We start from the raw sequence: 53,773 nt of genomic DNA, 5'->3' as shown, positions 1-53,773 counted from the left end.
GGGCGATAACGCCCAAGCGCGCACCGAATCTCGCATCGAAGTCGAGGGGAATCGCTCATTGAACTCACTTGGCCACGCTCTCACGGTCAACTCGGCGCTGCGGACGTTGTTTTGAACACCATCCCTAGCGCAGGATGCCGGGTGGAAACCGGTGATTGCTGGTCTCCCTGTTTATTTAACCATTTTCGTTGGTATTACTTACCAATTTATCAAAGAACTTCGGGCGATCGGCCGTGAGGAAAGGGGGGAGCCTGAGCCGCCTCCCAAGCGCAGCCCGTGGGACAACGATTAGCAAGGAACACAGCATGAAATTAATCGGAAACTCGCCCTGACGGGATACAAGAAAAGCAAGCACATACAATGTGGTCATTCATTGCATACGCACGCCTTGCTGCGCGCGGCGTCTCCTTTTTTGTCCCATTTCTCCTGTTGCTGCCCTCGCTCGCTGTCGCCCAAGCATTGCCCGGCCAGGCTTTAACCACTGCCGCCGAGCAGGAGCAGCGCACCCGCCAGCAGCAGGAAGCCCGCGAGCGCGCCCAGGCCGTGCAGGCGCCCGGTGTGCGCGCCCAGGATTTGGCGCCGGTTGAGTATCCGGCGCTGCCAGCCGAGACTCCGTGCTTTCGCATCAACCGCTTCGTGCTGGAGGTGCCGCCCGACCTGCCTGCCGCGTTGCAGGCCCACGGCGCCTCCGCGTTGCCGCAAGACCCGTTCGCCTTTGTCCGCACCTGGCTGGAGCACTACCAGGGCGCGTGCGTCGGCAAGCAGGGGCTGGGCATCTTGGTAAAGGGGGCGTCACAAGCCATCCTGAGCCGGGGCTATGTCACCACGCGCGTGCTGTTGCCGCAGCAGGACCTGGGTACCGGCACGCTACGCCTGTCGCTTATCCCCGGCGTGATCGGTGAACTGCGCTTCGCCGACCCAGACACCCGCGGCACGTGGAAGTCGGCGTTTCCGGCGCGCGCGGGTGAGCTGCTGAACCTGCGCGACCTGGAGCAGGGCTTGGAGCAGATGAAGCGCGTCGCCAGCCAGGATGCGGACATGCAGGTAGTGCCAACCCAGGCGCCGGGCGTCAGCGACGTGGTCATCACGGTCAAGCGCGCCAAGCCGTGGACCGTCGTGGCCTCGGTCGATAACTCGGGCACGCGTGCCACCGGCAAGTGGGTGGGCAACCTGAGCGTCGGTATCGACAACCCGCTGGGCCTGAACGACCTGTTTAACATCGGCTACACGCAGGACGTGGAGTTCTCCGACAAGCAACACGGCACGCGCGGCTGGAACGGCTTCTACTCGGTGCCGTGGGGCTACTGGACCGCCACGCTGTCGGCTTACTCCAACAACTACTACCAGCAGATCGCGGGCCTCAACCAGACCTTCATCTCCAGCGGCAATTCGCAGACCGCCGACTTCAAGCTGCACCGCGTGGTCCGCCGCAGCCAGGACGATGTGCTGGGCGTGCAGTTCCGCCTGTCGCGCCGTTTCGGCAAGAGCTTCATCGAGGATACCGAGATTGAGCAGCAGCACCGCAACAACACGGTGCTGGAGGCCGGTTTCACCGACCTATTACTTCGGCGCCGCGCAGTTTGATGGCAGCTTCGCATACCGCCAGGGCATCGGCGGCTTTGGCTCGCAGCAGGACGCGCTGGCCGTCGACGGCGGCCCCACCTGGCGCTACCGCATGGTGGTGGCGGACGCCAACCTGTCAGTGCCGTTCCAACTGGGCGGCCAGTCGCTGCGCTACGTGACCACGTTCCGGGGCCAGTACACCGGCGATCGCCTCTATGCGCTCGACATGATGACCATCGGCAGCCGCTATACCGTGCGCGGCTTCGACGGCGAAAACCTGCTGGCCGGCGACAGCGGCTTCTACTGGCGCAATGAGTTGCTGGTGCCGATTGAGACCACCGGGCAAGCACTCTACGCGGGTGTGGACTATGGACGTGTCTTCGGCCCTTCCTCCGCTGTACTGGTGGGTCGGCAACTGGCTGGCGCGGTGATCGGCTTGCGCGGCGGTTTCGGTTCTGGCGTTGGCCGCCTGTCCTATGACCTGTTTGCCGGCGTTCCGATTTACAAGCCTGCCGCATTCCATACGGCAGGCGTGACGGGCGGATTGCAGGTGACTTACCAATATTGATGAAGCTGAATCCAGACTGACCATGAAGCCGCAAACCGTAGTGCTTTCCGGAATCATCGCTGCCGCTCCTGACCGGCAGTGACGGATTGACCACCAGGATACTGAAGTTGGTCGCCAAGGTGTTAGGCGTGGCTCCCAGGTTTGGAGGCGGGCGGATGCAGTGACGGACGGCCAGGCCCGGCAATTGCTGGCAGTTGGATGGCCTTGATATCGGCATAAGGCACTCGATAGATATCGACTATCTGTCCGATCTCGAGCACCGATCGCGAAGGTTCCCATTCCTCCCGTCCTCCAACCACCAGCGCAAGGAGATCGATATGGCCGACAAACAGGCAAAGCCCAAGGCAAACAACGCTGCAGGCCAGGCCGCAGCAGGCACGCCGGCGGGCTACGGCGACGCCCGGCGCGGCACCGGCGGTGAACTGCACCAGAGCGCAGGCGGCAGCCATCCGCCGCTGACCACCGCGCAAGGTATTCCTGTTCCGGACAACCAGAACTCGCTGCGGGCAAATCCGCGCGGCCCGACCCTGCTCGAAGATTTCATCCTGCGGGAAAAAATTACACACTTCGACCACGAGCGCATCCCGGAGCGGATCGTCCACGCGCGCGGCTCGGCCGCGCATGGCTACTTCGAGCTGACCGAGTCGCTCGCCGCTTACACCACCGCCAGGATGCTGACCGAAGTCGGCGAGAAGACGCCGGTGTTTACGCGCTTCTCCACCGTGGCCGGCGGTGCCGGCTCGGTCGACACGCCGCGCGACGTGCGCGGCTTCGCGGTCAAGTTCTATACCAAGGAAGGCAACTGGGACCTGGTCGGCAACAACATCCCGGTGTTCTTTATCCAGGACGCGATGAAATTCCCCGACGTGGTCCACTCCGTCAAGATGGAGCCGGACCGGGGCTTTCCGCAATCGGCCAGCGCGCACGACACGTTCTGGGATTTCATCTCGCTGACGCCAGAGTCGATGCATATGGTGATGTGGATCATGTCGGACCGCACCATCCCGCGCTCGCTGCGCATGATCGAAGGCTTTGGCGTGCACAGCTTCCGGCTGCTCGACGGGCAGGGCAACTCCACCTTCGTCAAGTTCCACTGGCGGCCCCGGCTGGGGTTGCAGTCGACGGTGTGGGACGAGGCGGTCAAGATCGCAGGCGCCGATCCCGACTTCCATCGCCGCGACCTGTTCAACGCGATCCAGTCCGGCAACTTCCCGGAATGGGAACTGGGCGTGCAGCTCTTTACCGAGGACGATGCGGCGAAGTTTCCGTTCGACCACCTCGATCCCACCAAGATCATCCCGGAAGAGACGGTGCCGCTGAAGATCATCGGCCGCATGGTGCTCGACCGCTGGCCCGACAACTTCTTTGCGGAGACCGAGCAGGTGGCGTTCTGCCCGGCCAATATCGTGCCGGGTGTGGATTTCTCAAACGACCCGCTGCTGCAGGGGCGGCTGTTCTCCTATCTCGACACGCAACTGCTGCGGCTGGGCTCGCCGAACTTCCACCAGATCCCGGTCAACGCGCCCAAGTGCCCGTTCGCCCACCACCAGCGCGATGGCCATATGCAGATGGAGGTGCCGCGCGGACGCGTGGCCTATGACCCCAGCTCGCTCGATGACGCATCCCCGGGCGAGGCGCCGGACCTCGGCTTCCCGAGCGCGCGCGTGCCCGAGCAGGGCGACAAGGGCCGTATCCGTGCCGAGAGCTTTGCCGACCACTACAGCCAGGCGCGCATGTTCTTCCGCAGCCAGACCCGCGCAGAGCAGGCGCATATCGCCTCGGCGCTGGTGTTCGAGCTGTCCAAGGTCGAGCATGTGCACGTGCGCGAGCGCATGGTGGCTCACCTGCGCAATATCGACGACGGACTGGGCCGGCGCGTCGCCGATGGCCTGGCGCTGGACCAGGTGCCCGATCCGCTGCCCACCGCCGCACCGGTGCAGGACCTGCCGCCGTCGCCGGCGCTGCAGATCATCGGCCGCATGAAAGACACGCTGCAGGGGCGCGAGGTTGGCATCCTGGTTGCCGATGGCTCCGATGGCGCCACCGTCGAGGCAATCCGGCAGGCGGCGACCACCGCGGGCGCCACGGTCAAGATCATCGCGCCCAAGGTCGGCGGCGCGGTGCTGGCCGATGGCACCAAGCTGGCCGCCGACGGCCAGCTTGCCGGTACTCCGTCCGTGATGTTCGATGCGGTGGCGGTGGTGCTGTCCGCCGACGGCGCGGCGCAGCTGTCGCAGGAAAGCGCGGCGCTGGACTTCGTCTGCTTTGCCTACGCGCACCTGAAGGCCATCGCGGCCGATGACGGTGGCGACGCGCTGCTGGCGCGGGCCAACCTCAAGCCCGATAACGGGGTGGTGCCGGCCAGCGATACCACGCGCTTCATCGCGGCGGCCAAGACGCGGCAGTGGGATCGCGAGCCGCAGGTGCGGATGCTGGCGTAACGCGAGGATAGATGCAGCTGATGCGATCGTGCGGCCGCTGCAGGACCGCTGCGGGGGACGGTGCGGGTGGGATCATCATGCGCGGCATCTTGCCGGCAATGGCGCTGTGACCGGCTATGACACCACCCGCGTTGCCACGAAGGTGCCGTTAGGCTGGTGGAACACCAGCGTATCGGTCTCGCCGGTTTCTGGCACGCGGAACTCGACCCGGAACTGCTGCAGCCCTTCCACCTGGAACACCGTGTCGCGGAGCGGGAGCAGGCGCCGGGTCGGCTGGCTGCCGATGTCGAGCAGCAGCCCGCCCGCGGCATCGGCACCGATGTAGATGCGTGTTGCGCCGTGGCGGTATTCGCCGATCCAGCGGTCAAGGGTGCTGGTGTCTGCCGCGGCAGTCAAATCTTCACCCGCCGTGCGCCGGAATACGATGTCGTCGACCAATGGTTCGAGCGGCGCGGCGATGCGATCGATGTAGCCTTCGCGATCATAGAGGAACGTCAGCGCGAGATTGTCGGGGTGTATCTCGGTGAGCCTCTCCGCCGTGGTGAAGACATCGTAGTGCCGATGCGTGAGCTTGCCGGACATGCCGCGCCATTGCCAGGAAAGCCCGGCGCCGTCGCTTTCAATGGTGATCTCGCCGTAGGCGGGATGCGCATAGGTGCCGGCGTACTCGTGCAACGCATGGGTGGGCGTTGTGTCGGTGCGCCGCTGCGCCTTCTGCGCCGCCTTGTCGGTGCGCATCTGCGCCAGCATCTGCTGCCGCTTGGTGCGCAGCCGGCCGAACCAGTCGATCGGCGCATGTCCGCACAGGCGATCGAGCGCGGCATAGATCAGCAGCATGGTCACCGCGCTGGGCGCGCGATTGGTCAGCACAGCAATGCCGATGCGCCGCGCGGGCAGCAGCGTCATCAGCCCCGCCCATCCGAGCCAGCTGCCGGAGTGCGACACGGTCCGCTCGCCGCGATATTGCTCCACCGTCAGGCCGAGGCCGTAATGGACATCGCCGACTTCCTCGTATTCCGCCCGGCAGACATGCACGTGAGGCGTCATCATGTCGCGCACGACCGAAGGCGACAGCAGCCGCTGGCCTTCGGCCTTGCCTTCGTCGAGCAGGCAGCGCATCCACCTGGCGAAGTCTTCGACCGATGCGTTGACCCCGCCCGCCGCGGTGGCCCGGATCGGCGCCCACGCGGCCCGCACGCATTCGCCGCCATCCATCACATGCGGGTGGGCATGGTCCGGCTCCGCCGCCAGCGCTTGCGTCGAGAAGCTGAAGCGCGAGAAGCCCAGCGGGCCCAGCAGGCGTTCGGCGGTGAAGTCCTCCCAGCGCTGCCCGGTGATGCGCTCGGCCACATGGCCGGCAATGACGTAGCCAAGGTTCTGGTATTGCCATGCTTCACGGAAGCCCCGGCTGGGCGCGAGATGCGGCAGCCGGTCGAGCATCTGGCCGGTGTCGAGGTCCCCCGGCGAGTGGATCCAGTCGTGGCGCGGCAGGCCGCTGTGGTGGCAGAGCAGGTCGCGTATCGTCAGGGATACCGTGGCCACGGGGTCGTGCAGCCGGAAGCCCGGTATCACGTCGCGCACCGTTGTTGACCAGTCTAGCTTTCGTGCATCGACCAGCAGGCCGAGCCCTGCAGCGGTCAGTGACTTCGTCAGCGAGCACAGCAGGAATTGCGTGGATGCCGTGACCGGTGCCGGCTCGGCCATGTCGCGTACACCATAGCCCTTCACCAGCAGCGGTTTGCCGCCGTGCAGGATCGCGAGCGCGAGGCCCGGGATCTTCCAGTCGTCCATCGCTTCTTGCACCAGCGCTTCGAAACCATCCAGCATTTGCGCTCTCCGAGGGGATCGTTTGCCCTCGCATACTGCCACCGCCATGCGGCTTAGTCGTCCCCCGGGCGGGTGGGTCTCGTTCTGTATGTGGAAATTGGCGCACGTTGCGGACGAGCGCCGCGGACTTTGCCTGCCCATGCCCCTACTCTCGTAGGGATCAGTTCGCTTTTCCCTGGCCGTTAGCCTCGGCAAACACAGAGCACGGAAACGCGCGATGACGCCACGGGCAATGCACCCGGTGCGCAGCGCGCATGCCGAGCCGACCAGCAGGAACGGGTGCGCGCAGCGTTGCATGCGGCAAGGTGGCATGCAGTGGCGGTTTTCGCCATTTTCAAAACAATGCAAGCGCATCGTCTGACCGGACGGTAAGGGGGAGTGATCATGGGTTTCAAGAGTCTGTCTATCCGCACGCGGATGCTGGCGGGGTTCGGAACGCTGGCGGGCGTGGTGCTGGTGGTTTCGGCGTATTCGCTGCATGCGCTCGGCGACGCCACCGAGGGCTTCAACGGCTATCTCAACGGGCTGAACGCGCGCGCCGAGATGGCCGCGCAGGTGCGCAGCGCGGTGGACCGGCGCGCCATCGCGGCACGCAACCTGGTGCTGGTGACGGACCCGGCCGACCTGGAGCGCGAGAAGGCCGAGGCGCTGCGCGCGCACCAGGACGTGCAGGCGCGGCTGGCGCAGCTCAACGATATGGTGCGGCAGGCCGGTGCCAGCGACGAAGCGCGCAAGCTGGTCGAGGACGTGGCCAGGGTCGAAGCGCAGTACGGACCGGTGGCGACCGCCATTGTCGGCCTGGCGGTGGAGCGCAAGGTCGAGGAAGCGGTATCGCGCATCGACAAGCAATGCCGGCCGCTGCTGACGGCGCTGATCAAGGCGACCGACGCCTACGCGGACTTCACCAAGGCACGCCAGAAGGAGATGGAGCGCAAGCTGGAGGCCGACTACGAGAGCCAGCGCAATCTGCTGATCCTGATCTCGCTGGTGTCGGCGGCGATTGCCGCGGCGGGCGGAATCCTGATCACGCGCGCGATCACGCGGCCGATCGAACGCGCCGTCGACGTGGCCGACACCGTCGCCGCTGGCAACCTGGGTGCGCGCATCGAAGTGGACCGCAACGACGAAACCGGACGCCTGCTGGCGGCGCTGCGCGACATGAACGAGCGCCTGACCGCCACCGTCACGCAGGTGCGCGCCAGCAGCGCCAATATCGCGCTGTCGACCAGCGAGATCGCCACCGGCAATGCCGACCTTAGCAGCCGCACCGAAGAGCAGGCCGCGTCGCTGGAACAGACCGCCGCCAGCATGGAAGAGCTGACCGAGACCGTGCGCCAGAACACCGACAACGCGCGCCAGGCCAGCGAGCTGGCGCGCAATGCCGCCGAGGTGGCGCAGCGCGGCAGCGCCACCGTGCAGCGCGTGGTCGGCACCATGCAGGACATCAGCGCCAGCTCGGCCAAGATTGCCGAGATCACCGGCATCATCGAAGGCATTGCTTTCCAGACCAACATCCTGGCGCTCAATGCCGCGGTCGAAGCGGCGCGCGCGGGCGAGCAGGGACGCGGCTTCGCGGTGGTGGCCAGCGAGGTGCGCGGGCTGGCGCAGCGGTCCTCGAGCGCGGCCAAGGAAATCAAGGAACTGATCGAGGCTTCGGGCCGACAGGTGCACGACGGCTCGTCGCTCGCCAGCGAAGCCGGCCAGACCATGGCCGAGGTGACGCAGGCGGTGGGGCGCGTGACCGGCATCGTGGAAGACATCGCCACGGCGTCGGCCGAGCAGAGCCGCGGCATCGAGCAGGTCAACCAGGCCATCGTGCAGATCGACCAGGTGACGCAGCAGAACGCGTCGCTGGTGAACGAGGCCGCCATGGCATCGCGCGCGCTGGAAGAGCAGGGCCGCGAGCTGAACGAGGTGGTGGCGTTCTTCCGGCTGCCGGGTGAGGGTGGCGGACGCGCGGTGTCGGGCGGGGCAGTTGCGGCGCGCCGTCAGGCAGGCGCGCTGGCGACGGCATAGCGCTGCGGTGTTCCCTCTCCCGCATGCGGGAGAGGGCAAGACATGTGCGCCAGATGCATCGGGGAGCCGGGAGCGGTAGACTTGCCTGTCCCACTCCTTTCCTTGCCATCGCCATGCCCAATCTGCCGATCTCCTTCGAAGACGTCGTCGCCGCCCACGACCGCATCCGCGCCGCGGCCCACCGCACGCCGGTGCTGACTTCCGCGACCGCGGACGCGGCCACGGGCGCGCAGCTGTTCTTCAAGTGCGAGAATTTCCAGCGCATCGGCGCCTTCAAGTTCCGCGGCGCCTATAACGCCATCGCCCAGTTCACGCCGCAGCAGAAGGCCGGCGGGGTGCTGGCGTTCTCCTCCGGCAATCACGCGCAGGCGATCGCACTGTCGGCACGGCTGCTGGGCGTACAGGCGGTGATCGTGATGCCGCAGGACGCGCCGGCGATCAAGGTCGAGGCCACGCGCGGCTATGGCGCCGAGGTGGTGCTGTACGACCGCTACACCGAGGACCGCGAGGCGCTGGGCCGGCGCATTGCCGCCGAGCGCGGCATGACGCTGATCCCGCCGTACGACCATCCGCACGTGATGGCCGGGCAGGGCACCGCGGCCAAGGAACTGCTGGAGGAAACCGGGCCGCTGGACATGCTGGCGGTGTGCCTGGGTGGCGGCGGGCTGCTGTCGGGCTGTGCCGTGGCGGCGCATGCCATGTCGCCGGGCTGCGCGGTCTACGGCGTCGAGCCCGAAGCCGGCAACGACGGCCAGCGCAGCCTGCGCAGCGGCGAGATCGTCCGCATCGACACGCCGCGCACCATTGCCGACGGTGCCCAGACTCCGTTCCTCGGCCAGTACACCTTTGCCGTGATCCGCGAACGGGTAGCCGATATCGTGACGGTTTCGGACGCCGAGCTGGTCGAGACCATGAAGTTCTTCGCCGGCCGCATGAAGATCGTGGTCGAGCCCACCGGCTGCCTGGCCGCCGCCGCCGTGCTGCACGGCAAGCTCGACGTGCGGGGCAAGCGCGTGGGCATCATCGTCTCGGGCGGCAATGTCGACCTGGGCAGCTTTGCCGGCTTTCTGCAAGGGCAGTCAAGCTGAGCCGTGACTGCCTTGCGTTCTCCGGAATCCGTCCGGAATCCGGCCGTCTAACCTGCACGCAACGCCAACGCAGGACACACCATGACGGCCAGGCAGCTCTATGACGTTCTCGATACCGGCGCCGGCAAGCCGGTAAAGATGTGGACCCGCGGCGTCCCGGTGGAAGACGCCGCGCGCCAGCAGCTGGTCAATACCGCGCAGATGCCGTTTATCTTCCGCCACCTGGCGGTGATGCCGGACGTGCACCTCGGCAAGGGCTCGACCATCGGTTCGGTGATCCCGACCGTTGGCGCGGTGATACCGGCCGCGGTGGGCGTGGATATCGGCTGCGGCATGATGGCGGTAAAGACCTCGCTGACCGCCTCCGACCTGCCGGACAACCTCGGCCCGTTGCGCAGCGCGATCGAGCACGCGGTGCCGCACGGCCGCACCGCGCAGGGCGGGCGCCGCGACCAGGGCGCCTGGGGCTCGGTGCCCACGCAGGTCGACGCCGCGTGGGCGGGCATGGCAGCGGATTTCCGCCGCATTACCGACAAATACCCGCAACTGGCGCGCACCAACCATCGCAACCACCTGGGCACGCTCGGCACCGGCAACCACTTTATCGAGGTCTGCCTGGACGAGTCGCAAGCGGTCTGGTTCATGCTGCACTCCGGCTCGCGCGGGGTGGGCAACGCCATCGGCACCACCTTCATCTCGCTGGCGCAGCAGGACATGCGGCGCCACCTGGCCAACCTGCCGGATCGCGACCTGGCTTACCTTGTCGAAGGCTCGCAGCACTACGAGGACTATGTCTTCGCGGTGTCGTGGGCGCAGGCGTTCGCGCGCCGCAACCGCGAGCTGATGATGGAAGCGGTGCTGGCCGCGGCGCAGCGCGTGCTGCGCAAGCCGTTCCAGGCACGGCTTGAAGCCGTCAACTGCCACCATAACTATGTGCAGAAGGAACATCACTTCGGCAAGGAAGTGCTGGTGACACGCAAGGGCGCGGTCAGCGCGCGCGCTGGCGAGCTGGGGATCATCCCCGGCTCGATGGGCGCGCGCTCTTTTATCGTGCGCGGCAAGGGCAATCCGGAATCGTTCTGCTCATGCAGCCACGGCGCGGGCCGCACCATGAGCCGCAGCGAAGCCAAGCGCCGCTTCACCGTGGCCGATCAGAAGCACGCCACCGAAGGGGTGGAATGCCGCAAGGACGCCGCCGTGATCGACGAGATCCCCATGGCATACAAGGACATCGACGCGGTGATGGCGGCGCAGTCCGACCTGGTCGAGGTGGTGCATGCGCTGCGGCAGGTGGTGTGCGTGAAGGGATAGGCAGGTCTGGCCGCCGTAGCCCGGCCGGGCCCCGGATCGTCAGTCGACGACCAGGTTGATCTTCGTCGTGAATTTCTGCCAGCGATCGATATCGGCGCTCACCAGCTTCTGGAACTCGGCAGGGGTGCTGGTGGTTGTGGCAAAGCCGAGCTGCGTCAGCGCAGCTTTGACCTCGGGCTTGGCGATAGCGCGGGCGATTTCCGCATTCAGCTTCTGCACGATATCGGGCGGCGTATGGGCCGGCGCGAGGATGCCGAACCACTGGTCGACCTCATAACCGGCCACACCCAGTTCGCTCACGGTCGGCACGTCCGGCAGGAACGGCGAGCGCGCCTTCGATGTGACGGCCAGCGCGCGCAGCTTGTTGCTCTTAAGGTAGGGAACAGTATTGGTCAGCGTATTGACGCTGATATCGGCCTGGTTGCCCAGGACGTCCGCGATGGCGGGGGCGCAGCCCTTGTACGGCACATGGAGCATGTCGATCTTCGCCGAGACCTTCAGCAGTTCGCCGGCCAGGTGTTGCGGCGTGCCGTTGCCGCATGACGCGTAGCTGGGGGGCGTGCCGCTTTTGCCCGCGGCCAGCAGGTCGTTGAATGTGCGCAGCTTCGAGTGCGAGGGCACGGCGATCACCGACGGCACCGAAGCGAAGGTGATGACTGCGCTGAAATCGGACTTCGGATTGAACTGCAGCTTCTTGAAGACGCTAGGGTTGATGGCGAAGCTGCTGTTGACGATCAGCAGCGTGTAGCCGTCAGCCGGGCTCTTGGCGACGAATTCAGCGCCGATGTTGCCGCTGGCGCCGGGCCGGTTGTCGATCACCACCGGCTGCCCCAGCGATTTGCTGATGTCGGCCCCGATCAGCCGCGCCAGCGAATCGGTCCCTCCTCCGGCCGGGAACGTCACCACCATGCGGATGGGCTTCTGCGGGAAGGTACCTGCAATGTTCGCCTCGGCGCGTCCTGGCACGGTTGCCAGGCTGCCTGCGACAAAGAGCAGCGATGCCAGACTGCGGACGACGGATAGGGGTCTCATTGATATGCCTCGTCGGTTAGGGTGAAGGAAGGGGGAAAGCCGGTCAATCGGGATCAATACGCACCGCCTCGCAGCACTCGCCGCCCGCGCGTGCCAGTGCCGCGGCTGCCTCGAGTGCTGCATCGCTGTCCGCATGGATGCGGTAGAGAGGTTGCCCTTGCGCCACCTTTGCGCCGATGGTGCACAGAAGGTCGATGCCCGCACCGGCGTCGCGCGGGGCTCCGGCGGCGCGCGCGACGCCGGATACCTGCAGTCCATCGATTGCCACCACGCGGCCCGGCCTGGCAGCGCTCACCACGCGCACATGCCTGCCGGGCGCCACGGGATCGGGGCGGGCGCCCTGCGCGGCGGCAATGCGATCGAATGCTGCCTTTGCCTTGCCTTCGTTCAGCAGGGCGGTTGCAATTCGCATGCCCTGATCGGACGAACCAACGCGAGGATCGAATGCGATGATTTCGCCGGCAAAGCGCAATGCCTTCTCGCGCAGATCCGCTGGCGCACCGGGGTCGTTGTCAAGCACCAGGCGCACATCGCGCACTTCCAGTGCGGGCCCGATGCCGCGGCCGATCGGACGGCTGCCGTCCGTCACCAGCGCGCGCACGTGCAGGCCGAGTCCCTTGCCGACGTGCTCGAACATCGCGCCCAGTGCATCCGCATCGGCGCGCGTGGCAAGCTTGGTTTGCGGCCCATAGGGCAGGTCGACGATGACGTGGGTGGCGCCAGCGGTATATTTCTTCGACAGGATCGATGCCACCGACCAGCGGCGTGAATCCAGGCGCAGCGGGCGCGTGATCGCGTTCATCACGTCGTCGACAACGGAGTGATTCAGGCGGCCGTTCCACGCGATACAGGCGCGCGCCTGGGCCACGCAGCGGCGCACGTCGTCGTGCGCCAGGTCGACGCGCGCCACGGTCTCCATGGCGTCGGCAGTGCCGGCGGCGGAAGTGATGGCGCGCGATGATGTCTTGGGCATGGCCAGCCCGTACGCCGCGACAATCGGCACCACGATCAGCGTGATGCGGCTGCCGGGCACGCCCCCGATGGAATGCTTGTCGACGACGACCGGCTCGTCCCAGGCGATGCGGGGCGTGAATGCCGTACGTGCGCGCGCCAGGGCCACGACTTCGTCGTCGGTCAGTGTGCGGCTGGCTGCAACCAGGAACTCGGTCAGTTCGGTCTCGGTGTACCGTCCGGCAATGGCGTCCCGCAGCACCGCAACATAGGCGGCTTCGTCGAGCGCCTCGCCGCGCAGCTTGGCCGCAAGGTTAGTGCGGCTGGCCGGTGATCTATCCCCGGATGGCCGGGTGCCATGCCGCAGCGCTTCGATGAAGCGGGCCATGCCCACCTCGAGCGTGCTGTCATTCGACACCGTGATGCAAGGGACGTCCGGCGGCAGCGCCGCACCGGCCCGCGCCACGCGCCGGGCAACCTGGTCGCCCGATTCACGTCCGCGCGCTGCAATGCGCTGGGCCAGCACGTCGCGCGGTGCCGTCACCAGGACCACCACGAAGCGCGGCAAGCGGCGGGCAAGCTCCGCGATGACGGCACGCGAGCCGTTGGCGACGACGTTGCGCCCGCGTTCCAGTTCCGACATCAGGGACTGGGGCAATCCGTAACGCAGGTCGTGCGCATCCCAGGTGACCAGGAACTCGCCGCTGCGCTGGCGCCGCGCGAACTCGGCCTCGGAAACACCCTCATGCGCTTCGCCGCCAGAACCATCGGGTCGCGTGATGACGCGCCGCGCGAACACGTAGTTGTCCTCGAGCACTGCGCGCGCACCGTCCATCAGCGAATCCTTGCCCGCGCCACTGGGTCCCACAACAAAGAAGAATGTGCCGGTCGTGTCCATGACAAATACCTTAGATGTCGAAGATGTGTGGCAATGCTAGCACCGGACAGCGGGGTGTCAAGATAAGTTCGATGTCTAAGGTAATGCAAACAGCGGGCCAGTGCCCGCAAATCCAGTGTGTACGCGGGATTCGTGTTCTCGTAGGGGAAAACACGGGTAAGCGGCGTGTGCGCTCGCGGTGCCTCATGCATCGGTTGCGCGCACGGTGCACTGATGGAGTGAACGCTACATCCGGGGAAAGGGCGCCGGCGCAGGGCGGCGCCACATGCAAGGCAGAGGCGCTATCATGTGCGCTGTTGCGAGCACCGCCTTGTCCGGTGCCGCATGGATGCGTTTCACTTCCCGTCACCAACTATGTCCACAAGAAAGCCGGATGCCCCGGTCACCATCACCCCACCGGATGAAGCCGATGAAGAGCGGCTTGCCCACCTGGTGAAGGACGCCGCGCGCGCCTATATCCGGGCGCTGCAACTGCGCCTGGCGGAACATTCGGTGTCGTACGGTCACTGGACCATCCTGCGCATCCTGTGGCGCCATGACGGCCTGTCGCAGCGCGAGTTGAGCGAGCGCGCCGGCGTGACCGAGCCCACCACCTTTGCGGCGGTGAAGGCGCTGGAGGCGCTGGGCTACGTGGAACGCACGCACCTTCCCGGCAACAAGAAGAAGGTGCATGTGTTCCTGAGCAAGACCGGGCGCGCGCTGCGCCGCAAGCTCGAGCCGCTGGCCACCGAGGTCAATGAACTCAGCGTGGAAGGGGTCAGCGAAGAAGATGTGCTGACCACGCGCCGCGTACTGATCACCATCGCCAAGCGCCTGGTCGCCGACGAGATCGCGTCGGCCGAGAACGGCCGGCGCGTACCGTCCACGCAGGAGGTGGGACGGCTGCTGTCGGACCTGTAGCCAGCGTCGGCCGGCGCCAATGAAAAGGCCCTCGCGGGCCAGGCCGGCGAGGGTGAATGCCTTGGGTAGAAGGCGTGAAACCTACAGCGGCGCTAAAGATGGACGCGCTTGAACCGGCAGGGGTCAGGCTTCGTCCAGCCCGATATCCACGGCCGGTGCCGACTGCGTGATCTTGCTCGTCGAGATGTAGTCAACGCCGGTCTCCGCCACCGCCCGTATCGTTTCCAGGCGAATGCCCCCAGAGGCCTCGACCTTGGTCCGGCCATTGACGATCTGCACCGCTTCCTTCATGTCGGGCACCGACATGTTGTCCAGCATGATCACGTCGACACCGGCAGCCAGTGCCTCGTGCACCTGCTCCAGCCGGTCGCATTCCACTTCCAGCTTGGTCAGCACCGGCAGCCTGCGGCGCACGCGTTCCACCGCGGCGGCGATGCTGCCGCACACGGCGATGTGGTTGTCCTTGATCATCACGCCGTTGTCCAGGCTGAGCCGGTGGTTCAGGCCACCGCCGCAGGTCACGGCATGCTTTTCCAGCGCGCGCAGTCCAGGCGTGGTCTTGCGGCTGTCGATCAGGCGCGCCTTGGTATGCGCAATGGCCTGGGCATAGGTGGCCGTGTGATTGGCAATGCCGCACAGCCGCTGCATGATGTTGAGCGCGGTGCGCTCCGCCGTCAGCACGCTGCGCGCGTTGCCGCTCACGTTCAGCAATACCGCGCCCTTGGCGACCTTGTCGCCGTCCGCGACGCGGACATCAATCGACAGCGTGGGATCGTAGCGGGCGAAGATGCGAGCCGCCACGTCGATACCCGCAATGATCATCGGCTCGCGGGCGTTCATGCAGAAGGTGCCGGTCTCACCCGGTTCGATCATGGTCTGGACGGTCAAGTCGCAGATGCCGATATCTTCGGTCAGCCAGAGGTCGATCAGCTTGTCCGTGGCGTAGAGGTCGTACATGTAAGGGCTCCTGAACGGTGGTTGCTGTACCTCAATAATCTTAGAGATCGAAGTACATGGCGTAATACTAACGCCTTGACGCTTCGTGTCAAGAAATATTCGACATCTAAGATAATGTGCGCGCAACGCCGGCAGGAAACCGGGGTCTGCACGTTGCTGCAACGTACCGCGGCGGCGCGCTAGCGTCCGAACTGCCCCAGCACCGTCCCGATCGATTCCAGCCCGGCCTCGATCAAGTGCTGCATGTAGGTGCCCATCTGCGGCATCACCAGCATCAGCACCAGGAAGCCGCCCGACAGCGTCACCGGGAAGCCCACCGCGAAGATCGACAGCTGCGGCGAGGCGCGGTTGAGGATGCCCATGGCCAGGTTCAGCGTCAGCAGCGCGGCGATCATCGGCAGCGCCAGCAGCAGGGCCGATGCGAACACCATGCCGCCGGCGCGCGCCACTGCCAGGGCGCCGCCCGCCGACAGCGGCGTGCCGCCGATGGGCAGTCCGTTGAAGCTGTCGACCAGCGCGCCCAGCATCATCAGGTGGCCGTCCAGCGCCAGGAACAGCAGCATCGCGATGACATTGAGGAAGCGCGACAGCACCATGGTCTGGCCGCCGGCTGCGCGGTCGAAGAAGGAGGCGAACGACAGGCCCATCTGCAGGCCGATGATTTCGCCGGCCTGCTGCACGGTGGCGAAGACCAGCCGCATGACAAAGCCGGTGGCCAGGCCGATGCCGACCTCGTTGAGGATGATCAGCAGGCCGCCGAAGGAGTACACCGGCGCCGCCGGCAGCTGCGCGATGGTGGGCGACACCACCATCGCGATCATCGCCGACAGCGCGATCTTGGCGCGCCGCGGGATGGTCGATTCACCGAACAGCGGCGCGGTGCCGATCAGGGCCAGGATGCGGAAGAAGGGCCACAGGAATGCCGCGAGCCAGCCGTAAAGCTGGGCTGAGGTGAATTCGACCACGGCAAGTCTGTCGGCAGGCGGAAGGCGGAAGGCGGAAAGAAGAGAGCGTCAGTGCGCCAGCGCGGGAATGCTCTGGAACACTTCGCGCATGTAGTCGACCATGGTGTTGATCATCCAGGGACCGGCCAGCACCATGGTGGCAAACAGCGCGATCAGCTTGGGGATGAAGGTCAGCGTCATCTCGTTGATCTGCGTCGCGGCCTGGAACAGGCTCACCACCAGGCCGGCCGCCAGCGCCACCAGCAGCAGCGGCGCGGCCAGCAGCAGGGTCATCTTCATCGCCTGGGTGGCGATGGTCATTACGGTTTCCGGTGTCATGGCTCGGTCCTGGGAGATGCGATGGCTGGGTAATGCGAAGGGGACGAGGCAGCCGGCCTCAGTTCATGAAGCTCTGCGCCAAAGATCCCAGCAGCAGCTGCCAGCCGTCCACCAGCACGAACAGCATCAGCTTGAACGGCAGCGAGATGGTTGCCGGCGGCACCATCATCATGCCCATTGCCATCAGCACGCTGGCGACCACCAGGTCGATGATCAGGAACGGGATAAAGATGGTGAAGCCGATCTGGAAGGCGGTCTTGAGTTCGCTGGTAACGAAGGCGGGCACCAGGATGCTCAGCGGCACCTCTTCCGGGCCCTGCATCTCCGGTGCCTTGGCCATCTGCGCGAACATCGCCAGGTCTTTTTCGCGGGTCTGGCGCAGCATGAAGGCCTTGAGCGGCTCGGCGGCCCTGGCGGCTGCCGCTTCCAGGCTGATCTTGTTTTCCGACAGCGGCTTGTAGGCGTCGTTGTAGACGCGATCCAGCACCGGCGCCATCACGAAGAAGGTGAGGAACAGCGACAGTCCCACCAGTACCTGGTTGGGCGGCGAGGTGGCCGTGCCCAGCGCGTTGCGCAGCAGCCCGAGCACGATGATGATGCGGGTGAAGCCGGTCATCATCAGCATCGCCGCCGGCAGGAACGACAGCGAGGTCAGCAGCACCAGCGTCTGGATCGGCAGCGACCAGATCTGGCCGCCCCCCGGCGCGGGCTTGCTGACCACTCCGGGCAGCTGCTGCGCCCAGGCAGACGCGGGCGCCAACGCCAGTACGGCGGCAAGCGCGAGGACCAGGGCAATCGACAACGGGCAATGGCGCGCGGCCACGGCGAGGCGCGCGGGCCGGAAGCGGCGCCGCCATGCGGCACGCAGGGAATTCATGGCTTGAACTGTGATTGCAGCGAGCGCAGCAGCTTCTCGGCGAAGGTGCCGCCGGTCGGCGGTTGCGGCATGCCGGTGGCGCGTGCCGGGGTCCGCTGGTCGGCGGAGGTACTGGCAGTGGTGTTCGCGGGCATGCTGTGAAGCGGACGGATTTCGCCGGGGCTGACGCCCAGCACCAGCCAGGTATCCCCGACTTCCACCAGCACCAGCCGCTGGCGCGCGCCCAGCATGGTGCTGCCGACCACCTTCATCACCCCGCCGGTGGCATGGCGCACCAGCCCGGCACGCCGGGCCAGCCAGGCCATGCCGAGGATCAGCGCGATCACGGCAAACAGCCCCAGCCCGGCCTGGGCCAGGCTGCCCGCGCCGCTGATGGCCGGTGCCGGCTTGTCGTCGGCGGCCAGCGCCAGCGCGGGCATCAGCGCCGGCATCAGTGCAGCGAGGCTGGCGCCGGCGGCCCGGAGGCGGCCGGCACCGCGCGCGGGGTACTTCCGGATGGTCATTTGTTCAGCTTGCGGATGCGTTCGGACGGCGTGATGATGTCCGTCAGGCGGATGCCGAACTTGTCGTTCACCACCACCACCTCGCCCTGCGCGATCAGGTAGCCGTTGACCAGCACGTCCATCGGCTCGCCGGCCAGCCCGTCCAGCTCGACCACCGAGCCCTGTGCCAGCTGCAGCAGGTTCTTGATGGGCACCTTGGTGCGGCCCAGTTCCACCGTCAGCTGCACCGGGATATCGAGGATCATCTCGATATCGTTGTGGAAGCCGCTGGCCGCTTCCTTCGCCAGCGGCTGGAAGACAGTGGCGGCGGCCGGGGTGGCCGCGGGCGCGGAGGAGGCCGAAGGGGCCGCAGGGGCCGCAGTGGGCACCTCGGCAGCTGTGGCGCTGGTCTGCTCCGCCAGCGCGCTGGCCCAGTCGTCCATCGGATCGACCGGCTTGTCCTCGAAGCCGTCACTCATAATCGGTGTCCTCGGTGTCCAGGTGGGAATCGCCGTCCTGGTGATTGATCATTCGTTCTACCCGCAGCGCGTACTGGCCATTCATGGTGCCGAAGCCGCACTGCATCACGGGCACGCCGTCCACCTTGCCGAAGATCTTCTCCGGCAGCTCGATCGGCAGCACGTCGCCGGCGCGCAGCGCCAGCACTTCGGCCACCGTGCTCTGCAGGTGCGCGAACTCGGCGACCAGTTCCACTTCGGCCGCGCGCAGCTGCCTTGACAGCTGGTTGACCCAGCCCTTGTCGACTTCCTTCTCGTCCTGCAGCGGATTCATCAGCAGGTCCTTGAGCGGCTCGATCATCGCGTACGGCAGGCACACGTGGAGCTGCCCGCCGACGGCGCCCAGTTCGATATGGAAGGCGGTGGTCACCACGGCTTCGTTCTGCGTGGCGACATTGGCAAACTTGGTGTGCATTTCCGAGCGGATGTACTCGGTCTCGATCGGATGCACGGTGCGCCAGGCGCTGCCGTAGCTGGCCAGCGTCAGCTCCAGCATGCGCTGGATGATGCGCTGCTCGGTCTGGGTGAAGTCGCGCCCTTCCACGCGGGTGTGGAAGCGGCCGTCGCCGCCGAACAGGTTGTCCACCACCAGGAACACCAGGTTCGGGTCGTAGACAAACAGCGCCGTGCCGCGCAGCGGCTTCAGGTGGACCAGGTTCAGGTTGGTCGGCATCGGCAGGTTGCGGGCGAAATCGCCGAACTTCTCGATCCTGATGCCGCCGACCGAAATATCCGCGCCGCGGCGGATGAAATTGAACAGTGCCGAGCGCAGCGAACGCGCAAAGCGCTCGTTGATGATTTCCAGCGTATGCAGGCGGCCGCGGATGATGCGTTCCTGCGTCGCCAGGTTGTACGGGCGCACCCCGCCGTCGTCCAGTGCCGGCTCGCTGGCCTTGGGCGTATCGGCCTCGCCGGATACGCCCTTGAGCAGTTCGTCGACCTCGTCTTGCGAGAGGAACTTGTCGTAGGCCATCTAGTGTCCTGCCCCTTGTGCGGCGTTATGGATGAAACCGTTGCGGCATCGCCAGGCGCGCCTCACCGTGCCCGGCTGCATGCGGGGGCGGGGCGTGGCTTGGTGGCGGCGGACAGTTTCATATCGGTTGGCGGGCGGAGCAGGGCGCAAGCGGGCGCTTACTGCACCACGAAAGAGGTGAACAACACATCCAGCACGCGCTGGGCCGGCAGGCCGGTGGCGAAGGGCTGGGCGATGGTGGTGCGGATGTCGTCGGCCAGCTTGCGCTTGCCTTCGACCGTGGCCAGATCCGCGGGCTGGCGTGCCGACAACAGCAGCAGGATGCGGCTGCGTGCCTCGGGCAGGTACTGCGCCAGGCGCGCCTGCGTCTCGGCATCCGCCACCTTCAGCGACAGGCCGGTATGCAGGAAGCGGTCGCCGTCCTCGCTCTTCAGGTTGACGGTGAACGCATCCAGCGGCACGAAGATCGGCGGCGGAATGACCGGGGCGGGCGGCGCGGCCGGCGCCGCCGGCTGGCGGTTGCTCAGCACGCTGCCCAGCACGTAGCCTCCGGCACCCAGTGCCAGGACAAGCACGCCGCCGCCGATCAGCAGCAGCCGACCGCGCTTGCCTGTGTTGCTGCCAGTCTGGGAAGGGGAAGCCGTGTTCGCCATGAGAAGCCTGTGTCGGAATGCCTGCCATTCTTCCGGAATCGCAGGCCAGCAAAGGGCCGAAAAAAAGGGGGAAACCCTTTCAGCTTGGCCGTTTGAGCGGAAAGGGGGGCAGGCATGGCTACGCTAGCGGGCGCTTTGTGGTGCGCGCCTGCAGGGGGGTTAACGATTGTTGGCGGGGGAACTTGAGGTTTGGGCTAGGGGGTGGCGGTTGGGGTGCTATTTGCTGCGGCTGGGCATCTGGTAGTTGTTTCTATGCCCTGGTTTCGCCCATTTAGGGGCGAAACCGGGGCATATCAACATCTACCAGATGCCAAGCCGCAGGCATAAGCCAGCCCCCACCCTCATTCCCTACTACGCCACTCAGGTAGCCACCCATGCAACTCCCCACAGTCTTACATCCAAAATCCCATTGATTTACATAGATTTTCCAATTTCAACTCTTATATAAGATATAAGACATTTGACCGAGACCCGACGAAGGACTACAATTCGCGACGTCAACAGAAGATTTTCTAAACCTAATTACTCAGCAGGTTCCCATGCTTGAAAACTATCGCGCACATGTGGCCGAGCGCGCCGCGCTTGGTATCCCTCCTCTGCCCCTGACCGCCAAGCAGACGGCCGAGCTGATCGAACTGCTGAAGAACCCGCCCGCCGGCGAAGAGCAGAACCTGGTCGAGCTGATCACCAACCGCGTCCCCGCCGGCGTGGACGACGCCGCCAAGGTCAAGGCCTCCTACCTGGCCGCTGTCGCCCTGGGCAAGGAAAAGTGCGCGCTGGTCTCCCGCGCCAAGGCTACCGAGCTGCTCGGCACCATGCTGGGCGGCTACAACATCTCGCCGCTGATCGAGCTGCTGGATGACGCTGAAGTCGGCACCGTTGCCGCCGACGCGCTGAAGAAGACCCTGCTGATGTTCGACGCCTTCCACGACGTGAAGGAAAAGGCCGACAAGGGCAACGCCAACGCCAAGGCCGTGCTGCAAAGCTGGGCCGACGCCGAGTGGTTCACCAGCCGCCCGGAAGTGCCGCAAAGCCTGACCATCACCGTGTTCAAGGTGCCGGGCGAAACCAACACCGACGACCTGTCGCCGGCTCCGGACGCCACCACCCGCCCGGACATCCCGATGCACGCGCTGGCCATGCTGAAGAACAAGCGCGAAGGCGCGGCGTTCCAGCCGGAAGAAGACGGCAAGCGCGGCCCGGTCAAGTTCATCGAATCGCTGAAGGAAAAGGGCCACCTGGTCGCCTACGTGGGCGACGTGGTCGGTACCGGTTCCTCGCGCAAGTCCGCCACCAACTCGGTGCTGTGGTTCACCGGTGAAGACATCCCCTTCATCCCGAACAAGCGTTTCGGCGGCGTGTGCCTGGGCAACAAGATCGCCCCGATCTTCTACAACACCATGGAAGACGCCGGCGCCCTGCCGATCGAGCTGGACGTGTCCCAGATGGAAATGGGCGACGTGGTCGAACTGCGCCCGTACGAAGGCAAGGCCCTGAAGAACGGCGCAGTGATCGCCGAGTTCAAGGTCAAGTCCGACGTGCTGTTCGACGAAGTCCGCGCCGGCGGCCGCATTCCGCTGATCGTCGGCCGTGGCCTGACCGCCAAGGCGCGTGAAGCGCTGGGCCTGGCCCCGTCGACGCTGTTCCGCCTGCCGCAGAACCCGGCCGACACCGGCAAGGGCTTCACCCTGGCGCAGAAGATGGTTGGCCGTGCCTGCGGCCTGGCGGAAGGCCAGGGCATCCGCCCGAACACCTACTGCGAACCGAAGATGACCTCGGTGGGCTCGCAGGACACCACCGGCCCGATGACCCGCGACGAGCTGAAGGACCTGGCCTGCCTGGGCTTCTCGGCCGACCTGGTGATGCAGTCGTTCTGCCACACCGCCGCCTATCCGAAGCCGGTTGACGTCAAGACGCACCACACGCTGCCTGAGTTCATCAGCACCCGCGGCGGCATCTCGCTGCGCCCGGGCGACGGCGTGATCCACTCGTGGCTGAACCGCATGCTGCTGCCCGACACCGTCGGCACCGGCGGCGACTCGCACACCCGCTTCCCGATCGGCATCAGCTTCCCGGCCGGCTCGGGCCTGGTGGCCTTTGCCGCCGCCACCGGCGTGATGCCGCTGGACATGCCGGAATCGGTGCTGGTCCGCTTCAAGGGCCAGATGCAGCCGGGCGTGACCCTGCGCGACCTGGTCAACGCGATCCCGCTGTACGCGATCAAGCAAGGCCTGCTGACCGTGGCCAAGCAAGGCAAGAAGAACATCTTCTCGGGCCGCATCCTGGAAATCGAAGGCCTGCCCGACCTGAAGGTCGAGCAAGCGTTCGAGCTGTCGGATGCTTCCGCCGAGCGTTCGGCCGCCGGTTGCACGGTGCGCCTGAACAAGGACCCGATCATCGAGTACATCAACAGCAACATCACGCTGCTGAAGTGGATGATCGCCCAGGGTTATCAAGATCCGCGCAGCCTGCAGCGCCGTATCCAGGCGATGCAAGGCTGGCTGGCCGATCCGAAGCTGCTGGAGCCGGACGCCGACGCCGAGTACGCCGCCGTGATCGAGATCGACCTGGCCGACGTGCATGAGCCGATCGTGGCCTGCCCGAACGACCCGGACGACGTCAAGACCCTGTCCGACGTGGCCGGCGCCAAGATCGACGAAGTCTTCATCGGTTCGTGCATGACCAACATCGGCCACTTCCGCGCAGCTTCCAAGCTGCTGGAAGGCAAGCGCGACATCCCGGTCAAGCTGTGGGTGGCCCCGCCGACCAAGATGGACCAGAAGCAGCTGACCGAGGAAGGCCACTACGGCGTGTTCGGCACCGCCGGTGCGCGCACCGAAATGCCGGGCTGCTCGCTGTGCATGGGCAACCAGGCACAGGTGCGCGAAGGTGCCACGGTGATGTCGACCAGCACCCGCAACTTCCCGAACCGCCTGGGCAAGAACACCAACGTGTACCTGGGTTCCGCCGAGCTGGCGGCGATCTGCTCGCGTCTGGGCCGCATCCCGACCAAGGACGAGTACATGGCCGATATTGGCGTCATCAACCAGAATGGCGACAAGATCTACAAGTACATGAACTTCGACCAGATCGAGGACTTCAAGGAAGTGGCTGACCAAGTGACGGTGTAAGCCGCGTAGCCAGATTGGCATGAAGAAGAAGAAGGGGCCCTGCTTGCGGGGCCCTTTTTGTGTCTGGAGCGGGGCGCCGGCACGGATTGCGCCGGCGGGCTATCATCCTCTGTTTCAGCCATCCGTTGCCCGCCGTGCCGCGGGCAGCGCGCCACTGGAGCCCACGTGCCAGAGCTTTCCGACTTCCCGATCACCCGCAAATGGCCGGCGCAACACCCCGACCGCATCCAGCTCTATTCGCTGCCGACGCCCAACGGCGTCAAGGCATCGATCATGCTGGAAGAGACCGGCCTGCCGTATGAGCCGCACCTGGTGCGCTTCGACACCGACGACCAGCTCTCGCCGGAATTCCTGTCGCTGAACCCGAACAACAAGATCCCCGCGATCCTCGACCCCGACGGCCCGGGCGGCAAGCCGCTGGCGCTGTTCGAATCGGGCGCGATCCTGCTGTACCTGGCCGACAAGTCGGGCAAGCTGATTCCGGCCGATCCGGCGCGGCGCTACGAGACCATCCAGTGGCTGATGTTCCAGATGGGCGGCATCGGCCCGATGTTCGGGCAGGTCGGCTTCTTCCACAAGTTCGCCGGCAACGCCTATGAAGACAAGCGCCCGCGCGACCGCTACGTGGCGGAAAGCCGGCGCCTGCTCAACGTGCTCGAGCAGCGCCTGGCAGGGCGCGCGTGGATCATGGGCGACGAGTACACCATTGCAGATATCGCCACCTTCCCGTGGGTGCGCAACCTGGTGGGCTTCTACGAGGCGGGCGACCTGGTCGGCTTCAAGGATTTCGTCCACGTGCGGCGCGTGCTGGACGCGTTCGTGCAGCGCCCGGCCGTGGTGAAGGGGCTGGATACGCCGCATCGCGGCTGAGGGCCGGCATGCGGCGGGCCGACGTGGGCGTTGTCCTACACCGGGCCTTCCCGGGGGCCTACAGGGGGGCGGCGGCACCCATCCTATAGTCCAAGCAGCGGGCGTATCCCGCCTCGCCCGAGGAGTCCGGATCATGCCGCTGCCGAAGCCCTCACCGTCTTCTTCCCGCTTGTGCGGCGCAGCGCTGCTGGCGGGCGCCGCCGCGGCGCTGGGCGCGTGCGGCGAATCGGCCAAGCTGCCTTCCGAGGCCGGCTTCGGACCCACGCCGCAACTGCCGCCGCCGAACCAGACCGCCATCCCCACCGTCAAGATCGCGCCCGCCGTCGGCTGGGCCGAAGGCCAGCGCCCGGTGCCGGCCGAGGGCATGGCGGTGACCGCCTTTGCCGACAAGCTCGATCATCCGCGCTGGGTCTACGTGCTGCCCAATGGCGACGTGCTGGTGGCCGAGAGCAATGCGCCGCCCAAGCCCGACGACGGCAAGGGCATCAAGGGCTGGATCATGAAGAAGGTGATGAAGCGCGCCGGCGCCGGCACGCCCAGCGCCAACCGCATCACCCTGCTGCGCGACAGCAACGGCGACGGCGTGGCCGACCAGCGCTCGATCTTCCTGAAGGACATCAACTCGCCGTTCGGCATGGTGCTGGTCGGCAACGATTTTTACGTGGCTGCCACCGACGCGGTGCTGCGCTTCCCGTACCAGCCCGGCCAGACCCAGATCGCCGCGGCGCCGCAGAAGGTGGTGGACCTGCCCGGCGGGCCGCTCAATCACCACTGGACCAAGAACATCATCGCCAGCCGCGACGGCAGCAAGCTCTACGTGACGGTGGGCTCGAACAGCAACGTGGCCGAGCATGGCATGGACAAGGAAGCGGGCCGCGCCGCCATCTGGGAGGTCGATCCCAGCAACGGCTCGCACCGCATCTTCGCCAGCGGCCTGCGCAATCCCAACGGCCTGGCATGGGAGCCGGTCACCGGCGCGCTGTGGACCGCGGTCAACGAGCGCGACGAGATCGGCAGCGACCTGGTGCCGGACTACATCACCACGGTGCGCGATGGCGGCTTCTACGGCTGGCCGTACAGCTACTTCGGCCAGCATGTCGACGTGCGCGTCAAGCCGCCGGCCCCCGACCTGGTGGCCCGGGCCATCGTGCCCGACTACGCGGTCGGCGCGCATACCGCTCCGCTGGGGCTCGCGGCTGCCACCGGCAACAGCCTGCCGGCGCGCTTCAGCGAGGGCATGTTCGTGGGCCAGCACGGATCCTGGAACCGGCGGCCGCTGGCGGGGTACAAGGTCATCTTCGTGCCCTTCAGCAAAGGCCGGCCGAACGGCTTGCCTTTCGACGTGCTGACCGGTTTTGTCGACGGCGAGGGCAATGCGCGCGGCCGGCCCGTGGGCGTGGCGATCGACAAGCGCGGCGGGCTGCTGGTGGCGGACGACGTCGGCAATGTCGTCTGGCGTGTGAGCGGGGCGAAATAGCGGCTGTTCCAGGCCGGCCCGCGCCGAGTGGGTCGGGTCAGCGTTCGGCCCGAGCCCGCGCGGCCGCGCGCCTCCGGGGTCCATTGCCCGACCATTGCGCCGGCGCCGCGCTGACTATACTTCGCTTGGAGGGGGGCGGCGCATCAATCGTGCCTGCTTCGTCCCCGCCCAAACCGCAGCCTGGACACCGACGCCTGGGAGGGGGGCATGGATCACACCGGAGATTTGTTTCGAGCCTTTGAGCTGGCTGGCTGGGAGAACCCCGAAGTCGTCAGCCGCTACCAGGAGCACCTGTCGCACGTGACCCGGCAATCGATCGAGGCGCTGCTGGACGATGCACGCGTCGGCAGCGGGCTGCGTGTGCTCGATGTCGCCAGCGGCTCGGGCCATATCGCCGCGGCGGCGGCGCGGCGCGGCGCCGAGGCCATCGGCATCGATTTCTCGCTGGCGCAGGTGGAGCTGGCGCGCAAACTTTATCCCGACATCGACTACCAGCAGGCCGACGCGCAGGCGCTGCCCTTTGGCGACGCCAGCTTCGATGCCGTGGTCGACGGCTTCGGCATGTGCCACCTGTCCGATCCCGATGCCGCGCTGCGCGAAGCCTTCCGCGTGCTGCGCCCCGGCGGGCGCATCGCCTTCACGGTGTGGGATGCCCCCGAACGCGCGGTGGGCTTCGGCGCGGTCTATGCCGCCATCCGCGCCTATGGCTCGATGGAGGTCGACCTGCCGGCGGGGCCCAATTTCTTTCTCTACAGCGATCCCAACGAGTGCCGCAACGCCTTGCAGCAGGCCGGCTTTGTCGCCCCGACGTGCCGGCACGTGCATCAGGTGTGGCGCTTTTCCACGCCGGACCAGCTGTTCGATGCGCTCGCGCAGGGCACCGTGCGCGCCGCCGCCACGCTGCGCGCGCAGACCCCGCGGGCGCGCGACGAGATCCGGGCGGTGCTGCGCGGCACGGTCGCCGGCTATATGCGCGGCAGCGGCTTCGAGGTGCCGATGCCGGCGGTGCTGGCCGCCGCGGTGAAGCCCTGAAGCGGCGCTCGCGCGCCGCCGACCGTCACCTCAGGCCAGCACGCGGCGCCGGCGCGCCATGAAGTCGCGCGGGGTTTGCCCGAGCGCGCGGCGGAACATGGTCGAGAACGCGCCCGCGTGGGCGTAGCCGGTTTCCGCGGCCACATGCGCCAGCGGCCGGCCTCGGCTCATCAGGTCGATCGCATGGGCCAGCCGCAACTGCTGGCGCCAGCTGCCGAAGCTGGTCTTCAACTCGCTTTCGAACAGCCGCGCCAGCGTGCGCTCGCTGGCGCCGGTGCGAGCCGCCCATTCGGACAGCGTCAGGCTGGAGCCCGGATCTTCCATCAGCGCGTGGCACAGCGCCTGCAGCCGCCGGTCCGACGGCAGCGCGAGCCCCAGCGACAGCGTGGGCGCGGCCGCCAGTTCTTCCACCAGCAGGCTGGCGCAGAGCTGGCGGCGGCGCTCGCCGAGCGTGTCGTCATGGGCCAGGGCTTCCATCAGCTCGCGCAACAGCGGCGACACCTCCAGCACCGCGCATGAATCGGCCGACAGCGCGCAGGCCTGCGGCGCGATATAGCAGGCATAGAAGCGCACCGTGCCCAGCACCACCACGTTGTGCTCCACGTCGGGCGGGATCCAGACCGCGCGCATCGCCGGCACCAGCCATGTGGTGCCGCCGGCGGTGATGCGCAGGCTGCCGCTGATCGGGAACGACAGCTGGCCCCACGGATGGCGGTGCGGGTGGATCACCGCGTTCGGTGGCGGGCGGCGCAGGTGCGCGATCACCGGGTCGGCGGCGCTGGGACGTGCGCGCGGCACCGGGGAGTAGACGGGGCGGCGGCGGGCCGGGGCGGCAGGCGAGACGGCAGGCAGGGCAGGAGCGGAGGCGTCGCGTGGCATGAAATCGTAAGAAATTGCCTGATTAGTGTAACTCCGCCAATCGGGCCCGGCCTACGATGCTGACATCGAGCGGCCGCGCCCCGGAACGGGACCGGCCGATTGACGAACAGGCACCGGCCCGCCGAAATCGCGCGCGGCATGGGACCGGCGCCATAGACGAGATGTTCTTCCATGCCTCCATTCGTACGCCGCGCCGCGGCTCGCTTCGGCCTGGCCGGTCCGGATGCCACGCTGGCCGCCGCCCGTCCTGTGCCCGACACCATTTCCGACCCTGGCCTGCTGCAATCCGCCAGGGCTGCCTTGGCCATCGGCGCGTGCATCGCGCTGGTGTTGAGCGCCGGCCACGCCCTTGACGCGCCGCCGGCGCTGGTCTGGGCCGCGGCGCTGGTGTTGTCCACCGTGTGCTGCTGGGCGCTCGGCGCGTTGCCCGAGCCCACCGCCACGCTGCTGTTCTTCCTGTGCGCGGTCGTGTTCCAGATCGCGCCGCCCAAGGTGGTGTTCAGCGGCTTTGCCTCGCCCGCGTGGTGGCTGATGTTCGGCGGCGCCGTCACCGGCGTGGCGCTGCGCAACAGCGGGCTGGCGCTGCGGCTGGCCGACGCCATCTTCCAGCGCCGGATGCACGGGTATCCGCAACTGGTCGCGCTGGTCGCGGCCAGCGCCGTGGGCCTCGCGTTCCTGATGCCGTCCACCACCGGCCGCGTGCTGCTGCTGGTCCCGATCGTGCTGGCGCTGGCGGACCGCGTGGGCCTGGCTCCCGGCTCCACCGGCCGCATCGGCCTGGTGCTGACGGTGGCCGCGGCCAGCTATATGGCGCCGACCACCATCCTGCCCGCCAATATCCCCAACAGCGTGCTGCTGGGCGCGGCCAGTTCGCTGTACGGCATCAATCTCAGCTACGGCAGCTATCTGCTGCTGCATTTCCCGGTCCTGGGCCTGCTCAAGACCGTGGTGCTGGTCTGGCTGGTGTGCCGGCTGTTCCCGCACGACGCCCCGCTGGTGGCGGCACCGGCGGCAGCGCGCACGCCGATGGGCCGGCAGGAGCGGCTGCTGGCGATCATCCTGGCGATCGCCGTGGCGGGATTTGCCACCGACGCGCTGCATGGCATTTCGCCGGCCTGGATTGCGCTGGCCGCGGGCATCGTCTGCCTGCTGCCGGGCGTGGGGCTGGTCTCGTCCAAAGCGCTGGCCGAGCAGGTCCACCTGGTGCCGCTGCTCTATGTGGCGGGCTTCCTCGGACTTGGCGCGGTGGTGGAATCGACCGGCCTGGGCACCGCTGTCAGCCAGGCGCTGCTGCACTGGCTGCAGCTGACGCCGGGGCACACGGTGGCGAACGTCGGCGCGCTCGGGGCGGTGGGCGCCAGCATAGGGCTGATGACCACGCTGCCGAGCCTGCCGGCCGTGTTGTCGCCACTGGCGCGGGAGTTTGCCAGCGCCACCGGCTTGCCGCTGGAGACGGTATTGATGCTGCAGGTGCCGGTGTTCTCCACGGTATTTTTCCCCTACCAGTCGCCGCCGATCGTGATCGCGATGCAGTTGGGGGGCGTCGGGCTGCGCCATGGCACGCGGCTGTGCCTGGCCCTGGCGGCCATCACGGTGGTGGTGTTGCTGCCGCTGGATTACCTCTGGTGGCGACTGCTCGGCTACCTGCCCTGAGCCAGGTGGCGGTGTTGGACGGATGCCGACAGCTTCTGGCTGACCGTCGGTGCGGCGCCAACGAGTGATTGTGGGAAAGGCCCGGGAAAGTGCCCGACACCGCGCTGCAGCCGGCGTAGTGGTGGTGGCACGGTCATTGCGGAATGGACAGCGAGCGCGGCGCCGATGCTCGTTGTCCCACCTGCCAGCAATGGCTTCCCGGAGAACACCGATGAACCCCCAATCCCCATGCCAACCCGGGCAGGCCGCCTCGCGCCCGCAAAAGAAGTTGCTGCACCGCACGCGCCGCGCCGTCGTGCTGCTGCGCGCACTGGGGCTGTGCCTGAACAGTGTCGCCTGTGCACAGGCCGAAGCCCCGCAGCCCGCCGCCCCGGCGGTCGCGGCTGTTACCCCTGAGCAGAAATTCGCCCCCGGCTACCTCGAGGCCGTGTCCACCGGCTATGACAATGGCGTGGCGTGGCAGCAGCCGGAAGGCATCGCGCCGCTACGGCAGCCGCGCGAGGCGCGCAGCGTGCCGGCGGGGCCGATGGCGGGCACTGTGCCGGTTGCCACGCCAGCGGCGGTGCGGGCACAGTCGTCGCGCTGAGTTGGCGCAAAGTTTCCCGACGAGGCTTTCTGCCCGGCGCCGCAACTCAGGGCGCCGCGGTCCAGTCTTCGACGCGCAGACCCGGATATGCGGCAAAGTCGCGGACGTTGCGCGTGACCACAGTCAGGTCTTCGGCAATGGCATGTGCCGCGATAAGCCTGTCCAGTGCATCTGCCTTGCGCTCGCGCGTAGCGGCACGGATCGGGCCGTACCCCCGCGCCGCCGCCGCATTCAGCGGCAGCACTGGTACGCGCGCGACCAGCGCCTCCAACGCGCGCCGCGCTGCCGGGGGATCGCCCGAGACACTGACGCCGTATTCCAGTTCGGCCAGGGTGATCGCGGACAGGACCACATCTCCCTCGAAGCATTGGGCAAAGCGCTCGGCCACTTGGGGTGGCTGGTGCTTCATCAGGTAGATGCACATGTTGGTGTCGAACATATACCTGGCCATCAGAACCCTTCCCGCTCAGCCTGAGTCTGGTCTTCGCGCGCTTGCGCCATGAAGTCGTCCGGGAATGCGGCGAAGACGTCGAGCAGCCCGGTCAGGCGCCGCCGCGCGGGCCGAATGCGCAACTCATCGCCGATACGCTCGATTTCCAGCGGCATGTCAGTGTCGGGATACGCCAGCTCCGCGGGGATGCGCACCGCCTGCGAGTTGCCGTTGCGGAATATCCGGGTAAAAGGCATTGTGACTTCCATGTACATCCTGTAGGTACAAAGTATAGCGGCATTGGAGCAGATGTACATCCGCATGTGTACGAGCCAATTCTCAAATGCGCCACGCGTTGCCTACAATTCGTCACACGGCCTGAACCTCTCCACCATGGACATCGAACTCGCCCGCACCTTCCTGCAAGTCGTGCGTACCGGCAGCCTGCTGGCGGCAGCCGACAAGCTGCACGTCACGCAGACCGCGGTAACGGCTCGTATCAAGAGCCTGGAATCGCAGCTGAACTGCCGGCTGTTCGAGCGCAACAAGGCCGGCGCGCGCCTGACCGCGGACGGCCAGCGTTTCCTGGGTTATGCCAGCCAGCTGGTGCAGACCTGGGAGGCGGCGTGCCGCGAATTACCGCTGCCGGCCGGGCTGGAGAGCCTGTTCCGCTTCGGCGCGGAGATCAGCCTGGGCAATCCGCTGGTGCTGCTGTGGGCCACGCGCCTGCGTCAGCAGATGCCGGCGCTGGCGGTGCGCGCTGAAGTGGGGGAGGGCGAGGCGCTGCAGTCCAAGCTGCAGTCGGGCACGCTCGACGCGGCACTGGTCTACCAGCCGGAGTATGCGCCCGGCATGCACGTCGAGGCGCTGATGGAAGAGAAACTGATCCTGATCCGCTCGACCCAGCGCGATGGTCCCTATGTCTATGTCGACTGGGGACCGGAATTCCGGCGCCAGCATGACAGCGTGCTGCCCCAGCATGCGCGCGCGTCGCTGTACTTCAACCTGGGACCGCTGGCGTTGCAGTACATCCTGCAGTTTGGCGGCAGCGGTTATTTCCGCACGCGGGTCGTGCAGAGCTACCTCGACAGCGGCGTGCTGACGCGAGTCGACAGCGCATCGGACTTCTCGTATCCGGTGTTCCTGGTTTGCGCCAGGACGCCAGCCGGCACGACGCAGGAGGCCGTGCGCATCCTGCGCGATATCGTGCGCGAAGAATCGGACTGGTCGCAGCGTTGGGACGTGCCGCTGTAGCAGGCGCCACCGGCATCAGGCGCGCACCGGCACGGGCTGTGCCGCCGGTGCCGCCCAGCCAGGCATGCCTGCAGGCACGAGCCGGTATTGCCGCACGCGCTTGCCGCCGCGCGGCCGGCGGGGCGGTCTCGGTTCCAGGCCGGCGAAACGGCCATGCCGCTGGGCACGCTCGAATACCGGTTCCGGTACCCGCGTGCCGACCAGCCAGGTGACAGTGCCTCCCAACGCCACCAGCGCCAGCGCCAGCGCAATCCAGAGGATGGCTTCCATGCTTTCCCGCTCCATCGAATAGGTGTCTGAGCTTCCAGTATTGGTACAAACCATGCCCGCGGGTAAATGAAAGTTATCTTCAGTTCATATCAATAAAATTGCATTGAACGGTCTATCCCGCCAGCCTCGGCGGGGCATGGTTTGCAGAAAAATCATCTTTTCCGACGAACCTCAGGCAAGCGGCACGGCAGACACTCAACCGATCCGCACATCACACCAGAAGGGGACTCCAGCCATGCAACGCCTGATCTTCGAAGCCGAACACGACGCCTTCCGCGAATCCGCCCGCCGCTTCTACCAGCGCGAGGTGGGGCCGCACGGCGAGCGCTGGCGCGAGCAGGGCTGCGTCGACCGCGAGGTGTTCCGCAAGGCGGGCGAACAGGGCTACCTGCTGATGTGGGCCGAGGAGAAATACGGCGGCGCCGGCGTCGAGGACTTCCGCTATGAGCAGATCCTGATCGAGGAAAACGCGCGCCATGGCGATTCCGGGTTCTTCGGCACGCTCCATTCGCGCCTGGTGGCGCCGTATGTCAGTGACCAGGCCTACCGATCCGGTTCCCACTTCGACGACTCGGGCTCTCGAGCCTGTCATAGAAATAGTGTCCGTGCTGACGCGGGCGCCCTTGACTGGCGATGCCGGACGGCCCATACCACGCCGCGCAGTGCCGGCTGATTCGCCAGCCTGATGGCGGCAGTGCATTGCTCGAGCACCGTGGTGAGAGGGAACATTGACATCTCGGCCGCGCATCCCAGCAAGACCGCAATGTCGACCGGCGAGCCGATGGTGAGCGCATGCCTGAGCTGTTCGGTCAGAGACTGGGCCGCCCGGTCGCCCGCCTCTGCGAGAGTATCCGTGCCGGACTGGATCTCGCGACGCTTGGCGCGAATATGGTGCAGCAGGTCCGTTGGCGAGATGCTGCTGACGAAAGTACCCATGGCGCCGTTCCGGTCACTCGCCTACAGGATTCGGCCGGGATTCAAGGTACCGTGCGGATCGAGCAGCCGCTTCAGTTCCGCCATCAGTGTCAGTTCCTCCGGCGAACGGCTGTAGGCCAGAAATTCCTTCTTGATGATGCCAATGCCGTGCTCGGCAGAGATGGCACCGCCAACGCGCCTCACTGACGAATAGACCAGTTCCTCGACGCGATGCAGATCGGCACTGTCATGGGGACCGGACAGCACGTGCAGGTTGCCGTCCCCGATGTGCCCAAAAAACAAGTGGCGCTGACCGGGGAACGCCTCGCCGAGCATCTGGCGCGTGGACTTGACGAATGTCTCCATGGACGCCATCGGCACGCTGACATCGAACGCCGCGTGGGGCTTCATCTGCGACAGCAATTCGCCGACAGACTCGCGATAGGCCCACAGCCCGGCCGCATCGTCGAGCGACTGCGCGACGATGGCGTCGCCCACGACTTCCGCCTCCATCGCCCGCTCGAGAAATGCTTCGAGCGCCCGTCGTTCGGCGGATTCGTGGTCGCCCAGGCATTCGATCAGGACATAGATGGGATACGATTGGTCGAACGGCGGCCGCAGTGCCGACACCTCCTGTGCGGCCGTCATGAAGTCGCTCCACATCACCTCGAAGGCGGACAGCGTCGGCAGTGCGGCTCGGCTCAAGCGGATCAGCCTGGCAGCGGCATCGAACGAAGACAGTGCGCAAAGCGCGGTACACGAGCCTTCCGGCTTGGGAAAGAGCTTCACAACGAGCCTGGTGATGACGCCTAGCGTGCCTTCGCTGCCAATGAAGAGATGCTTGAGATCGATACCGGTGGTGTTCTTCGTCACGCTATTGAGCATTGTGAGCAGCCGCCCGTCGGGCAGCGCCACCTCAATGCCGAGCACGAGATCCCGCATCGTGCCGTAGCGGATCACCCGGTTGCCGCCCGCGTTCACCGCAGCATTACCTCCAACCTGGCATGAGCCGCGGGCGCCGAGATCCAGCGGAAAATACCAGCCCTGCTCTTCAACACTTTGCTGCAGTGCCTCCAGCACCACGCCGGCCTGAACCGTGGCGGTGCCGCCAACCACGTCGATCGACTCGATGCCGTTGAGTTTCGACAGCGAAAGCGCAACCTCGCTGTCCCGCGGCGTGGCGCCACCCGCGAGCCCCGTCAAGCCCCCTTGCACTACGACCTGCTGCCCGAATTCACTGCAGAGTCTCAGCACCATGGCCACTTGCAGCGGTGTCCGGGGAAAGATGACCACAGACGGCGTGACCTTGGGCGCCTCGCTCCAGTCTCCGGCGAAGGCAGAGGCAATGGAAGGCTCGCGCACGAGCGCTTCGGCGCCCAGCTCCGTTGTGACGGCTGCCAGGAAGGCTTCGAATGATGAATTCATAATTCCGACGTTGCCCAACAGGGTTGTTGATCAGGGATTCTTTCGCCCGCCGCCGCTCTTGAGGCAGAAGACGATCAAGCTGGAAAGGATCAGGAACGCCGCGATGACATACAGCGCGACATTCGTGCTGCCGGTGCGGTCGGCAATCCAGCCCACCATATAGGGGCTGACGAACCCCGCGAGGTTGCCAATCGAATTGATGAGCGCCACGCCGGCCGCCGCGGCGATGCCGCCGAGAATCGACGTCGGCACGCGCCAGAACACCGGCGCCAGGCACTGGAGACCCATGCAGGCAACCGTCAATCCGGTCAGCGCGACAATGCGGTCGTGGCTGAAGTAGGCGCTCCCGATGAGGCCCACGGCCGCCACAGCACACGGGATGAGATAGTGCCAACGGTGCTCGCCATGCCGGTCAGCGCTACGCCCGACCGCGAGCATCGCTGCAATGCCGAACACGTACGGAACCGCTGAAAGCAGCCCGACATTGAGCGCCGAGGACACGCCCATGTTCTTGATGATCGAAGGGAGCCAGAAGCTGAAGCCGTATTGCCCCATCGCTGCACCAAAATACGCGACGGCGAGCAGCCACACCACGGGACGCTGGAATGCATCGCGGAGCGACACCGAGGTCTTCTGCTTGCGATCCGCCTCGATATTGACCTTTAGCAGCGCACGCTCGTCGGCGTTGAGCCACTTCGCGCTGTCGATGCCGTCATCAAGGTAGAACAAGACGGCGACACCAACGATCACGGACGGCACGCATTCGATCAGAAACAACCACTGCCATCCCGCAAGTCCCGCATGGCCATTGAACGACGACAGCACCCAACCGGACAGCAGTCCGCCCAGCACGCCGGCGATCGGGATGGCGGTCATGAAAGTCGCGATGACGCGGCTCCGGCGGTTAGCAGGATACCAGTACGTCAGGTACAGGATGATGCCCGGGAAGAAGCCCGCCTCGGCGGCACCGATCAGAAACCGCACCACATAGAACGCGGTGGTCGAATTGACGAACGCCATAGCGCCCGTGAGCATGGCCCACGAAATCATGATCCGCGCAATCCACCGACGTGCGCCTACCCGGTGCATGGCCAGGTTGCTGGGAATCTCGAAGATGAAGTAGGCCAAAAAGAAAATGCCGGCGCCAAGGCCATAGATCTGCTCGCTCCAGCCCAGGTCGGAGGACATCTGCAACTTTGCGAACGCAATGTTGACGCGATCCAGGAAGGCGATGATGAAGCACAGGCAAAGGAACGGGATGAGCCGCCACGTTACCTTGGCGTAGGCTCGATCCTCGACGGCAGCTTCCGCGTCGAAGGGCGCAATGATCGGGTGTGCCACGGGGGATGTCTCCTGATTGAGGTCGTTTTCACAGCGGCCCCAGTCTGCATCGGGTCATCCCGCAAGACAAACGATGAATCATGGCCTATCATTAAGCCAATCTGTTTAATCGCCGGATATGCAATGCCCGCCCCGCGCTTCACTCCCCGGCAGCTCACGGCCTTCCTCACCGTTGCCGACGTCCGCAATTTCGGCAGGGCGGGCGAGCGCCTGAGCCTCTCGCCATCCGCGGTCAGCCAGTTGATTGCCGAGCTGGAGTCGGCCGTTGGATTTCGCCTGTTCGATCGCACGACGCGGAGCGTCACCCTATCTCCCGCTGGCCGGGAATTCGTGGCGCCAGCCAGAAGCGTGCTGAAGCATCTGGAACTCGCGCAGTCGGCGGCCGACGATATCCGCAATCGAGCGGCCGGCGTCGTGCGTATCGCGGCGCCGATGGTGATTGCAGGCACAATCCTGCCCGAGGCGATTCGGGCCTATGCCGAGCACCACCCGAAGGTCGTGATCCGGATCCGCGATGCCGCGGTGGACAACCTGATCGACATGGTCGCCAATGCAGACGTAGACATCGCCGTCGGACCTGATCAGTACGTCGACGACAGCGTAACTCGTATCAGTCTGTTCAAGAGTTCCTGGGTACTGTGGTGCGCGCCGGACCATCCGCTAGCGAAGCGCAAGACAGTCTCTTGGTCAGAGCTTCGCCAGCACGCCGTAGTGGCCGCCGGTCACGACTATGAGCGCAACGTGTCGCTGATGCACGCTGGCGCCGCCGAAGGCGAGCGCATCGCCCCGGTTGATGTCGTCGACAACATCAGTACCGCGCTCGGCATGGCCGCGGCGGGTATTGCCCTGACGCTGGCGCCTGCCTACGTGGGACTGCTTGCGAATCGACTCGGCTTGGTAATGAGGCGCATTGTGGATCCTGAGGTGATGCGCCAGGTGTGTCTGTACTATTCCGCCGTTCGCGCGGCCTCCCCTGCGGCCGAAGGTTTCCGGGAGCATTTGATGACATGGCTCGAAGGACAGGACGCGTTGGGAATCCCCAAACGCGCAACGGCGGCCGACCGTTCCGGACGCTGATTTTGGCGATCATTACGTAATTCTGCAGAGCATCCATTGGCTTGAAGCGGGGATGCCGTCCCCGACCAGCGTAGAAATTCCTGAAGGCTTTGTCGAGATGTCGCAATGCCTGCTGCAGCGGGACACTGGAGATGTTGTTGAGGCAGGCGGGCGCCGGATCGTTCTTGAGCCATCGCTGCCGAGTCGTCTTTGTACGAAGCGGGCTGCTTGTCGAACTGGCGCGCTTCCGCCGCGCCCATGGGCTGGCGCCGACGCCGCAGCCGGGGGAGACTCGACTCTTGCTGCTGCCGGTGATCGGACGGGAGGGCCGCGAGCACCGTGACAATGGCCTGTCACGCGGCACGCTGCAGCTGATCCTCAAGGAAGTGTTCGGCCTCGCGGCCTCGCGCCTGCGCGCGCGGGCCCGAGAGCAGGCGCGCGCGGTGGCGGTGTCGGTCGTCCCTGGTATCGCCGCGAGGGCGTGACGGCGTCCCGCAGTTCGTGGCTCAGGTCAGGCAAAGTGGGCGGTCAGGGAGACGACAGCCGTCCCATCATGGCCCCGGAATCCCCCTGCAGACTCCAGCGAAAATCCTGATCTTCCATGACTTGAGGTCATGCTGGCGGAGAAAAGATGGCTTTCGATAAGAAGCCTTGTCCAATAGAGTGGTCCCATCTCTGGCGGCGGTTCATGTAACGAATTGCTGCTGCAGGCTTCAACTCCATGGGCGGTTTGTGACGCACTCGTGCCGCTTCTCCATCCAGCTTCAACACCAGAGGAATAATGATGGCTGCCTTGCCAAAGACGCATTTTCGTCACACGGGGATCTTCGCGTTCGACCCCGACTTGCTCGCCCGCTTCTACTCGCGCTGGTTTGGCATGGTTGTGTCGGATATCGGCACCGCCAAGGCCGGACACCACGTGATCTTCATGACCGGTGACCCCGAAGAGCATCACCAGATCGTCTTTGCAAACGGCCGCAAGCCGGAGTGGCCGGGAGCCAATCAACTGTCCTTCACGGTCGAGAGTCTGTCGGACCTGAAGCAGCTTGCCATTGCGTTCCACGAGGCAGGCGTCTCCATCCTCCAACAAAAAGACCACGGTAACACGTGGAGCCTCTACGTCGCCGATCCGGAAGGCAATCGCATTGAGGTCTACACGCCGACAGAATGGTACGTGAGCCAGCCGACCTGGTGGGAACTCGACCTTGTCACCGAATCTGAGGATGTAATCCGTGCACGCACGCAAGCTTCTGTACAGGCCCAGTCGGGCTTCATGACGCGTGAGGAGTGGATGGCTCACATCCAAGCACGCATCGAGGCGCAGCGCTCCGCCTGAGATCCACCTGGTCTCGCCAGTACTGACCCACGGAGACAGGAAAGGAAGGATCACGCCGCGCTGGATAGCTGCTGCCAGGATCCTGTCGGCAGCGCAGCGACGGAGATCCTTGTCACGACCCTACGGCTTGCTGGCGCACCACTCATGCCTGAGTGGCCAATGGAAAAAAACCATGGATGTTACAACGAATAGGATTCCGGGCATCTGGCAGCGGCTGTTCAGTACCACGCACCGATTGGGCTGGGTGAACGCGGCTGGCATACAGACACGCTATCTTGAAGCGGGGCCGTCCGACGCGCCCGTGGTCGTCATGCTACATGGCACGGCCGGCAGCCTGGAGAACTTCTGCGCGAACGTCGCGGCCTACGCACGGCACTTTCGGGTCGTGGCCATCGACATGCTTGGCTGCGGCCTGACGGACAAGCCGGATCATCCCTACATGATCAACGACTATGCCGAGCACGTCCGCGCGACGATGGATGCATTGGAAATCGATCATGCGGCGGTAGTGGGCGTGTCGTTGGGATCGTGGGTCGGCGCAGCGCTGGCTCTGGCGTATCCAGCGCTTGTGGACAAGCTCGTTATGGTCGCGCCGGCAGGCATCATCACCGATGCCGAAGAAGAGGCACGAGTCGCCGAGGGAGTGCGCAGTCGCAGGCTGGCGGCCTCCGCCGATCCGACCTGGGAGACGGTTCACGCTGCCATGAAAAGCCTCGTCATTGACCCTGCTGCGCTTTCAGACGATTTGGTTGCGATTCGACTGGCGATCTATCGCGATCCCCGCATGAAAGCTGCGATGCCGCACTTGCTGGCTTTCTCGCTGGGTGGCCAGGCGCTGAGCGAGGCGCAGTGGCGCTCGCTGTCGCTTCCAATTCAGGTCTTCGCGGCGATCGACGCTCCAAACATGTTTCTTTCGAATGCCTACGCGATTGCCCGCACCGCGCCGCGCGCGGACCTCGTTGAGCTGCATGGCTGTGATCACTGGGCACAGTACGAGCAGCCTGAAGCGTTCAACGAAGCCAGTATCGACTTTCTGCGGCGCCCGTGAAGGAGAATTCGATGAATTTGACACGCGAAGCGACCAGCCGGTTCGTGGAAGCCGGGGACATCAGGATCCACTACCATGAAGCAGGTGACGGGCCGGTGCTGCTGTGCATTCATGGCGGCGCTCCGGGCGCTTTCGGCTGGGGCAACTTTGGCAGGAACCTGCCGACCCTATCCCGGCACTTCCGAACGCTCATCGTCGATTTGCCTGGCTATGGCCTGTCCGATAAGCCTCAGGTGGAAGGTCCGCGGACCTCGTTCTATGCGCGCACCTTTCGGGACATGCTCGATGCCCTGAACATCCGGCGTGCGCATCTGCTCGGTATGGCAACTGGCGGCTCCGTGGCGCTAAAGATGGCACTCGACTATCCGGAGCGCCTGGGGAAGCTTGTCGTCGTGAATTCGCCAGGTGGCCTGTCCCTGTTCCAGATCGGCACGCCGCGGCCTGCTTCTCATGACTACTACACCGGTGAAGGGCCTAGCATGGAGCGCATCCGCGCCAATCTTGAGCGCACCGTCTACGACAAGGCTCTGATCACTGAGGATGTCGTACGCGAGCGCTACGAGGCCAGCATTGATCCCGCCTTCATGGCCCACGCGCCTGAGGGAAGGGGCGGCGCCTCCGGCAGCGCCATTGAACCAATTTGGCAGGACCTTCATAAAATTCAGGCTGATACGTTAGTGATCTGGGGGCGCGAAAACCAGACCCTCAACTACGATCACGCCCTGTTCATGCTCAGCCGCATTCCCAACTCGCGGCTGCACATCCACGGGAAGTGTGGTCTTTGGGTGCCGTTCGAGAAGGCCGAAGAGTTCAACCGCAACGTTGTCAGCTTCCTGGAACTGCAATAAGCCACAAAATCATTCGTGACTAACTATGAAAGCTAGCCGCCCCCTGATATTCCTGCGCTCGATCCGCTCTGCCTGGGCAAAGCTGGGCGCCCCTCTCGCAGTCGCTGCACTGGCCGCATCGGCTTCGTCGACATCTGTGGCGCAACAGCCCGAGACGATCAAGTTGCTGGTCGGCTACCAGGCAGGAGGCGGTGCCGACACGGTCGCCCGCGCGCTGGCTCATAGCTTGCAGGCGAAACTCAAGACGACCGTAATTGTGCTAAACAAACCGGGCGCGGCCGGTGCGTTGGCAGCGCAGGCGTTGAAGTTGGCGCCGGCCGACGGTACCACCTTTATGCTGACCTCTGACCAGTTCCTGATCACGCCGATGACTTTGAAGGCGGCTGGTTATGACGCGATGCGCGATTTCCAGCCCGTCGCCGGCCTCAGCTCTTTTGACATGTGCTTTGCCGTCAATACCAAACTGGTTGCCGCCCGAACGCTCAAGGACTATCTGGCGGCAGCCGCAAAGGACGCGCGTCTTACAACTTACGGCGTGCCGGCGATGGGTTCGCTGCCTCATTTCTACGGCTACGTGATCGGCAAGCACGGCGGACTGGATTTGCGCGCCGTGCCGTACAAGGGCGGCGCACCCATGGTGATCGATCTCGCCGCGGGCTTTGTACCGGCTGCGGTGGGTCCGTGCCGCGAAATGATGGAGCAATACAGGGCCGGCAAGGTCCGGTTGCTCGCGGCCGTGCAAAAGGTCGGTTGGGCCCCGGAAGTGCCGACAATGGCAGAAAGCGGCATCGAGGTCGGCCCCTCCAACTGGCAAGCCGTCTTCGCCTCCGCCAAGGTGCCGGCTGCCCAGATCGAAACGATGCAGAACGCCATCCGGGACGCCCTGGCCGAGCCGGCCGTGCGAGACCTTATCACTGCTGCCGGCTTTGTACCTCGCTACATTCCAGCTAAGGAGCTGCGCGGCCTGGCTGGTGAGGCAACCACGTTCTGGTCCAAGCAAATCCGCGAATCCAGGTACGAGCCCCAGTGACACCTTGCAGCTACACACAGAGAAGATGATGCGACTTATTGACCAGATCGTTGACCACGCCCTCAACACGAAGTTCGAATCGTTTGATGCGGAGACTGTCGAGGCCGCCCGGTTGCGGCTTATCGATGCGATCGGATGCACCGTTGGCGGGGTAGAGGCGCCGGGCAACCAGGCGCTGCTGGACCTGGTGCGGAGTTGGGGCGGCGCGTCCCAGGCGACCATTATTTCGCACGGCGACCGTGTGCCGCTGCAGCACGCGGCCATGATGAACTCGGTCATGTGCCGCTCGTTCGACTTCGAGGTGACCGGGCCAGAGGCCGAAGGGATCAACGCCGGCAAGATGGTGGGCCACGTGTGTAGCACCACCGAGCCAACGGCGCTGTCTGTCGCGGAATTTACCCGGGCTTCCGGCAAAGAACTGCTCGCGGCGGTGATCCTGGGCGGCGACATTGGCGCGCGTATGGCAGTCGCGGACCAGTTCGACTTCAACAAGTGCTTTGAAGTCTGCGGCACGGCCAACGCCTTCGGCGCCACGGCGCTCGTCGGCAGGCTGATGGGTGCCAATCACGACCAACTGGTCAATGCATTCGGCATCCTGCTGCACCTGATGGCCGGATCGTTCCAGTCGCTATGGGATGGTGTCGACAGCTTCAAGTTGCCCGGCGCCATGGCGGCCAGCAATTCCGTGGTCGCCGTGCAGATGGCGATGCGCGGGTTCAAGGGCGTCAAGGATCCCCTGATGAGCCCCCAAGGGTATTTCGCGCTCTACGGCAACAAGCCGTGCCCCGAGAACGCAGTTGCGGACCTGGGACGCCTCTATTACGTAAAGGGCATGCATAAGCTGCATCCCTCCTGCTACGGCAACCACAATCCCATTGAGAGCGCGCTTGAGATCGTTCGAGCGAATGCCTTTGAGGTGCAGGATATAGAGGAAGTTATCCTAGAAGTGCCACCGCACCGCGTTAACCTGTTCCTCAATCAGCCAGTTCAGCAGGGCGACGCGCAGCCGCGGCTACTCTTCAGCATTCCATATGCCATCGCGAACGTGCTGTTGCGACGCGAAGTACGCATCGAGCACTACACCGAAGAGAACCTGCATGTGCCGGAACTCTTGGAACTCACCCGACGGGTGCGACTCGTGCCTTGCGATGAACTGTCGGGAAACCAGCACAGCCGCCTCGTGGTCACGCTCCGCGACGGCAGACGGCTTTCGGCAAGCCGTCTGAAGATGCCGCTGGGCTGGGCTGACAATCCCGTTGAGGCCGATCTTGTACGCCAGAAGTACTGGAGAAACATGGAGTTCTCGGGAACGGTTGGCCTGGAGCGTGCCGCGCAGGCGCTCGCGATGCTGGATAACCTGGAGAACGTCGAAGACGTTTCCGGACTGGCCGCCAGCTTGGTGCGATAAGGGGGTTACGGTCCTGGCGCTGGTGGCACACAGGTTTACCAGCGCCGCCAATTGCTCGTTGCCAAACCTCCAGTTGACCTTGACCTGATTTAGCAGGACTACGCCTTGATCGACACCATGCGCCGCCGCGGCGGCCTACTCTTATCCTTTGCCCTGCTGAGCCTGCCGTTCCCGACTCTGTCAATGGCGCAGGGCTATCCAAACAAGCCCATCACAATCGTCGTGCCTTATCCGGCGGGCTCGCCGCCGGACGCGCTCGCCCGCCTCCTCGCCAAAGATTTGCATGACGCGGTCAAGCAGACCGTCATCGTGGAGAACAAGCCCGGCGCCAGCGGCATGATTGGAGCCAAGGCGGTGGCCAGCGCCGCGCCGGACGGATCGACGCTGCTAATGCACACGCCAGCGTGGCCAGCGGCCAAGATTTTCATGAAGAAGCCCATTGTGCCGGTGCCGGAAGGGCTGGAGCCAGTCACGCTCGTGGCCGAAGGGCGCTTTGCATTGACCGCTGCGGGCGCGTTGCCGGCGAAGAACTTCAACGAGATGGTGAATTACGCGAAGGCGAACCCGGGCCGGCTGAACTTTGCCACCACAGGAGGCGGCGACTCGCTGCTGTACTTTCACCTAATGCTCAAGCAGAAGGGCATCCGTATCGAGCCCATACAGTACAAGGGCTCGGCAGAATACGCGTCTGCGCTGATGAACAACGATGCGCAACTGGCCTTCACACCGGAGTACAGCATGTTGCCGCTGGTCAAGGAGGACAAGCTCAAGGTATTGGCTGTGACCGGTGACAAGCGATCGGCTGTCTATCCTGACGTGCCGACCTTCAAGGAGCTGGGCCTGCCCGGTATCCGTAACAACTGGATGGGGATCTTCGCGCCCCCCGGCACGCCCGCATCGGTGATCAGCAAGCTCAATGCGGACCTGACGTCGATCATCAAATCCCCAGAGGGGTCCAGGCGCATACAGGCGATCTACTTCGAACCCGTCGGATCCAGCGCGCAAGAACTTCGCAAGCGCGTCGACATGGAGATCTCGGAATGGTCCGCACTGGCCCGAGACGTGGGCATCGTCGCCCAGTGACCGGCACATTGCCAGATATCACTACTATTCCTAAGCCAAACCATGCTTTCTCAAGACGTGATTGCGACGCTGGCGCGCCAGCTCTACGACGCGCGCAAGACGCGCACTCAGTTGCGGCAGTTCTCCTCCCAGTACCCGCAGATGACTATCGACGACGGGTATGCCATTCAAAGGGAATGGGTGTGCCTTGAAACTGCTGATGGCCGTTGCGTCAAAGGTCGTAAGATCGGGCTGATCTCGCGTGCCATGCAACTGTCGAGCCAGATCAGCGAGCCGGATTTTGCTCCACTGATGGACGATATGTTCTTCGAGCAGGGCAGCGAACTGCCGACCGAACGCTTCATTGCGCCACGCGTGGAGGTGGAGTTGGCCTTCATCCTGGGGCGGCCGTTGAAAGGCCCGGGCGTCACGCTGTTCGACGTGCTGTCGGCCACCGACTACGTTACGCCGGCGGTAGAGATCATCGATTCCCGCATCGAGCAGTTCGACCGCGAAACCAAGGCGCCGCGCAAGGTGTTTGACACGATCAGCGATTTTGCCGCCAACGCCGGCATTGTGCTGGGCGGCCGGCCGGTGCGCCCTGATGCCGTCGACCTGCGCTGGGTTGGCGCGATGCTGTTCAAGAACGGCGTTGTCGAAGAGACGGGGCTGGGCGCTGGCGTCCTCAACCACCCGGCTACAGGCGTGGCCTGGCTCGCCAATAAGATCGCGGCGCATGGTGAAGGGTTGGAAGCAGGCCAGGTCATTCTCGCGGGGTCATTTACGCGGCCCACGCCGGCGGCTGCCGGCGACAGCTTTCACGTTGACTATGGCCAGTTGGGCACAGTGTCCTTCCGTTTCGCCTGAGGTAGTGCAATGAAGATGCCAATTAACCACTTCAAGCAAGCGCTCCGCGAGGGGCGTCCTCAGATCGGTCTCTGGGTAGGCCTGGCCGACGCCAATGCGGCCGAGGCCGTCGCCGCCACAGGCTACGACTGGCTCCTGTTCGATGCCGAGCATGCGCCTAATGACCCGCGTAGCGTGCTTCAGCAGCTCAGGGCGGTCGCTCCCTATCCGGTGCATCCGGTCGTGCGGCCCGTCGAAGGCGATACAGCTCTGGTCAAGCAGTACCTTGACGTGGGCGCACAGACCCTGCTTGTGCCCATGATTGACACGCCGGAACAAGCGTCTCTGATGGCTCACGCAATGCGTTATCCGCCGCAAGGCATCAGGGGGGTGGGGGCCTCATTGGCACGCGCGGCGCGCTGGGGGAACGTGGAGGGCTACCTTGACCAGGCCAACGACCAGATGTGCCTGCTCGTCCAGGCAGAGACCCCGAAAGCGCTGCTGAATCTCGCGGCCATCGCGGAAGCCGACGGCGTCGATGGCGTGTTCTTCGGGCCGGCGGACCTATCTGCTGCGATTGGCCTGCGTGGCCAGCCCGGCCATCCGGAAGTGCAACGCGCCATCAAAGAGGGCATTGCGACTGTACGCGCTGCCGGCAAGGCGGCCGGCATTCTTGCGACAGACCCCACACTGGCACATTCCTATCTCGACGCAGGAGCGCTGTTTGTGGCGGTAGGAGTGGATACGGTGCTCCTGGTGCGCGCAGCGATCGAACTCGCACGCAGCTTCAAGCGCGGCGCCTGACTGTCAGCACAGGCGGCCCCCTATCCTCCGTCGCTATCCCTTCCCACAGCTTGCGTCCCGGCGCAGCTTCTCGGCTGCGGGCGCGCGCCTCCAATCTCCCGTTTCCTACTAAGCACGACACTCAATAATGCCCACACTGACACTGCAGGATCCTGGCCTGCTCAAATGCGAATGCCTCATCAACGGAGAGTGGCAGGCCGCCGACAGCGGTGAGACGGAGGCCGTACATAATCCGGCCAGCGGCGACATCGTGGGCCATGTTCCGGTAGCCGGAGCATTGGAAACGGAGCGAGCCATTGCTGCGGCGGAACATGCGTTCGCGCGCTGGCGCTTGCGTACCGCCGATGACCGCGCCCGCATCTTGCGGCGCTGGTACGAGATGATGATCGCCCACCAGGAAGATCTGGCGCAACTCATGACGGCGGAGCAGGGCAAGCCACTCGCCGAAGCCCGTGCCGAAATCGCTTCTGCTGCCTCGTATGCCGAATGGTTTGCAGAGGAAGCGCGCCGCACCTACGGCGAAACCATTCCCTCTCCCTGGGCCGACAAGAGGATAGTCGTAACGCGTGAGCCGGTGGGCGTGTGCGCCGCGATCACACCGTGGAACTTCCCGGTCGCAATGATCGCCCGCAAGGTAGCGCCAGCCCTGGCTGCCGGGTGCACCATTATTGTAAAGCCTGCGGCTCAAACGCCGTTGAGTGCACTGGCGATAGCGGAGCTTGCGCTCCGCGCCGGCGTGCCGCCTGGTGTGTTCAACGTCGTGACAGGCAGGGCGCATGAGATCGGCAAAGCACTGACAGACAGCCCGGTGGTGCGCAAGCTTAGCTTCACTGGGTCCACGGAAGTCGGCCGTTTACTCGCCGCGCAGTGTGCTCCGACGATCAAGAAGATGTCGCTGGAACTGGGTGGCAATGCTCCCTTTATCGTTTTCGATGATGCGGACCTAGATGCCGCAGTCGAGGGGGCCATCACTGCCAAATACCGAAACACCGGCCAGACCTGTGTGTGCGCCAACAGACTGCTTGTTCAGAACGGCGTGTACGATGAGTTCGCGCGGCGCCTGTCCGGTGCGGTCTTACAGCTCAAGGTTGGCAACGGCATGGAGGCTGGTGTAGCTCAAGGGCCGCTGATCGACGAGCGCGCTCTGTGCAAGGTGGAGGATCTGGTCGGGGACGCTCTGCAGCGGGGTGCCAAGCTCCTCGCCGGGGGCCGGCGGCATGCACTGGGTGGCACCTTCTACGAGCCCACTGTTCTCGCCGAGGTCACGTCGGACATGCGGGTGGCCGTTGAGGAGGTGTTTGGCCCCGTGGCCCCATTGTTGCGCTTTCACACCGAGGCCGAGGCGGTGGCGATGGCCAACAACACTCACTTCGGTCTTGCCGCTTACTTCTATTCCCGGGACGTGGCCCGCCTGTGGCGCGTATCCTCAGCGCTGGAAGCCGGCATGGTTGGCATAAACACCGGCCTGATCTCAACTGCGGTAGCTCCTTTTGGCGGCGTTAAGCAGTCAGGGTGTGGGCGCGAAGGATCGCGCCATGGCATGGATGACTACCTGGAAATCAAGTACTTGTGCATGGGCGGGATTGACCGCTGATTGCATCTCCCCACCGGCTTTGCCGCCCTACGAGTAAGCGTAGGGCGCGCCTTCGCGCCCACCTTGCGATGCAACGGCTGGGGTGGCGCCTATCCATTCTCCCCGCGCTTCGGGGCCGCCTTGGACCTGGCAATCAGCCATTTCTTGAATGCGTGGACGCGTTCGTCAAGGTCTGCGCCCTTCGGATGCGTTACGTAGTAGCCGTGGTCAGGCTCCACTGTCTGAGGTAAGGCGCGGACGAGGCGCCCCGCCTCCAGTTCTGACTCCACAAGGAACAGTGGCACCAACGCGAAACCTATGCCAGAAAGGGCCGCTTCCCTGAGCGTCAGCAATTGCGGGAAGCGTGGTGATTGCGCCATGTCGGGCACGGCCAGATCGAGCTTCTCAAAGTATTCCTTCCAGTAGTCGCGCTTGCCGCCGGTGTAGGCAAGCAAGGGACGTCCTACGAGATCGTCGGGCCGGCGCAGGCGGGTGAGTTGCTGGAGCTGTGGCGAGCAAACCACGCCTAGTGTCGTGCTGACCGGCAGTCGCGTCGCGACGCAACCCGGCCACGGCGGCGTGCCGTAACGGATGGCCAGCGCGGCCGGTTCGCCAGCCGAATCCGGATCACTGCCCAACAGATTGACAAGAATGTCGGGATGCTGGCTGCGGAATTCAGGCAGCTTGGGCACCAGCCACAGCGTCGCAAAGCCCTCATTCACGACGATGGACAGGGCATCTTCTTCAGTGGATTTGCGCACCAGCGTTCCCGCGGCCTCGATCTGCCGCAGTCCCTGGCTGACTTTTTCGTAATAGACCTTGCCGGCAGGCGTCAGTGAGATCCACCTGCCGTTGCGGCTAAACAGCTGCACGCCAAGATCGCTCTCCAGTGACTGGACCATCCTGCTGACGGCGCCCTGAGTGACATGGAGTTCACGAGCAGCCACGGTAAAGCTAAGCCAGTGCGCGGCCACGGCAAAGTAGCGCACGGCAGTGAGGGAGGGAAGCCGGTTCATTGTCTCGGGGGCGCCGCGGCAGGTGCATGGCCTGGCGGTGTTTTTTGCATGAGTACAACTCATTGTAGCGGAGAAGAGATCGTTTTGGTTGAGCAAGGCCAACTCATAGACTTTCCTCATTCTTTCACTCGACCACGCAGGACCTTTCCATGGGAACGTTTGACATCTTCGCGACCGCAACAATCGCCAGCCGTAAGTCCACGAACCCTCATCCTCTTGCGGTGGATGGGGCCACGTACCGTGAGCGCGCGCTCGCGACCGGCGCAGAGTTCGTCGCCAACGTCGAGAAAGTCGTTCCGCTCATTGCCGCGCACCGCGCAGAGTCCGAGCGCATCGGCCGGGTTGCTGATGCCTCCGTTGCCGCTATGAAGGAGGTCGGTGTTTTCCGCGCCCTCACGCCGCTGCAGTTCGGCGGGCTTGAACTGCCGCCGGCCGCGTTCTTTGACGGCATCATGAGAATTGGCGCTGCGGATCCGTCGGCGGCATGGATCGGCGGCCAACTCACCGTGCACTCATTCGAGGTCGCGCTGATGGACGAGCGCATGCAGAAGGAATTCTGGGCAAATGGCCCGGACACGGTGGCGTCGAGCTCTTACGCGCCCATCGGCAAGGCCCGCGTAGTGGAAGGCGGCTATATCCTCGACGGTACCTGGACCTTCTCCAGTGGCGTGGACCACGCCGAGTGGGTCGTGCTTGGAGGCGGTGATCGCAACTACGTAGTCCCTTTGAGCGATGTCACCATTGATCACGAAAGCTGGGATGTATCCGGCTTGCGAGGTACGGGCAGCAAAGCCGTCACGCTACGTGAGGTCTTCGTTCCTGAATACCGAGTACACAAGCTCGCTGACACCCTCAACGATGCGGATGCAGGGTTGGTGATCAACAACCGGCCATTGTTCCGCATGTCCTTCTCGGCCATGTTCAACTCGACGATGTCCAACGCGGCTATCGGCATGACCATGGGCGGCCTGCAGGAGTTTATTGAGCAGACGCGTGTGCGACTGGGACGTCAGGGCACCGGCACGGCGTCGTCGGCCAACCCTTTCATGCAGGTGCGCCTGGCGCAGGCACTGACGAAGGTCAAGGGTGTGCGCACACGGCACCTGGAGAACTGGCGGATGCTGTTCGACCTGGCATGCCGCGCAGAGGAGCCAACCCAGATGGAGAAGCTGCGGGTCCGCTACGAAGCTTCTGATGCCGCAGGGACTTGCTTTGAAGCATTCGCGGACATCTGGCCCCATGCCGGAGCCGCAGCGATCAAGGAGGGGAATCCCATGCAGAACGTGTTCCGCGACCTGATGGCAATGCGAAACCACGGTTCGGCCGGGCGTGAGGCTGCAGCCTGCCAATACATCGGATCCATGTTCGATCAGCCTGGGCCGTCGCAGTCCAAGGTCGATATGGCGATGGTCTCCTACTACAAGTAAGCGTCACCGTTCATCGCAGAGAGACTTCCATGAGCGTTACAGCCCTTACCTCCAACCACACGCGCCTCATCGAGCAGGGGAACCCGAACACTGACAGTCGCGCATTCAGGCGCTGCCTGGGTCAGTACCCGACGGGCGTGGCGGTGATCACTGCGCGCCACAACGGCAAGCTATTGGGTATGGCGGTGAACTCGTTTGCCGCCGTGTCCCTCGACCCGCCACTGGTGCTGTGGTCTATTCGCCGAGAGTCCGCTAGTGCGGCGGATTTCTGCGACGCGGAGCACCTCGCCGTCAACGTACTGTCAGCCAATCAGGTTCAGGTCTCACAGTGGTTTGGATCTGCCCATCCCGATCGCTTCCAGATGGCCGCGTGGGAACCGGACGCGCACGGCGCGCCACTACTGGACGGGGCCATTGCCCATCTGGAGTGCCGCCGGCAAGCCGTGCTTGAAGGCGGCGACCATTTCATTCTGTTGATGCGTGTGGAGCGCCATGCGAGCTACCAGGGTGAGCCGCTGTTGTTCGCACAAGGACAGTACGCGGCTACGCAAAGTCATCCCTACGTGTTGGCCAACCGGGAAGCTGCGGCTACCGCTCGCCCCAGCGAAGTGGACGAGGCTCCTTTGCTGCGCCTGCTCAGTATCGCCAATCAGCGCATGTCGGCACAGTTCCAGCAGCATCGCGAGGCCCTCGGCCTTAACACATCGTCTACACGCATCCTGAATAAGCTGGGCGCCGGTGCGTGTCCGGCGGAGGAGTTGGAGCGGCTAACGTATCTCGGGCACGAAGCGGTTGAGGATACGCTCGCCGATCTCGATGCACACGGTTATATCGCCAAGGATGCAACGGGCCGATTTGAGCTGACTCACTCGGGGCGTGACACGAATGCGGCCATTGCTGCTCGCTCGGTGGAATTCGCCGCGCAGAAGCTTCAAGGTCTGCCCGAATCCGACGTTGCAGCGGCCAAGCGCGTGCTGTTGGCCTTGCAAGACCGTTAAGTGTGCCGTGGGGAAGCTGGCATGGAAATCATCTGCGGGCTACCGTCCAGCTCAAAGCGCCTTGACTGCGCGCTGAGCATCGGCAACTTCGACGGCGTACATCGAGGGCACCAGGCGTTGCTCGCACAGCTGGTGTGCGACGCGCACCGCCGTGGCTTGCCGTCGACCGTGATGACGTTCGATCCCCACCCCCGCACCTGGCTCGCGCTGCGCCGGGGACATCCTGAACAGGCACCTACCCGGATCGGCACGCTTCGCGACAAGGCAACAGAGTTACGGCATTGGGGTGTGGACCGTCTCGTGGTTATGCGTTTCGACGAATCATTTTCCCGGCTGCCCGCGCAGTCCTTTATTGACGACGTGCTGTGCAACGCCATGAAGGCGCGCTACATGCTGCTGGGCGATGATTTTCGCTTCGGTGCAGGACGCGAAGGCGACACCACCATGCTGCAGCAGGCGGGAAAATTGCGGGGATTTGACGTTGCCAGTATGGCGAGCCACGAAGTGTTGGGGCTGCGCGTGTCCAGCACTTGCATTCGTGACGAACTGGAGCGCGGAAATCTGGCGAACACATGCACGCTGCTCGGACGACCCTATGAGATCTCTGGCCGGATCGTGCGTGGAAGCGGACATGGAAGCAATCTTGGCTTTCCGTCGATCAACCTGCGTATCGGCACGGGCGCGCCGGCTGCACGCGGCACATTTGTCGTGCGGATCAAAGGGGCGGGCAGCACGGTGCACGCTGGCATGGGATCCATTGGGATGCAGCAGACTGCGGACGGACGCCTGCAGCCCATGTTACGGGTCCATGTTTGGGACAGACTGATCGGACCTGAACATCGCGATTTAGGTCTGCATGTGCGCGTCGAGTTCCTGCACAGGCTCCACGATGGGCAGTCGCTAGGCAATCCGGAGTGCTCGCCGGACTGCGTGGCCCGCGATGTCATTGCGGCCCGTCACTGGTGGAGATGCAATCACCGGTTGCTGGAGCGAGCCAGGAGCGCACCGGCCGATGCGAGAGTACTGCGCCAAGCCGGCAGCCATCAAGTGAACGCTTCCGTTCTGCGAGCCGGCCTTCTAAAGACCACCGACAGCCTGCATGGAGATAGCGGCGGTACGCATTACCCATAACGCCGCCCACGGTTTCGCCTTCTGCCGCCGAATACAACGTTAGCAAGACCAAAAACCAGTCCCGAAGCTGGATCGCATTCACCTCGCAAACGGCACGGTGAATGCGTAGCAATTCCCTAGAAAAACCCAGGAGGAGAATGTGTTGAGAAGAAGCCTGATCGCCTTGGCATGCGCCATGGCAAGCGGTAGTGCATTGGCCCAGACGTCTGTCACGTTGTATGGGGTCGCTGATGCCTATATTGAATACACCAACCACAATCTTGGAACAGGCCCAGACGGCCATTCCAAGGTGGCATTGAACTCCGGCGGGATGTCGCCAAGCCGTTGGGGCCTACGTGGCGTCGAAGATCTCGGTAGCGGGAAACGAGCCATCTTCGCACTCGAGAGTGGCTTTGGCCTGGACAACGGCGTATCGCTGCAGGGAGGCAGACTGTTCGGGCGGCAGGCGTGGGTCGGTGTCGCCGCTGAAAAGCAGCAGATCACATTGGGCAGGCAGTATACCTCCCTGTTTCTCGCACTTGCCAACTACGTTCCCGCTGCCTACGCGACGTTATACGAACCGGTTCTGGCCATTACGGGTCTGTCATCTCGGGGCGACAACATGATCAAGTATCGCGGCGTATTCGGCGGGCTCACAACAGAAGTGCATTGGAGTTTCGGCGAGCAGCCCGGTACGATGACCGTTGCAGCGGGATATGGCGCAGGGCTGGACTATCAGAGCGGAAAGTTTGGCGTTTCCACGTCTTATGACAACATAAATTCTGCGCGCAATGCGTCAGGCAGCTACACGCGCACGCAGAAGGCGGCTGTTGGCCTGCGCTATCAGATTACTCCCCAGTTACTGGCTCAGGCAGTGTATCGCTACAACAAGAACGACACGCCCACCGTCAACACTGCGGCCCGTGATGACCTCTGGATCATCGGCGTCAACTACTCGCCAATCCAGCCGGTGACGCTGACAGCTGCGTTCTACTACGACAACGTCAAGTCGCAATACGCGGCGGCTGGCAAATTAAACCCCGCTAACCCGTGGCAGGTGACATTCATTGCCGACTATGCGCTGTCCAAACGCACTGACGTCTACCTGGCGACTGCATTCACCAAGAACGCTGCACTGAATTTCGAGAACCTCAATGGCGCAGCAGCTGCCTATCAACTGGCGCCGAATGAGAAGAACCAGTTCGGTGCCGGCATCGGCATGCGGCACAAATTCTAGCGAGGAATGAGACGCGCATGCCTGATTGTCGCAACGCCAACCATCGAAAGGCGGAGACCCGCTTCTGTATGGGCGAACGCGACCAGATGGCTGCGCGTGCCTACGATCCTGACATGATCGCTGACAGTTGGAGAGGGGCGAGAACGCGTCGATCCCGTAAGCCCGGTTGCTTTCCACTGCACAGCATCATTATCGCTACAGCTAATGTATCCTCGCCATGACTCATCGTGACGATAAGCCCCACGCGCTGCAGCCGTTCCGCTGCGTAGCATTCCGCTTGTTGTGGACGGCTAGCCTTGTTGCCAACGTGTGCACGTGGATGAGTGATGTTTCAGCTGCGTGGATGATGAGTTCGCTCACCACCGCGCCCCTGTGGGTTTCGCTGGTCCAGACGGCATCGACCTTCCCGGTCTTGCTAATCGGGCTTCCCAGCGGAGCCTTGGCGGATAGCTTGGATCGCAAGACTTATCTTCTGGTTACACAAGTCTGGGTTGCAGGAACGGCGTCCCTTCTGGGCGCTGCTTCCTACCTGGGGTGGATGACGCCACCGGTGCTGTTGGCCTTAGTGTTTGCCAACGGCATCGGGCTCGCAATGCGCATGCCTGTATTGGGAGCTGCGTTGCCAGAAGTGGTACCCCGCGCTCAACTACCTGCGGCCACCGCGCTTAGCGCGGTATCGGTAAATGCCTCGAGAATCCTCGGTCCTATCCTGGCGGGACTTCTGATTAGCAGCGCTGGAACCGCGGCTGTGTTCCTACTCAATGCGATTCTTTCCATCATCGCGGCATGGATGGTGAGTCGCTGGAAGAGCGAGGTCGCAAGGAATCGTCACGGGCGCGAGCGAATTTTCAACGCCATGCGATCGGGGCTGCAGTACGTTTCACAGTCCTCGCAACTCAGGGGAGTACTGTGGCGGCTTGGAATTTTCTTCCATTGTTCGACCGCATTGATGTGCATGTTGCCGCTGCTCGCGCGCCAACTCAAAGGTGGAGGCGCTGGTGCCTACACTCTGTTGATTGCCTCTATGGGCGCGGGAGCCATTGGCTCAGCCCACTGGCTTCCGCGACTGCGAGAATGCTATTCGCGCGACTCGCTGGTATTGCGAGGCACTGCCGTCCAGGCTGCAGCGATGATAGCGATGACCGTGGCGGACCGGTTGTGGCTGGCCATGCCGGCAATGTTCATCGCTGGAGCAGCCTGGATTATCGTCGGCAACACCTTAACGCTGGCTTCGCACCAAAGCTTACCTAAGGATGGTGTTCAAAACAACGTCCGCAGCGCCGAGTTGACCGTGAGAGCGTGGCCAAGTGAGTTCAATGAGCGATTCCCCTCGACTTCGATGCGAGATTCGGTGCGCGCTTGGGCGTTATCGC

At 64.7% G+C, this 53,773-nt stretch carries 46 protein-coding genes and 2 pseudogenes; 30 read left to right on the top strand and 18 right to left on the bottom strand.

Going from position 1 to position 53,773, the window contains the following annotated elements; translation table 11 throughout:
• The first annotated feature begins 360 nt into the window (after positions 1 to 360).
• A pseudogene (locus tag VSR71_RS32945) lies at positions 361 to 2,131 on the top strand (ShlB/FhaC/HecB family hemolysin secretion/activation protein).
• 317 nt (positions 2,132 to 2,448) lie between these two features.
• Positions 2,449 to 4,572: a catalase gene (locus VSR71_RS32940; RefSeq protein ID WP_342917751.1), complete on the top strand. Its 2,124-nt coding sequence runs from the start codon at positions 2,449 to 2,451 to the stop codon at positions 4,570 to 4,572.
• 114 nt (positions 4,573 to 4,686) lie between these two features.
• Here the strand turns inward: VSR71_RS32940 and VSR71_RS32935 are convergent, their stop codons facing one another.
• Positions 4,687 to 6,399, bottom strand: coding sequence for a serine hydrolase (locus tag VSR71_RS32935; RefSeq protein ID WP_342917750.1), 1,713 nt, complete (start codon positions 6,397 to 6,399; stop codon positions 4,687 to 4,689).
• Between the two features lie 384 nt (positions 6,400 to 6,783).
• Between VSR71_RS32935 and VSR71_RS32930 the strand changes: the two genes are divergently transcribed.
• The 3 genes from VSR71_RS32930 (at position 6,784) to VSR71_RS32920 (ending at position 10,814) form a co-directional block, all read left to right on the top strand.
• Positions 6,784 to 8,415 (top strand): methyl-accepting chemotaxis protein, encoded by a 1,632-nt coding sequence (locus tag VSR71_RS32930; RefSeq protein ID WP_342917749.1) that lies wholly within the window; start codon positions 6,784 to 6,786, stop codon positions 8,413 to 8,415.
• Between the two features lie 113 nt (positions 8,416 to 8,528).
• Entirely contained in the window at positions 8,529 to 9,503 is a 975-nt protein-coding gene (locus tag VSR71_RS32925) for a threo-3-hydroxy-L-aspartate ammonia-lyase (protein WP_342917748.1), read from the top strand.
• Between the two features lie 81 nt (positions 9,504 to 9,584).
• On the top strand, positions 9,585 to 10,814 hold the full coding sequence (locus VSR71_RS32920; RefSeq protein ID WP_342917747.1) for an RtcB family protein: 1,230 nt from the start codon (positions 9,585 to 9,587) through the stop codon (positions 10,812 to 10,814).
• Between the two features lie 39 nt (positions 10,815 to 10,853).
• On the opposite strand, the gene VSR71_RS32915 is transcribed toward VSR71_RS32920, so the two are convergent.
• Positions 10,854 to 11,846 carry a tripartite tricarboxylate transporter substrate binding protein gene (locus VSR71_RS32915; protein WP_342917746.1) on the bottom strand — a complete coding sequence of 331 codons (993 nt, stop codon included), beginning with the start codon at positions 11,844 to 11,846 and terminating at the stop codon, positions 10,854 to 10,856.
• 43 nt (positions 11,847 to 11,889) lie between these two features.
• Positions 11,890 to 13,695 (bottom strand): phosphonate metabolism protein/1,5-bisphosphokinase (PRPP-forming) PhnN, encoded by a 1,806-nt coding sequence (gene phnN, locus VSR71_RS32910; protein WP_342917745.1) that lies wholly within the window; start codon positions 13,693 to 13,695, stop codon positions 11,890 to 11,892.
• Between the two features lie 354 nt (positions 13,696 to 14,049).
• Between phnN and VSR71_RS32905 the strand changes: the two genes are divergently transcribed.
• Complete coding sequence (locus tag VSR71_RS32905; protein WP_342917744.1) at positions 14,050 to 14,595, top strand: MarR family transcriptional regulator; 546 nt, start codon at positions 14,050 to 14,052, stop codon at positions 14,593 to 14,595.
• Positions 14,596 to 14,718: 123 nt separating this feature from the next.
• On the opposite strand, the gene nadC is transcribed toward VSR71_RS32905, so the two are convergent.
• The 8 genes from nadC to fliL form a co-directional block, all read right to left on the bottom strand.
• On the bottom strand, positions 14,719 to 15,552 hold the full coding sequence (gene nadC, locus VSR71_RS32900; RefSeq protein WP_342917743.1) for a carboxylating nicotinate-nucleotide diphosphorylase: 834 nt from the start codon (positions 15,550 to 15,552) through the stop codon (positions 14,719 to 14,721).
• A gap of 179 nt (positions 15,553 to 15,731) precedes the next feature.
• Positions 15,732 to 16,517: a flagellar biosynthetic protein FliR gene (fliR, locus tag VSR71_RS32895; RefSeq protein WP_342917742.1), complete on the bottom strand. Its 786-nt coding sequence runs from the start codon at positions 16,515 to 16,517 to the stop codon at positions 15,732 to 15,734.
• 48 nt (positions 16,518 to 16,565) lie between these two features.
• The gene (fliQ, locus tag VSR71_RS32890; protein WP_029047088.1) at positions 16,566 to 16,835 is read right to left on the bottom strand and encodes a flagellar biosynthesis protein FliQ; all 270 of its coding nucleotides are present in this window, start codon (positions 16,833 to 16,835) and stop codon (positions 16,566 to 16,568) included.
• A gap of 58 nt (positions 16,836 to 16,893) precedes the next feature.
• Positions 16,894 to 17,712: a flagellar type III secretion system pore protein FliP gene (gene fliP / locus VSR71_RS32885; RefSeq protein ID WP_342917741.1), complete on the bottom strand. Its 819-nt coding sequence runs from the start codon at positions 17,710 to 17,712 to the stop codon at positions 16,894 to 16,896.
• Positions 17,709 to 18,215 (bottom strand): flagellar biosynthetic protein FliO, encoded by a 507-nt coding sequence (gene fliO, locus VSR71_RS32880; RefSeq protein WP_342917740.1) that lies wholly within the window; start codon positions 18,213 to 18,215, stop codon positions 17,709 to 17,711. Before fliO ends, fliP begins: the two co-directional genes overlap by 4 nt.
• A complete protein-coding gene (fliN, locus tag VSR71_RS32875; protein ID WP_342917739.1) occupies positions 18,212 to 18,673 on the bottom strand; it encodes a flagellar motor switch protein FliN in 462 nt (153 codons plus the stop codon). The genes fliO and fliN overlap by 4 nt, the downstream gene beginning before the upstream one ends.
• Positions 18,666 to 19,685 carry a flagellar motor switch protein FliM gene (gene fliM, locus VSR71_RS32870; protein ID WP_342917738.1) on the bottom strand — a complete coding sequence of 340 codons (1,020 nt, stop codon included), beginning with the start codon at positions 19,683 to 19,685 and terminating at the stop codon, positions 18,666 to 18,668. Before fliM ends, fliN begins: the two co-directional genes overlap by 8 nt.
• A 158-nt stretch (positions 19,686 to 19,843) precedes the next feature.
• Complete coding sequence (fliL, locus tag VSR71_RS32865; protein ID WP_342917737.1) at positions 19,844 to 20,338, bottom strand: flagellar basal body-associated protein FliL; 495 nt, start codon at positions 20,336 to 20,338, stop codon at positions 19,844 to 19,846.
• 539 nt (positions 20,339 to 20,877) lie between these two features.
• Here fliL and acnB point away from each other — a divergent pair.
• From acnB to VSR71_RS32845, 4 genes are all read left to right on the top strand, one after another.
• Positions 20,878 to 23,469 carry a bifunctional aconitate hydratase 2/2-methylisocitrate dehydratase gene (gene acnB, locus VSR71_RS32860; RefSeq protein ID WP_342917736.1) on the top strand — a complete coding sequence of 864 codons (2,592 nt, stop codon included), beginning with the start codon at positions 20,878 to 20,880 and terminating at the stop codon, positions 23,467 to 23,469.
• Positions 23,470 to 23,634: 165 nt separating this feature from the next.
• Positions 23,635 to 24,339 carry a glutathione S-transferase N-terminal domain-containing protein gene (locus tag VSR71_RS32855; protein ID WP_342917735.1) on the top strand — a complete coding sequence of 235 codons (705 nt, stop codon included), beginning with the start codon at positions 23,635 to 23,637 and terminating at the stop codon, positions 24,337 to 24,339.
• Positions 24,340 to 24,472: 133 nt separating this feature from the next.
• On the top strand, positions 24,473 to 25,816 hold the full coding sequence (locus VSR71_RS32850; RefSeq protein ID WP_342917734.1) for a sorbosone dehydrogenase family protein: 1,344 nt from the start codon (positions 24,473 to 24,475) through the stop codon (positions 25,814 to 25,816).
• Between the two features lie 207 nt (positions 25,817 to 26,023).
• A complete protein-coding gene (locus VSR71_RS32845) occupies positions 26,024 to 26,848 on the top strand; it encodes a class I SAM-dependent methyltransferase (protein WP_342917733.1) in 825 nt (274 codons plus the stop codon).
• A gap of 30 nt (positions 26,849 to 26,878) precedes the next feature.
• Here VSR71_RS32845 and VSR71_RS32840 read toward each other — a convergent pair whose 3' ends face one another.
• Positions 26,879 to 27,727 carry a helix-turn-helix transcriptional regulator gene (locus VSR71_RS32840; protein ID WP_342917732.1) on the bottom strand — a complete coding sequence of 283 codons (849 nt, stop codon included), beginning with the start codon at positions 27,725 to 27,727 and terminating at the stop codon, positions 26,879 to 26,881.
• Positions 27,728 to 27,898: 171 nt separating this feature from the next.
• Here VSR71_RS32840 and VSR71_RS32835 point away from each other — a divergent pair, with 171 nt between their 5' ends.
• Both VSR71_RS32835 and VSR71_RS32830 read left to right on the top strand, forming a co-directional pair.
• Positions 27,899 to 29,380 (top strand): SLC13 family permease, encoded by a 1,482-nt coding sequence (locus tag VSR71_RS32835; protein ID WP_342917731.1) that lies wholly within the window; start codon positions 27,899 to 27,901, stop codon positions 29,378 to 29,380.
• A gap of 211 nt (positions 29,381 to 29,591) precedes the next feature.
• Positions 29,592 to 29,966: a hypothetical protein gene (locus tag VSR71_RS32830; RefSeq protein WP_342917730.1), complete on the top strand. Its 375-nt coding sequence runs from the start codon at positions 29,592 to 29,594 to the stop codon at positions 29,964 to 29,966.
• A gap of 46 nt (positions 29,967 to 30,012) precedes the next feature.
• On the opposite strand, the gene VSR71_RS32825 is transcribed toward VSR71_RS32830, so the two are convergent.
• Both VSR71_RS32825 and vapB read right to left on the bottom strand, forming a co-directional pair.
• Positions 30,013 to 30,417, bottom strand: coding sequence for a type II toxin-antitoxin system VapC family toxin (locus VSR71_RS32825; RefSeq protein WP_342917729.1), 405 nt, complete (start codon positions 30,415 to 30,417; stop codon positions 30,013 to 30,015).
• A complete protein-coding gene (gene vapB / locus VSR71_RS32820) occupies positions 30,417 to 30,665 on the bottom strand; it encodes a type II toxin-antitoxin system VapB family antitoxin (protein ID WP_428979484.1) in 249 nt (82 codons plus the stop codon). The genes VSR71_RS32825 and vapB overlap by 1 nt, the downstream gene beginning before the upstream one ends.
• A gap of 124 nt (positions 30,666 to 30,789) precedes the next feature.
• Between vapB and VSR71_RS32815 the strand changes: the two genes are divergently transcribed.
• Positions 30,790 to 31,650, top strand: coding sequence for a LysR family transcriptional regulator (locus tag VSR71_RS32815; RefSeq protein WP_342917728.1), 861 nt, complete (start codon positions 30,790 to 30,792; stop codon positions 31,648 to 31,650).
• Positions 31,651 to 31,665: 15 nt separating this feature from the next.
• On the opposite strand, the gene VSR71_RS32810 is transcribed toward VSR71_RS32815, so the two are convergent.
• Positions 31,666 to 31,920: a hypothetical protein gene (locus VSR71_RS32810; RefSeq protein ID WP_342917727.1), complete on the bottom strand. Its 255-nt coding sequence runs from the start codon at positions 31,918 to 31,920 to the stop codon at positions 31,666 to 31,668.
• Positions 31,921 to 32,155: 235 nt separating this feature from the next.
• Here VSR71_RS32810 and VSR71_RS32805 point away from each other — a divergent pair.
• Positions 32,156 to 32,452 (top strand): annotated as a pseudogene (locus VSR71_RS32805) (acyl-CoA dehydrogenase family protein); the annotation flags it as partial.
• A 425-nt stretch (positions 32,453 to 32,877) separates the two neighbouring features.
• On the opposite strand, the gene VSR71_RS32800 reads toward VSR71_RS32805, so the two are convergent.
• The gene (locus tag VSR71_RS32800; protein ID WP_342917726.1) at positions 32,878 to 34,260 is read right to left on the bottom strand and encodes an FAD-binding oxidoreductase; all 1,383 of its coding nucleotides are present in this window, start codon (positions 34,258 to 34,260) and stop codon (positions 32,878 to 32,880) included.
• A gap of 30 nt (positions 34,261 to 34,290) precedes the next feature.
• Positions 34,291 to 35,601 (bottom strand): MFS transporter, encoded by a 1,311-nt coding sequence (locus VSR71_RS32795; protein ID WP_342917725.1) that lies wholly within the window; start codon positions 35,599 to 35,601, stop codon positions 34,291 to 34,293.
• A gap of 123 nt (positions 35,602 to 35,724) precedes the next feature.
• Here VSR71_RS32795 and VSR71_RS32790 point away from each other — a divergent pair, with 123 nt between their 5' ends.
• From VSR71_RS32790 to VSR71_RS32740, 11 genes are all read left to right on the top strand, one after another.
• Positions 35,725 to 36,678 (top strand): LysR family transcriptional regulator, encoded by a 954-nt coding sequence (locus tag VSR71_RS32790; protein ID WP_342917724.1) that lies wholly within the window; start codon positions 35,725 to 35,727, stop codon positions 36,676 to 36,678.
• A gap of 164 nt (positions 36,679 to 36,842) precedes the next feature.
• Positions 36,843 to 37,142 (top strand): hypothetical protein, encoded by a 300-nt coding sequence (locus VSR71_RS32785; RefSeq protein WP_428979483.1) that lies wholly within the window; start codon positions 36,843 to 36,845, stop codon positions 37,140 to 37,142.
• 296 nt (positions 37,143 to 37,438) lie between these two features.
• A complete protein-coding gene (locus tag VSR71_RS32780) occupies positions 37,439 to 37,993 on the top strand; it encodes a VOC family protein (protein ID WP_342917723.1) in 555 nt (184 codons plus the stop codon).
• Positions 37,994 to 38,165: 172 nt separating this feature from the next.
• On the top strand, positions 38,166 to 39,041 hold the full coding sequence (locus VSR71_RS32775; protein WP_342917722.1) for an alpha/beta hydrolase: 876 nt from the start codon (positions 38,166 to 38,168) through the stop codon (positions 39,039 to 39,041).
• A gap of 11 nt (positions 39,042 to 39,052) precedes the next feature.
• Positions 39,053 to 39,889: an alpha/beta hydrolase gene (locus VSR71_RS32770; protein WP_342917721.1), complete on the top strand. Its 837-nt coding sequence runs from the start codon at positions 39,053 to 39,055 to the stop codon at positions 39,887 to 39,889.
• A 25-nt stretch (positions 39,890 to 39,914) separates the two neighbouring features.
• Positions 39,915 to 40,919 (top strand): tripartite tricarboxylate transporter substrate-binding protein, encoded by a 1,005-nt coding sequence (locus VSR71_RS32765; protein ID WP_342917720.1) that lies wholly within the window; start codon positions 39,915 to 39,917, stop codon positions 40,917 to 40,919.
• A gap of 25 nt (positions 40,920 to 40,944) precedes the next feature.
• Positions 40,945 to 42,327, top strand: coding sequence for an MmgE/PrpD family protein (locus VSR71_RS32760; protein WP_342917719.1), 1,383 nt, complete (start codon positions 40,945 to 40,947; stop codon positions 42,325 to 42,327).
• 105 nt (positions 42,328 to 42,432) lie between these two features.
• Positions 42,433 to 43,410 (top strand): tripartite tricarboxylate transporter substrate binding protein, encoded by a 978-nt coding sequence (locus VSR71_RS32755; protein ID WP_342917718.1) that lies wholly within the window; start codon positions 42,433 to 42,435, stop codon positions 43,408 to 43,410.
• Positions 43,411 to 43,452: 42 nt separating this feature from the next.
• On the top strand, positions 43,453 to 44,256 hold the full coding sequence (gene hpaH / locus VSR71_RS32750; protein ID WP_342917717.1) for a 2-oxo-hept-4-ene-1,7-dioate hydratase: 804 nt from the start codon (positions 43,453 to 43,455) through the stop codon (positions 44,254 to 44,256).
• 9 nt (positions 44,257 to 44,265) lie between these two features.
• On the top strand, positions 44,266 to 45,039 hold the full coding sequence (hpaI, locus tag VSR71_RS32745; RefSeq protein ID WP_342917716.1) for a 4-hydroxy-2-oxoheptanedioate aldolase: 774 nt from the start codon (positions 44,266 to 44,268) through the stop codon (positions 45,037 to 45,039).
• A gap of 127 nt (positions 45,040 to 45,166) precedes the next feature.
• Positions 45,167 to 46,633, top strand: coding sequence for an NAD-dependent succinate-semialdehyde dehydrogenase (locus VSR71_RS32740; protein WP_342917715.1), 1,467 nt, complete (start codon positions 45,167 to 45,169; stop codon positions 46,631 to 46,633).
• An 89-nt stretch (positions 46,634 to 46,722) separates the two neighbouring features.
• Here the strand turns inward: VSR71_RS32740 and VSR71_RS32735 are convergent, their stop codons facing one another.
• Positions 46,723 to 47,748, bottom strand: a complete 1,026-nt coding sequence (locus tag VSR71_RS32735) for a LysR substrate-binding domain-containing protein (protein ID WP_342917714.1) — start codon at positions 47,746 to 47,748, stop codon at positions 46,723 to 46,725.
• A 29-nt stretch (positions 47,749 to 47,777) separates the two neighbouring features.
• On the opposite strand from VSR71_RS32735, the gene VSR71_RS32730 reads away from it, so the two are divergent.
• The 5 genes from VSR71_RS32730 to VSR71_RS32710 all read left to right on the top strand — a co-directional run.
• A complete protein-coding gene (locus tag VSR71_RS32730) occupies positions 47,778 to 49,055 on the top strand; it encodes an acyl-CoA dehydrogenase (RefSeq protein ID WP_342917713.1) in 1,278 nt (425 codons plus the stop codon).
• 29 nt (positions 49,056 to 49,084) lie between these two features.
• Positions 49,085 to 50,053, top strand: a complete 969-nt coding sequence (locus VSR71_RS32725; RefSeq protein WP_342917712.1) for a flavin reductase family protein — start codon at positions 49,085 to 49,087, stop codon at positions 50,051 to 50,053.
• 21 nt (positions 50,054 to 50,074) lie between these two features.
• The gene (locus VSR71_RS32720; RefSeq protein ID WP_342917711.1) at positions 50,075 to 51,184 is read left to right on the top strand and encodes a bifunctional riboflavin kinase/FAD synthetase; all 1,110 of its coding nucleotides are present in this window, start codon (positions 50,075 to 50,077) and stop codon (positions 51,182 to 51,184) included.
• A 139-nt stretch (positions 51,185 to 51,323) separates the two neighbouring features.
• The gene (locus VSR71_RS32715; RefSeq protein ID WP_342917710.1) at positions 51,324 to 52,400 is read left to right on the top strand and encodes a porin; all 1,077 of its coding nucleotides are present in this window, start codon (positions 51,324 to 51,326) and stop codon (positions 52,398 to 52,400) included.
• Between the two features lie 217 nt (positions 52,401 to 52,617).
• On the top strand, positions 52,618 to 53,773 hold a 1,156-nt coding region (locus tag VSR71_RS32710), incomplete at its 3' end, for an MFS transporter (protein WP_342917709.1).

This window comes from Cupriavidus oxalaticus (genome assembly GCF_038900635.1).
GTDB classification, from domain to species: Bacteria; Pseudomonadota; Gammaproteobacteria; order Burkholderiales; family Burkholderiaceae; genus Cupriavidus; species Cupriavidus oxalaticus_B.
Note: the sequence above shows the minus strand (reverse complement) of the source record. Positions and strands in the feature narration are given on the sequence as shown.

Coding starts and splice junctions, on each gene's coding strand:
- VSR71_RS32940 (WP_342917751.1), top strand. CDS start 2,449: ATGGCCGACAAACAGGCAAAGCCCAAGGCAAACAACGCTGCAGGCCAG.
- VSR71_RS32935 (WP_342917750.1), bottom strand. CDS start 6,399: ATGCTGGATGGTTTCGAAGCGCTGGTGCAAGAAGCGATGGACGACTGG.
- VSR71_RS32930 (WP_342917749.1), top strand. CDS start 6,784: ATGGGTTTCAAGAGTCTGTCTATCCGCACGCGGATGCTGGCGGGGTTC.
- VSR71_RS32925 (WP_342917748.1), top strand. CDS start 8,529: ATGCCCAATCTGCCGATCTCCTTCGAAGACGTCGTCGCCGCCCACGAC.
- VSR71_RS32920 (WP_342917747.1), top strand. CDS start 9,585: ATGACGGCCAGGCAGCTCTATGACGTTCTCGATACCGGCGCCGGCAAG.
- VSR71_RS32915 (WP_342917746.1), bottom strand. CDS start 11,846: ATGAGACCCCTATCCGTCGTCCGCAGTCTGGCATCGCTGCTCTTTGTC.
- phnN (WP_342917745.1), bottom strand. CDS start 13,695: ATGGACACGACCGGCACATTCTTCTTTGTTGTGGGACCCAGTGGCGCG.
- VSR71_RS32905 (WP_342917744.1), top strand. CDS start 14,050: ATGTCCACAAGAAAGCCGGATGCCCCGGTCACCATCACCCCACCGGAT.
- nadC (WP_342917743.1), bottom strand. CDS start 15,552: ATGTACGACCTCTACGCCACGGACAAGCTGATCGACCTCTGGCTGACC.
- fliQ (WP_029047088.1), bottom strand. CDS start 16,835: ATGACACCGGAAACCGTAATGACCATCGCCACCCAGGCGATGAAGATG.
- fliP (WP_342917741.1), bottom strand. CDS start 17,712: ATGAATTCCCTGCGTGCCGCATGGCGGCGCCGCTTCCGGCCCGCGCGC.
- fliO (WP_342917740.1), bottom strand. CDS start 18,215: ATGACCATCCGGAAGTACCCCGCGCGCGGTGCCGGCCGCCTCCGGGCC.
- fliN (WP_342917739.1), bottom strand. CDS start 18,673: ATGAGTGACGGCTTCGAGGACAAGCCGGTCGATCCGATGGACGACTGG.
- fliM (WP_342917738.1), bottom strand. CDS start 19,685: ATGGCCTACGACAAGTTCCTCTCGCAAGACGAGGTCGACGAACTGCTC.
- fliL (WP_342917737.1), bottom strand. CDS start 20,338: ATGGCGAACACGGCTTCCCCTTCCCAGACTGGCAGCAACACAGGCAAG.
- acnB (WP_342917736.1), top strand. CDS start 20,878: ATGCTTGAAAACTATCGCGCACATGTGGCCGAGCGCGCCGCGCTTGGT.
- VSR71_RS32850 (WP_342917734.1), top strand. CDS start 24,473: ATGCCGCTGCCGAAGCCCTCACCGTCTTCTTCCCGCTTGTGCGGCGCA.
- VSR71_RS32845 (WP_342917733.1), top strand. CDS start 26,024: ATGGATCACACCGGAGATTTGTTTCGAGCCTTTGAGCTGGCTGGCTGG.
- VSR71_RS32840 (WP_342917732.1), bottom strand. CDS start 27,727: ATGCCACGCGACGCCTCCGCTCCTGCCCTGCCTGCCGTCTCGCCTGCC.
- VSR71_RS32835 (WP_342917731.1), top strand. CDS start 27,899: ATGCCTCCATTCGTACGCCGCGCCGCGGCTCGCTTCGGCCTGGCCGGT.
- VSR71_RS32830 (WP_342917730.1), top strand. CDS start 29,592: ATGAACCCCCAATCCCCATGCCAACCCGGGCAGGCCGCCTCGCGCCCG.
- VSR71_RS32825 (WP_342917729.1), bottom strand. CDS start 30,417: ATGGCCAGGTATATGTTCGACACCAACATGTGCATCTACCTGATGAAG.
- vapB (WP_428979484.1), bottom strand. CDS start 30,665: ATGGAAGTCACAATGCCTTTTACCCGGATATTCCGCAACGGCAACTCG.
- VSR71_RS32815 (WP_342917728.1), top strand. CDS start 30,790: ATGGACATCGAACTCGCCCGCACCTTCCTGCAAGTCGTGCGTACCGGC.
- VSR71_RS32810 (WP_342917727.1), bottom strand. CDS start 31,920: ATGGAAGCCATCCTCTGGATTGCGCTGGCGCTGGCGCTGGTGGCGTTG.
- VSR71_RS32800 (WP_342917726.1), bottom strand. CDS start 34,260: ATGAATTCATCATTCGAAGCCTTCCTGGCAGCCGTCACAACGGAGCTG.
- VSR71_RS32790 (WP_342917724.1), top strand. CDS start 35,725: ATGCCCGCCCCGCGCTTCACTCCCCGGCAGCTCACGGCCTTCCTCACC.
- VSR71_RS32780 (WP_342917723.1), top strand. CDS start 37,439: ATGATGGCTGCCTTGCCAAAGACGCATTTTCGTCACACGGGGATCTTC.
- VSR71_RS32775 (WP_342917722.1), top strand. CDS start 38,166: ATGGATGTTACAACGAATAGGATTCCGGGCATCTGGCAGCGGCTGTTC.
- VSR71_RS32770 (WP_342917721.1), top strand. CDS start 39,053: ATGAATTTGACACGCGAAGCGACCAGCCGGTTCGTGGAAGCCGGGGAC.
- VSR71_RS32765 (WP_342917720.1), top strand. CDS start 39,915: ATGAAAGCTAGCCGCCCCCTGATATTCCTGCGCTCGATCCGCTCTGCC.
- VSR71_RS32760 (WP_342917719.1), top strand. CDS start 40,945: ATGATGCGACTTATTGACCAGATCGTTGACCACGCCCTCAACACGAAG.
- hpaH (WP_342917717.1), top strand. CDS start 43,453: ATGCTTTCTCAAGACGTGATTGCGACGCTGGCGCGCCAGCTCTACGAC.
- hpaI (WP_342917716.1), top strand. CDS start 44,266: ATGAAGATGCCAATTAACCACTTCAAGCAAGCGCTCCGCGAGGGGCGT.
- VSR71_RS32740 (WP_342917715.1), top strand. CDS start 45,167: ATGCCCACACTGACACTGCAGGATCCTGGCCTGCTCAAATGCGAATGC.
- VSR71_RS32735 (WP_342917714.1), bottom strand. CDS start 47,748: ATGAGGAAAGTCTATGAGTTGGCCTTGCTCAACCAAAACGATCTCTTC.
- VSR71_RS32730 (WP_342917713.1), top strand. CDS start 47,778: ATGGGAACGTTTGACATCTTCGCGACCGCAACAATCGCCAGCCGTAAG.
- VSR71_RS32725 (WP_342917712.1), top strand. CDS start 49,085: ATGAGCGTTACAGCCCTTACCTCCAACCACACGCGCCTCATCGAGCAG.
- VSR71_RS32720 (WP_342917711.1), top strand. CDS start 50,075: ATGGAAATCATCTGCGGGCTACCGTCCAGCTCAAAGCGCCTTGACTGC.